General features: G+C 64.5%; 54 protein-coding genes and 1 tRNA gene (2 of these 55 cut by a window edge). 35 read left to right on the forward strand and 20 right to left on the reverse strand.

From position 1 onward, the window contains the following. The 4 genes from FYJ28_RS03800 to FYJ28_RS03815 all read left to right on the forward strand — a co-directional run. On the forward strand, positions 1-247 hold the 3' portion of the coding sequence (locus FYJ28_RS03800; RefSeq protein WP_055239298.1) for a MaoC family dehydratase. It extends 185 nt beyond the left edge of the window; the window shows 247 of its 432 coding nt (coding positions 186-432); its start codon lies beyond the left edge, outside the window; the stop codon is at positions 245-247. Positions 248-252: 5 nt separating this feature from the next. Next, positions 253-1,326 (forward strand): UDP-N-acetylmuramate dehydrogenase, encoded by a 1,074-nt coding sequence (locus FYJ28_RS03805; RefSeq protein ID WP_055239730.1) that lies wholly within the window; start codon positions 253-255, stop codon positions 1,324-1,326. A 130-nt stretch (positions 1,327-1,456) separates the two neighbouring features. Beyond that, a complete protein-coding gene (locus FYJ28_RS03810; protein WP_154578358.1) occupies positions 1,457-1,948 on the forward strand; it encodes a MarR family winged helix-turn-helix transcriptional regulator in 492 nt (163 codons plus the stop codon). Between the two features lie 30 nt (positions 1,949-1,978). Continuing rightward, positions 1,979-3,220 carry an MFS transporter gene (locus tag FYJ28_RS03815; RefSeq protein WP_154578359.1) on the forward strand — a complete coding sequence of 414 codons (1,242 nt, stop codon included), beginning with the start codon at positions 1,979-1,981 and terminating at the stop codon, positions 3,218-3,220. Positions 3,221-3,329: 109 nt separating this feature from the next. Here FYJ28_RS03815 and asd read toward each other — a convergent pair whose 3' ends face one another. From asd to FYJ28_RS03865, 10 genes are all read right to left on the reverse strand, one after another. Next, complete coding sequence (gene asd, locus FYJ28_RS03820) at positions 3,330-4,475, reverse strand: aspartate-semialdehyde dehydrogenase (protein ID WP_055239301.1); 1,146 nt, start codon at positions 4,473-4,475, stop codon at positions 3,330-3,332. A 24-nt stretch (positions 4,476-4,499) separates the two neighbouring features. Further along, on the reverse strand, positions 4,500-5,162 hold the full coding sequence (locus FYJ28_RS03825; protein ID WP_229780212.1) for a dihydrofolate reductase: 663 nt from the start codon (positions 5,160-5,162) through the stop codon (positions 4,500-4,502). A gap of 13 nt (positions 5,163-5,175) precedes the next feature. Beyond that, positions 5,176-5,982 carry a thymidylate synthase gene (locus FYJ28_RS03830; RefSeq protein WP_326831495.1) on the reverse strand — a complete coding sequence of 269 codons (807 nt, stop codon included), beginning with the start codon at positions 5,980-5,982 and terminating at the stop codon, positions 5,176-5,178. Continuing rightward, complete coding sequence (locus tag FYJ28_RS03835; protein WP_055239303.1) at positions 5,979-6,380, reverse strand: GntR family transcriptional regulator; 402 nt, start codon at positions 6,378-6,380, stop codon at positions 5,979-5,981. The genes FYJ28_RS03830 and FYJ28_RS03835 overlap by 4 nt, the downstream gene beginning before the upstream one ends. Next, a complete protein-coding gene (locus FYJ28_RS03840) occupies positions 6,377-8,104 on the reverse strand; it encodes a hypothetical protein (RefSeq protein WP_154578360.1) in 1,728 nt (575 codons plus the stop codon). Before FYJ28_RS03840 ends, FYJ28_RS03835 begins: the two co-directional genes overlap by 4 nt. A 143-nt stretch (positions 8,105-8,247) precedes the next feature. Next, positions 8,248-8,772: a ferritin gene (locus FYJ28_RS03845; RefSeq protein ID WP_055239305.1), complete on the reverse strand. Its 525-nt coding sequence runs from the start codon at positions 8,770-8,772 to the stop codon at positions 8,248-8,250. 88 nt (positions 8,773-8,860) lie between these two features. Next, positions 8,861-9,910, reverse strand: coding sequence for an NUDIX hydrolase (locus FYJ28_RS03850; RefSeq protein WP_154578361.1), 1,050 nt, complete (start codon positions 9,908-9,910; stop codon positions 8,861-8,863). Beyond that, on the reverse strand, positions 9,910-12,135 hold the full coding sequence (locus FYJ28_RS03855; protein WP_055239306.1) for an RNA degradosome polyphosphate kinase: 2,226 nt from the start codon (positions 12,133-12,135) through the stop codon (positions 9,910-9,912). The genes FYJ28_RS03850 and FYJ28_RS03855 overlap by 1 nt, the downstream gene beginning before the upstream one ends. A 90-nt stretch (positions 12,136-12,225) precedes the next feature. Then, positions 12,226-13,197, reverse strand: coding sequence for a mycothiol synthase (gene mshD / locus FYJ28_RS03860; RefSeq protein ID WP_154578362.1), 972 nt, complete (start codon positions 13,195-13,197; stop codon positions 12,226-12,228). Between the two features lie 41 nt (positions 13,198-13,238). After that, positions 13,239-13,949 carry a winged helix-turn-helix transcriptional regulator gene (locus FYJ28_RS03865; RefSeq protein WP_055239308.1) on the reverse strand — a complete coding sequence of 237 codons (711 nt, stop codon included), beginning with the start codon at positions 13,947-13,949 and terminating at the stop codon, positions 13,239-13,241. Positions 13,950-14,086: 137 nt separating this feature from the next. On the opposite strand from FYJ28_RS03865, the gene FYJ28_RS03870 reads away from it, so the two are divergent. The 4 genes from FYJ28_RS03870 to FYJ28_RS03885 all read left to right on the forward strand — a co-directional run bounded on the left by FYJ28_RS03870 (position 14,087) and on the right by FYJ28_RS03885 (position 17,308). Then, the gene (locus FYJ28_RS03870; RefSeq protein ID WP_154578363.1) at positions 14,087-14,839 is read left to right on the forward strand and encodes a hypothetical protein; all 753 of its coding nucleotides are present in this window, start codon (positions 14,087-14,089) and stop codon (positions 14,837-14,839) included. A gap of 223 nt (positions 14,840-15,062) precedes the next feature. Further along, positions 15,063-15,662, forward strand: coding sequence for an FABP family protein (locus tag FYJ28_RS03875; RefSeq protein ID WP_055239310.1), 600 nt, complete (start codon positions 15,063-15,065; stop codon positions 15,660-15,662). Between the two features lie 69 nt (positions 15,663-15,731). After that, positions 15,732-16,829: a CAF17-like 4Fe-4S cluster assembly/insertion protein YgfZ gene (ygfZ, locus tag FYJ28_RS03880; protein WP_154578364.1), complete on the forward strand. Its 1,098-nt coding sequence runs from the start codon at positions 15,732-15,734 to the stop codon at positions 16,827-16,829. 74 nt (positions 16,830-16,903) lie between these two features. Beyond that, positions 16,904-17,308 (forward strand): ankyrin repeat domain-containing protein, encoded by a 405-nt coding sequence (locus FYJ28_RS03885; RefSeq protein WP_154578365.1) that lies wholly within the window; start codon positions 16,904-16,906, stop codon positions 17,306-17,308. 13 nt (positions 17,309-17,321) lie between these two features. Here FYJ28_RS03885 and FYJ28_RS03890 read toward each other — a convergent pair whose 3' ends face one another. The 5 genes from FYJ28_RS03890 to FYJ28_RS03910 all read right to left on the reverse strand — a co-directional run bounded on the left by FYJ28_RS03890 (position 17,322) and on the right by FYJ28_RS03910 (position 21,171). After that, positions 17,322-17,711: a GNAT family N-acetyltransferase gene (locus FYJ28_RS03890; protein ID WP_154578366.1), complete on the reverse strand. Its 390-nt coding sequence runs from the start codon at positions 17,709-17,711 to the stop codon at positions 17,322-17,324. A gap of 204 nt (positions 17,712-17,915) precedes the next feature. Continuing rightward, on the reverse strand, positions 17,916-18,944 hold the full coding sequence (locus FYJ28_RS03895; protein WP_055239314.1) for a 6-phosphofructokinase: 1,029 nt from the start codon (positions 18,942-18,944) through the stop codon (positions 17,916-17,918). Between the two features lie 128 nt (positions 18,945-19,072). Continuing rightward, positions 19,073-19,312, reverse strand: coding sequence for a PspC domain-containing protein (locus FYJ28_RS03900; protein ID WP_055239315.1), 240 nt, complete (start codon positions 19,310-19,312; stop codon positions 19,073-19,075). Positions 19,313-19,408: 96 nt separating this feature from the next. Next, a complete protein-coding gene (locus tag FYJ28_RS17230) occupies positions 19,409-19,699 on the reverse strand; it encodes a hypothetical protein (RefSeq protein WP_229780214.1) in 291 nt (96 codons plus the stop codon). Continuing rightward, positions 19,696-21,171, reverse strand: coding sequence for a PspC domain-containing protein (locus tag FYJ28_RS03910; protein WP_195840590.1), 1,476 nt, complete (start codon positions 21,169-21,171; stop codon positions 19,696-19,698). The genes FYJ28_RS17230 and FYJ28_RS03910 overlap by 4 nt, the downstream gene beginning before the upstream one ends. A 134-nt stretch (positions 21,172-21,305) precedes the next feature. Here FYJ28_RS03910 and FYJ28_RS03915 point away from each other — a divergent pair, with 134 nt between their 5' ends. Then, a complete protein-coding gene (locus tag FYJ28_RS03915) occupies positions 21,306-22,583 on the forward strand; it encodes an ATP-binding protein (protein WP_154578368.1) in 1,278 nt (425 codons plus the stop codon). Then, positions 22,580-23,239 carry a response regulator transcription factor gene (locus tag FYJ28_RS03920; protein ID WP_326831496.1) on the forward strand — a complete coding sequence of 220 codons (660 nt, stop codon included), beginning with the start codon at positions 22,580-22,582 and terminating at the stop codon, positions 23,237-23,239. The genes FYJ28_RS03915 and FYJ28_RS03920 overlap by 4 nt, the downstream gene beginning before the upstream one ends. Here FYJ28_RS03920 and FYJ28_RS03925 read toward each other — a convergent pair. Continuing rightward, positions 23,236-24,459: a pyridoxal phosphate-dependent aminotransferase gene (locus FYJ28_RS03925; protein ID WP_154578369.1), complete on the reverse strand. Its 1,224-nt coding sequence runs from the start codon at positions 24,457-24,459 to the stop codon at positions 23,236-23,238. The genes FYJ28_RS03920 and FYJ28_RS03925 overlap by 4 nt on opposite strands. 380 nt (positions 24,460-24,839) lie before the next feature. Between FYJ28_RS03925 and FYJ28_RS03930 the strand changes: the two genes are divergently transcribed. The 8 genes from FYJ28_RS03930 to rplL all read left to right on the forward strand — a co-directional run bounded on the left by FYJ28_RS03930 (position 24,840) and on the right by rplL (position 30,066). Next, positions 24,840-24,912: transfer RNA gene (locus tag FYJ28_RS03930), tRNA-Trp, on the forward strand. Positions 24,913-25,014: 102 nt separating this feature from the next. Beyond that, positions 25,015-25,284 carry a preprotein translocase subunit SecE gene (secE, locus tag FYJ28_RS03935; protein WP_082413252.1) on the forward strand — a complete coding sequence of 90 codons (270 nt, stop codon included), beginning with the start codon at positions 25,015-25,017 and terminating at the stop codon, positions 25,282-25,284. Between the two features lie 99 nt (positions 25,285-25,383). Then, positions 25,384-26,184 carry a transcription termination/antitermination protein NusG gene (gene nusG, locus FYJ28_RS03940; RefSeq protein ID WP_055239321.1) on the forward strand — a complete coding sequence of 267 codons (801 nt, stop codon included), beginning with the start codon at positions 25,384-25,386 and terminating at the stop codon, positions 26,182-26,184. 126 nt (positions 26,185-26,310) lie between these two features. Next, the gene (rplK, locus tag FYJ28_RS03945; protein ID WP_055239322.1) at positions 26,311-26,742 is read left to right on the forward strand and encodes a 50S ribosomal protein L11; all 432 of its coding nucleotides are present in this window, start codon (positions 26,311-26,313) and stop codon (positions 26,740-26,742) included. A gap of 134 nt (positions 26,743-26,876) precedes the next feature. Continuing rightward, positions 26,877-27,584, forward strand: coding sequence for a 50S ribosomal protein L1 (gene rplA / locus FYJ28_RS03950; RefSeq protein ID WP_055239323.1), 708 nt, complete (start codon positions 26,877-26,879; stop codon positions 27,582-27,584). 124 nt (positions 27,585-27,708) lie between these two features. Beyond that, a complete protein-coding gene (locus tag FYJ28_RS03955) occupies positions 27,709-28,782 on the forward strand; it encodes a GNAT family N-acetyltransferase (RefSeq protein WP_154578370.1) in 1,074 nt (357 codons plus the stop codon). 282 nt (positions 28,783-29,064) lie between these two features. Continuing rightward, positions 29,065-29,631 (forward strand): 50S ribosomal protein L10, encoded by a 567-nt coding sequence (gene rplJ / locus FYJ28_RS03960; protein ID WP_055239325.1) that lies wholly within the window; start codon positions 29,065-29,067, stop codon positions 29,629-29,631. 60 nt (positions 29,632-29,691) lie between these two features. Continuing rightward, entirely contained in the window at positions 29,692-30,066 is a 375-nt protein-coding gene (rplL, locus tag FYJ28_RS03965) for a 50S ribosomal protein L7/L12 (RefSeq protein WP_055239326.1), read from the forward strand. Between the two features lie 89 nt (positions 30,067-30,155). On the opposite strand, the gene FYJ28_RS03970 is transcribed toward rplL, so the two are convergent. Both FYJ28_RS03970 and FYJ28_RS03975 read right to left on the reverse strand, forming a co-directional pair. Then, positions 30,156-30,641: an aminoacyl-tRNA deacylase gene (locus FYJ28_RS03970; RefSeq protein ID WP_326831497.1), complete on the reverse strand. Its 486-nt coding sequence runs from the start codon at positions 30,639-30,641 to the stop codon at positions 30,156-30,158. Then, positions 30,641-31,861 carry an acetyl-CoA C-acetyltransferase gene (locus FYJ28_RS03975; protein WP_055239328.1) on the reverse strand — a complete coding sequence of 407 codons (1,221 nt, stop codon included), beginning with the start codon at positions 31,859-31,861 and terminating at the stop codon, positions 30,641-30,643. Before FYJ28_RS03975 ends, FYJ28_RS03970 begins: the two co-directional genes overlap by 1 nt. A 642-nt stretch (positions 31,862-32,503) precedes the next feature. On the opposite strand from FYJ28_RS03975, the gene rpoB reads away from it, so the two are divergent. The 17 genes from rpoB to tuf all read left to right on the forward strand — a co-directional run bounded on the left by rpoB (position 32,504) and on the right by tuf (position 54,927). Next, on the forward strand, positions 32,504-36,004 hold the full coding sequence (gene rpoB, locus FYJ28_RS03980) for a DNA-directed RNA polymerase subunit beta (RefSeq protein WP_055239329.1): 3,501 nt from the start codon (positions 32,504-32,506) through the stop codon (positions 36,002-36,004). 191 nt (positions 36,005-36,195) lie between these two features. Beyond that, positions 36,196-40,086: a DNA-directed RNA polymerase subunit beta' gene (locus FYJ28_RS03985; RefSeq protein ID WP_055239330.1), complete on the forward strand. Its 3,891-nt coding sequence runs from the start codon at positions 36,196-36,198 to the stop codon at positions 40,084-40,086. Between the two features lie 209 nt (positions 40,087-40,295). After that, a complete protein-coding gene (locus FYJ28_RS03990; RefSeq protein WP_154578371.1) occupies positions 40,296-41,081 on the forward strand; it encodes an IclR family transcriptional regulator in 786 nt (261 codons plus the stop codon). Between the two features lie 123 nt (positions 41,082-41,204). After that, a complete protein-coding gene (locus tag FYJ28_RS03995) occupies positions 41,205-42,401 on the forward strand; it encodes a 4-hydroxybenzoate 3-monooxygenase (RefSeq protein WP_055239332.1) in 1,197 nt (398 codons plus the stop codon). Between the two features lie 134 nt (positions 42,402-42,535). After that, positions 42,536-43,393 (forward strand): protocatechuate 3,4-dioxygenase subunit beta, encoded by an 858-nt coding sequence (gene pcaH / locus FYJ28_RS04000; protein ID WP_055239333.1) that lies wholly within the window; start codon positions 42,536-42,538, stop codon positions 43,391-43,393. Continuing rightward, a complete protein-coding gene (pcaG, locus tag FYJ28_RS04005) occupies positions 43,393-43,956 on the forward strand; it encodes a protocatechuate 3,4-dioxygenase subunit alpha (RefSeq protein ID WP_055239334.1) in 564 nt (187 codons plus the stop codon). The genes pcaH and pcaG overlap by 1 nt, the downstream gene beginning before the upstream one ends. A 4-nt stretch (positions 43,957-43,960) precedes the next feature. Next, positions 43,961-45,358 carry a lyase family protein gene (locus FYJ28_RS04010; protein ID WP_154578372.1) on the forward strand — a complete coding sequence of 466 codons (1,398 nt, stop codon included), beginning with the start codon at positions 43,961-43,963 and terminating at the stop codon, positions 45,356-45,358. Further along, complete coding sequence (locus FYJ28_RS04015) at positions 45,355-46,155, forward strand: alpha/beta fold hydrolase (RefSeq protein ID WP_326831498.1); 801 nt, start codon at positions 45,355-45,357, stop codon at positions 46,153-46,155. Before FYJ28_RS04010 ends, FYJ28_RS04015 begins: the two co-directional genes overlap by 4 nt. A 45-nt stretch (positions 46,156-46,200) precedes the next feature. Beyond that, entirely contained in the window at positions 46,201-46,611 is a 411-nt protein-coding gene (gene pcaC / locus FYJ28_RS04020; RefSeq protein WP_326831499.1) for a 4-carboxymuconolactone decarboxylase, read from the forward strand. Positions 46,612-46,726: 115 nt separating this feature from the next. Continuing rightward, a complete protein-coding gene (locus FYJ28_RS04025; protein WP_055239734.1) occupies positions 46,727-47,929 on the forward strand; it encodes a thiolase family protein in 1,203 nt (400 codons plus the stop codon). Positions 47,930-47,936: 7 nt separating this feature from the next. Beyond that, positions 47,937-48,620, forward strand: a complete 684-nt coding sequence (locus FYJ28_RS04030) for a 3-oxoacid CoA-transferase subunit A (RefSeq protein WP_055239338.1) — start codon at positions 47,937-47,939, stop codon at positions 48,618-48,620. Then, positions 48,617-49,297 (forward strand): 3-oxoacid CoA-transferase subunit B, encoded by a 681-nt coding sequence (locus FYJ28_RS04035; protein ID WP_154578374.1) that lies wholly within the window; start codon positions 48,617-48,619, stop codon positions 49,295-49,297. Before FYJ28_RS04030 ends, FYJ28_RS04035 begins: the two co-directional genes overlap by 4 nt. Positions 49,298-49,316: 19 nt before the next feature. Continuing rightward, complete coding sequence (locus FYJ28_RS04040; protein WP_154578375.1) at positions 49,317-50,108, forward strand: IclR family transcriptional regulator domain-containing protein; 792 nt, start codon at positions 49,317-49,319, stop codon at positions 50,106-50,108. Positions 50,109-50,441: 333 nt separating this feature from the next. After that, complete coding sequence (gene rpsL, locus FYJ28_RS04045; RefSeq protein ID WP_055239341.1) at positions 50,442-50,816, forward strand: 30S ribosomal protein S12; 375 nt, start codon at positions 50,442-50,444, stop codon at positions 50,814-50,816. A 1-nt stretch (position 50,817) separates the two neighbouring features. Beyond that, positions 50,818-51,288, forward strand: coding sequence for a 30S ribosomal protein S7 (rpsG, locus tag FYJ28_RS04050; RefSeq protein WP_055239342.1), 471 nt, complete (start codon positions 50,818-50,820; stop codon positions 51,286-51,288). A 112-nt stretch (positions 51,289-51,400) separates the two neighbouring features. Beyond that, entirely contained in the window at positions 51,401-53,515 is a 2,115-nt protein-coding gene (fusA, locus tag FYJ28_RS04055) for an elongation factor G (RefSeq protein WP_055239343.1), read from the forward strand. Positions 53,516-53,736: 221 nt separating this feature from the next. After that, on the forward strand, positions 53,737-54,927 hold the full coding sequence (gene tuf / locus FYJ28_RS04060) for an elongation factor Tu (RefSeq protein ID WP_055239344.1): 1,191 nt from the start codon (positions 53,737-53,739) through the stop codon (positions 54,925-54,927). A gap of 52 nt (positions 54,928-54,979) precedes the next feature. On the opposite strand, the gene FYJ28_RS04065 is transcribed toward tuf, so the two are convergent. After that, positions 54,980-57,091, reverse strand: coding sequence for an oxidoreductase (locus FYJ28_RS04065; RefSeq protein WP_326831500.1), 2,112 nt, complete (start codon positions 57,089-57,091; stop codon positions 54,980-54,982). A gap of 10 nt (positions 57,092-57,101) precedes the next feature. Then, a protein-coding gene (locus FYJ28_RS04070; protein ID WP_326831501.1) for an acyl-CoA dehydrogenase family protein crosses the window boundary here: on the reverse strand, positions 57,102-57,523 show its final stretch. Its footprint extends 778 nt past the window's final position; the window shows 422 of its 1,200 coding nt (coding positions 779-1,200); the start codon falls outside the window, past its right edge; it ends in the stop codon at positions 57,102-57,104.

The following is a 57,523-nucleotide window of genomic DNA, read 5'->3' on the forward strand; positions in this document are numbered from 1 at the left end:
GGGTGCCGCCGTCCAGCTGGTCACCGACTGGATCGGGGATCCAGGGGCCGTCCTGGACTACCAGACCCGCTTTACCCGGCCCGTCACCGTGGAGGACGTCGATGACGCGCCCGGTGCCGTCGTCGAAATCACCGGCACCGTGGGCGCCCTGGACCCCGACAACTCAACCGCGCGGATCGACCTGACGGTCACGTTCAACGGTCAGAAGGTGCTGGTCAAAGCACAGGCGGTTGTACGGGCCTGGTGAGCGCGCTGACCTCGATGCAGCTTGCATCGCTAACTACCTCACGGGTGGGCGGACCTGCCCGCCGCTACCTTAACGCTGAGACCCCGGATGAGCTCATCTCCATGGTCCGGGCAGCCGATGAAGCATCCGAACCGCTGCTGATTGTCGGCGGAGGATCAAACCTCCTTATTTCCGACGCGGGCTTCGACGGCGCCGTTGTACACGTGGGTAACCGCGGCATTGAGTTCCGGACCGGAGAAGGCGGCACCGCCGTCGTTGATGTCCAGGCCGGACATCCCTGGGACGAGCTGGTGGCGACTACCGTTGCTGAAGGCTACTCAGGCTTGGAGGCTCTCTCCGGAATACCGGGGCTGGCGGGTGCGACGCCGGTGCAGAACGTGGGTGCCTACGGGTCCGACGTCTCGCACAGCATCGTCTCCGTGCTGGCCTGGGACCGGCACGCCCGGGAGCGGCGGCGTTTTGGTGCCGCCGAGCTGGAGTTCGGGTACCGGGATTCACTGCTCAAGCGCACCACGGTTAACGGCTCGCCGCGCTACGTAGTCCTGTCCGTTCAGTTCGCCCTGGCCCGGGGAAGTGCCAGCGCGCCGGTGCGGTACGCCGAACTCGCCCGGGCACTTGGCGTCGAAGTGGGAGAGAGCGCCGACACCGCCGACGTCCGGCGTGAAGTGCTCCGCCTGCGGGCCGGGAAGGGCATGGTCCTGAACCCGGAGGACCCTGACACTTTCAGCACCGGATCGTTTTTCACCAACCCAATCCTTCCCGCCCCGGATGCCGACCGGCTGCCTGCAGACGCTCCGCGCTATCCGGTTGCCGAACCGGGGATGGTCAAGCTCAGCGCTGCCTGGCTGATTGAGCATGCCGGGTTTACCAAGGGCTTCGGACTTCCCGGAACAGCAGGTGCCGGCCTCGCCGGAGGCCGGGCTTCACTGTCTTCAAAGCACACCCTTGCAGTCACCAACCGCGGGTCGGCCTCGGCAGAGGACCTGCTGGCCGTGGCACGGGCGGTGGCCGACGGCGTCGAGCAGGCTTTTGGAATCCGGCTCCGGCCGGAGCCGCTGCTGATCAACTGCGCGCTGTAGCAGCCGCCTAACCACCGAGATTACAGAAACTGCCCGTTTGGAGCTCCAAACGGGCAGTTTCTGTAATTTCGGGGTGTCCGGATACGGGCAGGATTGTGCTTAGGGATTCTAATACTTAGAATCTTTAACTATGAGTTTCGATGAGTCCCTGCAACTGTCCCGGCAGCTGCGCCCCATGCTGCCCCGGCTCTACCACCTCAGCCGCCGCCGCATCCCGGGCTGGGACCTGACGGGCTCCCAGTCCTCGGCTATGGCCACGCTCGTAGACAGAGGTCCGCTGCGCATGGGAGAGCTCGCGGCCCTCGAAGGCGTTCAGCTGCCCTCGGCCACCTCCGTGGTGAACGGCCTCGTCAAACTGGGTCTGGTGGAACGTCGGGCCGACCCCGCTGACCGGCGGGCCGTCGTCATTGACCTGACCGCGAAGGGCCGCCGCCAGGTGGACCAGCTCGTGGAGCGCCGCAACCATTCTTTTGCGCTGCTGCTGGAACGGCTTCCGGCCCAGGACCGCAGGCTGCTTCAGGACGCGTTGCCGGCTGTTGAACGGCTCCTGTCCATGGGGCCTGCCCCCGAAAACACCCCGGATCCCGAGGCCCGAAATACTGGCGCCCCCGCCGCCGACTAAAAAGACATTCTCCGAAAGGCACCACAACCAATGAGTAAAGCTGCAGCCGTGCGGGAGGCTCCCGCACATCCACGGCTCGCGGATGCGCTGCGCGGACAGCCGAAAACTGTCTGGGTCACGGCATTCGCCGCAGTAATCGCGTTTATGGGCATTGGCCTGGTTGACCCGATTCTGAACACCATCACCGAGGACCTGGGTGCGTCCCCCACGGGAACCACCCTCCTTTTCGGCTCCTACCTGGGCGTCCAGGTCCTCGCCATGCTGCTGACCGGCGTGATGTCCTACCGCTTCGGCGCCAAGCGCACGCTTGTGGCCGGGCTTGTGCTCATTGTGCTCGCTGCCGGGGCCTGCTCTCTGGCGAACAGCATTGAGACACTCGTGTGGCTGAGGGCAGTCTGGGGGCTGGGCAACGCCTTCTTCATCGCCACGGCACTCTCTGTCATCGTTGGCGCCGCAGCCGGCGGACAGGTCGGAGCCATCTTGCTGTATGAGGCAGCACTGGGTGTCGGCCTCGCTGTAGGGCCGCTTCTGGGCGCTGCCCTGGGCTCCATCTCCTGGCGCGGTCCGTTCGCCGGAACGGCCGTGCTGATGGCCATCGGCGTGATCCTGTGCTCAGCCATGCTGGCCAAGGACAAAGGCAGGACGCAGCGGCAGAAAATCCGCCTGGTGGATCCCCTCCTGGCGCTGCGGAACCGGAACCTGGTGATGACATCCCTCGGTTCGGCGTTCTACACCGCGGCATTCTTCTCGATTATTGCCTGGTCGCCGTTTGTGCTGGAAGAAGGTGCCTTCTTCGTTGGCTTTGTCTTCTTCGGCTGGGGCCTGTGCGTGGCGGTCTCATCAGTGATGCTGGCACCGAAGGTGGCCGGCTGGTTCGGTGAGCGCGGGGGAGCGGTGATTACGGTGCTCATCTACGCACTGGTGCTGCTGGGCATGGCTGCCGGAAACAAGACCGTGGTGGTGATCGGGATCGTTGTCTCAGGCATCTTCTCCGGCATCCTGAACACCCTTTTCACCGGCACCGCGATGAGCTCGGGTACGGGACCGCGGGCGGTGAACAGCGCCGGCTACAACTTCCTGCGCTGGTTCGGCGGAGCTGTCTCGGCCATCCTGGTGGGCCACATCGCGCAGTGGCTGGGTATGCGCGCACCGTTCTGGGTCGGAGCCATCTGCTGTGCCGTAGCTGCGGGACTGCTGCTCCTGAGCGGCGGTGCCGGCGATCCGGATCCGCACGCGGTACCGGAGGAAGCTGCGGCCGTCGGCGCCGACTAGCGCGCCGCCGTGGGGACGTCCGTCCCCCCAACCAGCGAGAGGCCACTTACGGCTCTTTCCGGGCGTGAAAAGAGCCGTAAGTGGCCTCTCGATAAGGGGAAGCTGGAACCTAGAGGTTGCCGGTCGCGATGCGCAGCATCCGGCGCAGCGGCTCGGCTGCACCCCAGAGCAGCTGGTCGCCGATGGTGAACGCGCTGATGTACTCCGGGCCCATTTCGAGCTTGCGGATACGGCCCACGGGGATATCCAGCGTGCCGGTCACGGCCACGGGGGTGAGCTGCTCCATGGTGGCTTCCTTGGTATTCGGAACCACCTTGGCCCACTCGTTGTCTGCGTCGATGATCCGCTCGATCTCTGCGACGGACAGATCCTCGGTGAGCTTCAGGGTCAGTGCCTGGGAATGTGAGCGCATGGCGCCGATACGGACGCAGAGACCGTCGAAGGGGATGCGGGCCGCGTCAACGGTGTGGCGGCCGAGGATCTTGTTGGTCTCCGCGCCGCCCTTCCACTCTTCCTTGGACTGCCCGTTGCCCAGGTCGGCATCGATCCACGGGATCACGGAGCCGGCCAGCGGTACGCCGAACTGGGAGGAATCCATGGACGGATCCTTCTGCTGGGCCAGCACTGCGCGGTCGATTTCCAGGATGGCCGACGCCGGATCGGCCAGGTTCGAAGCCACGGCGGAGTTCAGCGCGCCGAACTGGTTGAGCAGTTCGCGCATGTGCCGGGCGCCGCCGCCGGAGGCTGCCTGGTAGGTCATGGACGTGCCCCACTCAACGAGGCCGTTGCGGAACAATCCGCCCAGGCCCATGAGCATGCAGGACACGGTGCAGTTGCCGCCCACGAAGTTCTTCACGCCGCGGGCCAGGCCGGCGTCGATGACGTCCCGGTTGACCGGGTCCAGCACGATGATGGCGCTGTCATCCATGCGCAGCGTCGACGCAGCATCGATCCACAGGCCGTCCCAGCCGGCGTCGCGCAGCTTGGGGTAGACCTCGGAGGTGTAGTCGCCGCCCTGGGTGGTGACAATAATCGGCAGCTTGGCCAGCGTCTCAATGTCATAGGCGTCCTGCAGGGCGCCGGCACCTTCAGCGAAGGACGGCGCTGCGCCGCCCGCGTTGGAGGTTGAGAAGAAGACGGGGTTGATCAGGTCGAAATCGCCTTCGTCCTGCATGCGCTGCATCAGGACGGAACCGACCATGCCCCGCCAGCCGACGAAGCCCGCGGTGGGAACAGAAGAAGCTGCTGAAGTCATGCCTTCAGTCTAGGGCAGCCGCTCTCAGCCGTCCTGCTCGGTTACGTTCCGGTTCCGTGTCCACAGTGCGAACCGGTACTGCAGGCCGTTCGCGGACGTGTACCAGTCCTGGGCAGGGCTGACGCCGCTGAACGTCCAGTCTGACCCAAGGTGAGGGGCATAGCTGTCGCCCTCGGTCTCGGTATTGATCACTGTGACAACCGCAATGTCTGCCAGCGGTTCGGCCGCGGCATACACCTGCGATCCTCCAACGACCCAGATTCGGCTGCTGCCCTCACTGCCTTCAGCGGCTTCCAGCGCAGCTTCCAGGGACGGCACGACGACGGCGCCCGTCGGTTCCAGCTCGGCGGCCAGGCCCTCGCGGGAGGAGATCACGATGTTCTTGCGGCCAGGCAGTGGCCGGAACGCCTCCGGGAAGGACTCCCAGGTGCGCCGGCCCATGATGACGGGGTGGCCAAGCGTGCTGGCTTTGAAATGGGCAAGGTCCTCCGGCAGGTGCCAGGGCATACCGCCGTCCTTGCCGATCACGCCGTCGGTGGTCTGCGCCCAGATCATTCCAACGAGCGGCACGCCGGTGTTCCCGTAGCCCCGGGCTGCCAGGGCGTCGTCGAGTTCCAGCCCCTCTTCGCCGGCGCGGCCGACGGGGTAATAGCGGGTTGAATCTGCGAACCTGTTCGATTCAGTCAAGACGGGTGCCCTTTCACACGGCGATAGGTGCCTTGATGCCGGGGTGGTGCTGGTAGTCCAGGACCTCGAAGTCATCAAGCTCGTAGTCGAAGATGCTGTCAGGCTTCCGCCTCAGCCGCAGTTTAGGATACGGGAACGGCGAGCGGGACAGCTGTTCTGTGACCTGGTCCAGGTGGTTGTCGTAGATATGCACGTCGCCGCCGGTCCAGACGAACTCGCCCGGCTCCAGGCCCACCTGCTGCGCCACCATCAGTGTGAGCAGCGCGTAGGAAGCGATGTTGAACGGGACGCCCAGGAAGGTGTCCGCCGAACGCTGGTAGAGCTGGCAGGAGAGTTCGCCGTCCGCCACGTAGAACTGGAACATGGCGTGGCAGGGCGGCAGGGCCATGTTCTCTACCTCTGCGGGGTTCCAGGCCGTGACGATGTGACGCCGAGAGTCCGGGTTGTTCTTCAGGCCATCGATGAGCTTGGCAATCTGGTCGATCTGGCCCCCGTCCGGAGTAGGCCAGGAGCGCCACTGGACGCCGTAAACCGGGCCCAGCTCGCCGTCGTCGTCCGCCCATTCGTCCCAGATGGTGACGCCGCGTTCCTGCAGCCAGCGCACATTCGACTCCCCGCGCAGGAACCACAGCAGCTCCAGGGCAACGGACTTGAAATGCACCCGCTTGGTGGTGATCAGCGGGAAGGATTCGCTGAGGTCAAAGCGCATCTGCCGGCCGAAGACACTGCGCGTTCCGGTGCCCGTGCGGTCGGATTTTGGGGTGCCGTGCGCCAGGATGTCGCGGAGCAGGTCTTCGTACGGTGTGGGAATCGTGGTCACGGCTCCAGTCTAGTGGGGCGGGCCAGGGCTGAAGCCAGCAGGCTGTGCACAACGGCGTCGCTGAGTCCGTGCCTGCGTGCAGTTTCGGCAAGCTGCCCGACGGCGGCGCGTACCTCGTCCGGAGCAGCATCCGGTTCGGCGGCGGGCGGGGCAGCGCGCTGCGCTATGACCGTGCCTCGGCGGCGCAGGGCGGTGACGGTTCCCTCGGCTTCGAGTTCCTTGTAGGCCCGGGCCACCGTCCCCGGGGCTACACCAAGGTCAGCGGCCAGCATGCGGATGGTGGGCAGCCGGTCTCCCACCGCAAGGGTGCCGGTGGACGCAAGCGTGCTCACCTGTGAACGGATCTGCTCGTAGGGAGGTACAGGGGAGGCCAGGTCGACCCGGATCTGGGCGCTCATGCCCGCTGCGCCGGAGGAAGGTCCGCCTGCTCCGTGTAGCGGGGATCATCCGGGAAATGGGACGGGCCGAACTGGCGCCAGGCGACGACGATCGCAGCGAGCAGCAGCAGGGAGGACACAGCATTGGTCTGCTGAACGAGCGGAGTGAGCCAGGTCAGCGGCGGCTGGAGGTCGATGTCCCCGTTGTAGGTTCTGGCCCAGCGGTTGTCAGAGGACAAGTCCCAGAAGACCAGGCCCGCAGCGGCGAGGCACGTGGCAGTGCTGGCGCGGGTCAGCCGGAACAGGGCAACCCGGCGCAGACGAAGGTCAACGTCACGGTCTGCAGGCAGAGCCGGCCGGAAAAGCACCTTCCGGGACACCAGATCTGTCAGCAGCGGCAGGAGGAGGACCAGCAGCGCAATGGTCAGCGCGAACCGCCAGTCGAAAAAGGGCTCCGGGGCAATAACCGGACTGGCTTCCTGGACGGCACCGAGTCCTCCGGATGGATCCGGGCGGCTGGCGATGTCCCGGGCGTATTGCCACGCCGCCCGGTCCACTGACGGTCCGAGCATCGCCGTTCCCAGAAGGACCGCGAGGCTCAGCGCTGCGGCAGCCGTTCCGATCCAGCCGAGCCAGCGAGGCGGCCGGAGGAAGTTCTGCGCATCCGGGCCGGGCTGTTCGTTGCCGGGGGTGTGCTGCCGGATCCGGCGGGCATGAATGATTTCCGTTCCGAGGCAGAGCACGGTGAAGAGCACAGCGGCGGCCGCCAGTGCCAGGGGAGCTGCCATCCGGTGGCCCCAGGTTAGAGCGAGTATCCCGGTTCCGGCTGCTGCCGCGGCTACGGGACCGGCAATGCTCAGGCGCAGGCTGGTAGCCATCGACTTTACGGCGAGCCTGGATGGAGCAGAAACTTTGGCGTCCGTGGTGGACGGCTCCGGCAGGGGAACCCGGGGCGCCCGGACCAGCAGAGCCAGAATGCCGGCAAAGACAATCCAGAGAGACACATACCGAAGTGCCTCGCCGCCTGCGCTGAGCCCGGGAGGGTTCGGATAATTGGAGAGAAAGACACCTCCGGACCAGGCCAGCATGATCAGGATGCCGGCCGCTGTGCGCATTACCCGGTGGGCCGAGGCCAGGCGGAGTGCGGCGTCGGCTTCAGGGGCCGTGCCCGGAACGGCAGGCCGCACGGAGATGAGTTTGAGGACCCCGGCAACCGCGGCCACGGTGACCAGGAGCCAGGGCGCCCAGCCTGTCAGAAGGTGCTGCGCGGAAGCGGATCCGGGATCACGGGCCAGCGTCGTCGCCAGGATGAGCAGGTTGTAGGCCAGGAAGGCGCCGGCGATGCCTGTCATGTAGCGGGGGATCAGCGCGCGGGCTCCGCGGTGCTCCAGCCGCGCAGTGCGGACGGTTCCCCGCGGCCGCGGCCACGTGATTTCTCCGACGGCCAGCACCGCCAGGGCGAAGACTGTGGGAGCTCCCAGCTGCACCAGGGCGGAGGAAAAGGCATAGTGTCCGTCCCACCAGAGTTCGCCGCCGGTTTCCCGGAGCGCCGGCTGCAGAACCCCCGGAAACCACAGAGCCGTGCCCAGGGCCACCATCCCAATCCGGCGGGCATACTTCTGCGCTGCTTCGGTAATGGTCCGTGGATCCGTGCCGGGTTTTGGCCGCACCGTGAGGACCAAAAAAGCGACGATTACCGCGCAGAACGTGATTGTGCCGAAAACCGATAGAGCGGCTGCAGCCATGGGATCCCCCGAAACGATGGACAAAAGATTGTGCCAAGTCTCTGGTACATAACTTTCTCCGTCAACCCCCCGCCCTGGTCCGTCGAGAGGTCAGTTGCGGCTCTTCTGAAGGCTGAAACCAGCCGCAACTGGCCTCTCAGGGGTTAGAGGGCGCCGCCGGCAGCCTCGGGAGCGCCGGCGTCGTCGCCGCCGTCACCAACCCGCTCGCGCGCCATGAAGTTCTCCAGATCGAACAGGTTGTCGGCACGGCGGGCGACGGTCAGCAGCGTGCTCATCGAGGCAACTTCCTCGACCTGTTCCTTCAGGAACCAGAGCATGAACTGTTCACCCAGGGCGTCGCCTTCTTCGCGGGCTGCCGCGAAGAGCGCTTCAATCTGCGAGGTGACCTGCTTCTCCTGGTCCAGGGCCAGTGCGATCGGCTCCACCACGTCACTGAAGTCGTTCTTTACGGGGTCCACGCCGGGAATGCGGACGGGCAGGTCCCGGTCCAGCATGTACTGCACCAGCATCATGGCGTGGTTCCGCTCTTCCACTGACTGGGCGTAGAAGTGGCGGGCCAGCTGCGGAAGGTCTTCGCCGTCGAAGTACACGGCCATGGCCACGTACTGCTGCGAAGCGTTGAATTCGTTCCCGATCTGGGCTTCCAGAAGATCCGTGAATTTGCTCATGGTCTCACAATATGCCGCTGACCTGCGCAAAGAAAGGACGGATAGGCTTAGCTCGCTAAGGGTTGGCTCAGCTCAGCTCACCCCAAAGCTAGTCGTCGAACGGGCGGTAGCGCTCCAGGGAGACTATCCGGCGCGGGTTTCGCCTGCTCACCTGGCAGATGATCATTTCCCCGGGCGCCAGATACGGATCCTTCTCCGGAAGAAGGGAGGACATTGAATTCGTCATCTGCTGCGAGAGGACCTCGAAGACGAGGGGGAGCACCGGCCGATGGGTGCAGAGCGCCACCGGCCGTGCTTTCTCAAACAGGTTGTCCACCGCCAGCCGGGCCTTGCCGGGTTTCCGCTTGGCGTTGTGCTCGGTAAGGGCATCGACTGTCTTGAACTTGGGTTTGCGGGCATTCACGTAGGGGCCCATGGTCTGGACGCACCTCAGCCACGGACTGGATACCACCCGGTCCGGATGCCAGGCCTGCAGCAGGCGCGCCACGGCCTTGGCCTGACGCTGCCCGGTGGCGGCCAGAGGGCGGTCACCTTCTGCACGTGCCCAGGAGGAGCGCGGCTTGGCTTTTGCATGCCGCACGATGATCAGGGGCCAGGTGTCCAGGTCCCCGGCTTCATGCGCGACGGCGAGTGCTTCCAGCGGCAGCCGGTCCGTGGGGTTGGTGAGGAGGGACGCCGCTTCTTCCGGGGAACACCACCGGACACCGTCCACCTCCTTGCCGTCCGGACGAGGCTTGGCAGTGCTTACATGCGCTGCCCAGTAGTGGACCGACTTCAGCCCGGAAGCAACCGGATAACGGGTTTCCGGGAGGGCAATACCCAGCCGGATCTCCAGGCCCACCTCTTCCATGACTTCCCGCACCGCGCACTCGGGAATGGTCTCCCCGGAGTCGAGTTTTCCCTTCGGCCAGGACCAGTCGCCGTAGCGGGGGCGATGGATGAGCAGTACTTCAAGCTGCTCGGCACGGACCCGCCAGCACAGCGCACCGGCCGCGATGACCTTTGGTTCGCCGGTGAGATCAAGGGCGATTTCACGTTCGCCAAGCAGCAGTGCGGCGGTTTCCGCGGGGGCATCCCGGCCGTCCCCGGGAACCTCCAGATCCGGCTGTTCGCTGCCGCTCTTCTCTGTCCCCTGCATCAGCGGCGGGCCAGGGCGCGCAGGCGCGAGCGGGAGGCGAGCAGCCAGGACTGCACGTCCTCAAGCGGGCTGCCGTCCTCGTCCTTGTGATGCCGGGTCCAGATACCGTCGGCGTCCAGGTGCCAGCTGGCTGTCTTGGGATCCAGGTAGCGGTCCATGAGCTCAATCAGATCCGCTATGTCGTCCGTGGAACCCAGCTGGACCAGCGCTTCAACACGGCGGTCCAGATTGCGGTGCATCATGTCCGCTGAGCCGATGTACACCACGGGATCGCCCCCGTTGGCGAAGGCGAAGACCCGCGAGTGTTCCAGGAAGCGGCCCAGGATTGAACGTACGGTGATGTTCTCGCTGAGGCCGGGTACCCCGGGACGCACGGAACAGATGCCGCGCACAATCACGTCCACGCGCACCCCTGCCTGCGAGGCGCGGTAAAGGGAATCAATGATCGCCTCGTCCACCATGGAGTTGACCTTGATGATCACCCGGGCGTCCAGTCCCGCCTTCTTGTTGGCGATCTCCCGTTCAATCCGGTCGATGAGGCCGGAGCGCACGGAACGCGGCGCCACCAGGAGCCGCTTGAACGTTGATTTCGGGGCGTACCCGGAGAGCTGGTTGAACAGCTTGGTCAGGTCTTCGCCCACCTTTTCGTTCGCCGTCAGCAGGCCCAGGTCCTCGTAGTAGCGGGCGGTGCGCGGATGATAGTTGCCGGTGCCGATGTGGCAGTAGCGCCGAAGCCCGTCAACCTCCTGCCGCACCACGAGGGACAGCTTGCAGTGCGTCTTGAGTCCCACGATGCCGTAGACCACGTGGACACCCGCCTGCTCCAGCTTCCGGGCCCAGGAGATGTTGGCCTGCTCGTCGAAGCGGGCCTTGATTTCAACCAGGGCAAGGACCTGCTTGCCGGACTCGGCGGCGTCAATCAGGGCATCGACAATGGGGGAGTCGCCCGAGGTCCGGTACAGAGTCTGCTTGATCGCCTGTACGCGGGGATCAGCCGCTGCCTGCTCCAGGAACGCCTGGACCGAGGTGGAGAACGAATCGTAGGGGTGGTGCAGCAGGATGTCCCGGCGGCGCATGGCAGCGAAGACATCTGCAGGCTTGGAGGTTTCGGATTCCTTCAGGTGAAGGGAAGTGTGCGGCACCTGCTTGGGGTAGTGGAGATCCGGCCGGTCAATCTGGCTGATCGGGCTCAGCCCGCGCAGGTCCAGCGGGCCGGGCAGCGTGTATACCTCGTCTGCCTCCACGCCGAGCTCACGGACCAGCAGTTCCCGGATGCTCGGGTTGATGTCCGGGGTGACTTCCAGGCGCACGGGCGGCCCGAACCTGCGGCGCAGCAGTTCCTTCTCCAGGGCCTGAAGCAGGTTCTCGGCGTCGTCCTCCTCGACTTCCAGGTCCTCGTTGCGGGTGACGCGGAAGGTGTAATGCTCCATGACGTCCATGCCCGGGAAGAGCTGGTCCAGGTGCTCGGCAATCACGTCTTCCAGCGGGATGAACCGGGCGGTCCGCCCCGCAATGTTCCCCGCGCGGGGGCCATCCACGGAAATCAGGCGGGGAAGCTGGTCCGGAACCTTCACCCGGGCGAAGAACTCCTTGCCGCTCACGGGATTGCGGACCACGACGGCGAGGTTCAGGGACAGCCCGGAGATGTACGGGAAGGGATGGGCCGGGTCCACAGCCAGCGGCGTGAGGATGGGGAAGACCTTGGCCGCGAACTGGCGGTGCAGCTGGGCCTTGGACGCGTCGTCGAGGTCCTGCCAGCCAACCAGATGGATGTTCTCCTTCTCCAGCGCCGGGCGGATCTGCCGGGCGAAGACCTCGGCATGCCGCTGCTGCAGCCGGTAGCCCGCTTCGGTGATCTGCTCCAGCTGTTCCACCGGGCTGAGGCCGGCCGCGGAGGGTACGGCTAGTCCCGTGGCAATGCGCCGCTTGAGTCCGGCAACCCGGACCATGAAGAACTCGTCCAGGTTGGAAGCGAAAATCGAGAGGAAGTTGACGCGTTCCAGGAGATAGAGATCCGGATCCTCCGCAAGCTCCAGCACCCGGGCGTTGAAGTGGAGCCAGCTGATCTCCCGGTCAAGGAAACGTTCCGGCGTGATGTCACCGCTGGGCAGGAGCGCCGGCCCAAAGTCCGGAATGTCGATGCGGTCCTGCGTGGCCCGCGGTGCCGGCATCGCCTCGGACGAACCGAAGGGTGACCGCGCGCTGGCTACGGTGTCGGAATCCATAGTGTCTCTCCCTGGCAGTTCTGGCAGGCCCGGAACCACTGCTGTGCAGCGGCTAAGGCCATCATCCTCAACACTACAAGCAGCCGGTGCCTATTCGGCCGCGTACATCACGTCCACGTCCCACTGCACGAAACCGAGCTTGCGGTACAGGGCAACTGCGGGAGTGTTGTCAGCGTCGACATAGAGCATGACTGCGTCCAGCCCGGACTCGTGAAGGTGGTTGATGCCGGCCAGGGTCAGTGCCTTGCCCAGTCCGCTTCCCTGTGCCTGTGGCGTTACGCCTACTACGTAAACCTCCCCGATGGCCGGATGGTTACCGGTGCGGGGGTGGACCTTTGTCCAGTGGAAGCCCAGCAGCTCGCCGTCGGACTCGCGTACGGCAAGCAGGAAACCGCTGGGGTCGAACCAGTCCTCAGCCATGCGCGCTTCGAGGTCTGCGCGCGTCATTGCCCCCTGCTCGGGGTGATGGGCGAAGGCCGCGGCGTTGGCAGCAAGCCAGGCATCTTCGTCCTGTCCCGGCACGAACGGACGCAGCAGCACGCCTTCGGGCAGCTTTGCGGTCGGCAGGCCGTCAGCCAGGGCATCGTGGGAGAGCCGCATCCGCCAGAGTTCGCGCACCGGGCGGTAGCCGAAGCGGGCTGCGAGCTTGACCGCTGCCTCATGATTGCCGTGGGACCAGGCCTTGAACTCCCGTCCGGTGTCCTGCCGGACAGCAGAGGCCAGTGAGGAACCAACGCCCTTGTTGCGGTAGTTCGGATGCACCACGAGTTCCAGCACACCTGCCGGGTCTCCGGCCTGGGCGGTGAGGACGGCGACGCCGGCGAGCTCCTGTGCGGTTGCGGGGTCAGACCCGTCGTCGTGGGTGAGCGCGAGATACACCCGCAGCAGGTCCGGGTCGGCTGAGGCGGAGCGCAGCTCCACCAGGGTCTGTTCCGAGAGGGGAGGATTGCCGTCGGCTTCGGCGGCGGAGGACGCCAGCTCCAGGACACCGCGCAGCGCTGCCGCTTCCGGGGTTCCTCGGGTAGTCAGGACAGGCCATGTGGTCAGGGGGTTCTCGCTCATTGAAGAAGACTAACCAAACAGAGGGCGCCGCGGGAGGCTGCCTATGCTTCGTGCCGCGCCCCGGCAGCCTGGTCCTCATGGATCCGGGCCTTTGCAAAGCGGTAACCGACGTTGCGGACAGTACCAATGAGGTTTTCGTGGTCCGGGCCAAGCTTCGCCCGCAGCCTCCGGACGTGCACGTCCACGGTGCGGGTGCCTCCGTAGTAGTCGTAGCCCCAGACCTCGTGCAGCAGCTGGTCCCGGGTGAAGACACGTCCGGGGTGCTGGCAGAGGTACTTCAGGAGCTCGAATTCCTTGTATGTCAGGTTCAGCGCGGTGCCGCTGACCCGTGCCGTGTAGCTGGCCTCGTCAATGACGACGCCGGAAGCATGGATTTCGGAGTTGGTGTCCTCGGCGGCGGCCTGGGTGCGGGAGACTGCCAGGCGCAGCCGGGCCTCCAGCTCGGCCGGCCCAGCGGTGTCCAGTACGACGTCGTCGGCGAGCCAGTTCGCGGCGACGGCTGCCATTCCGCCCTCGGTCAGCACCAGGACCAAGGGGGTGCCCAGCCCCGTTGCCTTCAGCAGCTGGGTCAGCGACCGTGCTCCAACGAGGTCCTTGCGTGCATCAATCAGGACGACGTCACAGGGGTCGATGTCCAGCAGCGCAGTCGGTTCAGCGGGGACGATGTGGACCCGGTGGTTGAGGAGTTCCAGGGCAGGCAGGACGTCGACAGATGACCCAGGGCTGTTGGTCAGCAGCAGAATGTGCGACATAGATCCTCCGAAAGTTAGGCGCACATCATCGGGCACGTTGTTCCATCCGGTCCCCAGCGGCCGAAGAGTGGTTGAAAGTATACCCAGCAGGGGTCCGCCAGCCCGTAGCTTTTATCCGCGCTGCGTAATAAGGCAGTATGGCTAGGGTGAAACTCTGGAGCATAGCGGTGCCGGCGGCAACTGTACTGGTCGGCATTGTGGTGGCATCCTTTGTCTCACCCGGGGCCACGGCGCTCTTTACCGGGGCTGCTGCGGCACTGGCCGGCTTCAGCTGGCCATATCTGCTGGGTGTTCCGGCCCGCAAGAGCCAGGGCCTGGTGCTCGGACTCGTTGGCGCCGGCGGGGTTGCCGCGGCCTACTTCGCTCCCGCCACCGCCATGCTGACCTGGCTTCCCGGCGTCGTCGCCGTTGGCGTAGGCGCCGTCTTCCTCATCCAGCTGCTCCGCGGTACAGGACAGCCGCACCGGCTGGAATCCACCATCGGCGTCATTGCCGGAGCCCTGGTAGCCGGAATGGCAGCGGGCTGGGTGGCGGCAGACCGCCTGCCGGGCGCAGCCGGATCCGAAGGTCTCATAACCTCAAGTGCAGCCGCAGTCCTCGTCGCCGTCCTCGTTTCCCTGATCCCCCTGCCGGACCGGATCATCGCTCCCTTCGGAGTGGTTGCCGGCGCGCTGGCAGCAGCTGCGGCAGCGGCCCTGGTACCGGGACTGCCCGTCCTGTCCGGAGCTTTCCTTGGCGCACTGTGTGCTGCGGTGATCGTCGCCGTCCGCCGCCTCGCGCTCACCCGGGACGACTCTCCCGGAGTCCTCGGGATCCTGGCCGCGGGCATGGCTCCGGTGCTGGCGCTGGGCGCGGCGGTCTACTTCGCCGGACGCCTTTTGGTCCCCTGACCACCCCTCGCACAGGGAGTCACAAGAGACAAAGCACCCGCTGGGCGGGTTAGGATGTAGGCATGTCGCTTCTTGCTCTCGAAATCTTCTTTATTGTCCTTCTGGGTATCACTGGCCTGGCCATGGCGGGTTTCGCAGCCCTGGTTGTTGCTCGCCTGTACAAGGGTCAGAAGTAGCCCGAACCCGCTAACACCACCCGAATTCCACAGGGAAGGGTCCGGCCATGCCAATGGAGATCCCCACAGACCTCACGCCCGAACTCGTTCCCCTCTCCTGGTTGCTGGGAACCTGGGAAGGGTCCGGCCGCCTAGGTGAGGGCGACGCCGAATCCGAGCACTTCTCCCAGCGTGTGACCTTTAGGCAGAACGGGCTGCCCTACCTGCAGTACACCGCGGAGAGCTGGCTCACGGATGAGGCGGGCACAGTGCTGCGCCCGCTCGCCGTGGAGACCGGCTTCTGGGCGCTGGACCGGCCGCTGAACGACTCCGACGGCGGTCCCGGCCTTATCCCCGCGGACATTGTTCCTGCCCTCCGCAGCGCGGACGAGGTTGAGGCGCTCCGCAACGATTCCGGCGGCTTCGACATCACGGCAACGATCGTGCACCCGGGCGGAATCGCCGAACTTTACTACGGCCAGATCAAGGGTCCGCAGATCCAGCTCACCACGGACCTGGTGATGCGCGGTGTCAACTCGAAGGAGTACACCGCGGCCACCCGCATCTACGGCCTGGTCAACGGTGACCTTTACTGGCGCTGGGACGTTGCGGCAGAGGGCAAGGCGCTTGAAGCACACGCTTCCGCCATCCTGAAAAAGCAGGCCTGAGCCACACCGTTCGCCCAGGTCATCCATTCGTTCGGAATACCGGTCCCCGGATAGGACGTTGCACCTGACATGAGCATTCAAAGCCCCCTCCTTGCCCGTCCCGGCGCCGTTGAAGCGGCCGGAGCGGATGCAGGCACCGCAGCGCACTACGGCGACCCGCTGCGTGAACAGCGTGCCCTGGCCCGAGGTGAAGCAGTAACCGATCTTTCCAGCCGCGGCGTGGTAACCGTATCGGGGCCGGACCGGCTGAGCTGGCTGAACACCCTTTCTTCACAGCAGGTCCTTTCCCTGGCTCCCGGAGAAAGCACTGAGCTGCTGCTGCTTAGCGTGCAGGGCAGGATTGAGCACGATGCCCACGTACTGGACGACGGCGAACGGGCCTGGCTGATTGTGGAAGGCTCCGAGGCAGCGGACCTGGCGGCCTGGCTCGAAAGCATGAAATTCATGCTCCGGGTGGAGATCAGCGACGTTTCAGGGGACTGGGCTGTTGTCGGTTCCACGGCTCCGGTTCCGGCCTGGGCTGACTTCCTGGTCTGGACCGACCCGTGGCCCCGCGTGGGATCCGGGGGCCACGCCTACACCGAAACCGAAGATGCAGCCCACCCGGGCTATGAACGGCCCTGGTATGAGTACCTGATTCCGCGCGATGGACTTGAAGCGGCCGTGGACGAATCCGGCCGGTCACTCGCCGGCGCGATGGCCGCCGAGGCCCTGCGGATTGCAGCGTGGCGTCCGCGGCTGGGCGCGGAGACGGACGACAAGGCAATTCCGCACGAGCTGGACCTCATCCGTACCGCAGTCCACCTCGCAAAGGGGTGCTACAAGGGCCAGGAAACAATCGCCCGCGTCCATAACCTGGGCCATCCTCCGCGCCGGCTGGTCTTCCTGCAGCTGGACGGATCGCAGCACACGCTTCCGGCCGCCGGCAGCCCGGTGAAGCTTGGTGAGCGTGCAGTCGGCCGGGTTACGTCGGTCGCCCAGCACTACGAAATGGGCGCGGTGGCCCTGGCGCTCATCAAGCGCTCGGTTGCCCCCGATGCCCAGCTGGTTGTGGAAGACGAAGGCGAACTCTACGCAGCGGCCCAGGAACTAATTGTTTCACCCGATGCCGGAGCTGCCGTGGGACGTCCCGCCGGACTGCTGCGTGCCCCCAGGCCCCGCAGCTAGCCTGCCAAGGTCCCGCTGTACGGTCAGCGGATACAGAGGACTGCCGGCTGCAGCCGGCACGGAAGGACACAAACATGACGATTTCCCCGGAACCGGCCCAGGACGGCGCAGAAGACCAGGAGATGCTCGAACTCGCCGAGCGGCTGTTCGACGCCGCCCGGCAGGGAGACACGGAGCTGCTGCGCAGCTACATCAGCGCGGGAGTTCCTGCGACCCTGACCAACGCCGCCGGTGATTCACTGCTGATGCTGGCTGCCTACCACGGGCATGCGGGGACAGTGCAGCTCCTCATTGACCTTGGTGCGGACGTGGATACCCTCAACGACCGGGGACAGTCCCCGCTGGCAGGTGCGGTGTTCAAGGGCTACGCGGACGTTGTGCGCACCCTGCTGGCCGCGGGCGCTGACGCCGACACCGGCAACCCGTCCGCCCGGGCAACAGCCGCCTACTTCCAGCGCGCGGACCTGCTGGATTCCTAGCCTTCCCGGCCGCTCAGGCGGGGAGGGAAACCGAAGTACAAAGGCCTGCCGGGATAAACCCGGCTCCGGCCGCGGTGCGCGTAGCCCCCAGGTTATTGCTCTGGATGCGCGACTGGGGGATCAGCCCGGCTGCCATGGCGTCTTCCACGGCGATGGATGTCACATAGGATCCCAGGCCCCGCATCCGGTGGTCGGGCGCAGTCAGCGTACCGACGTCTGCAAGGATCCCTTCCCGGATGGTGTAGCCGGCACCGGCGACGGGCACGGGCGTACCCGGCCCCCGGTCATCCACCAGCACGAACAGGATGTCATGGCGGGAGAGCTTTGCCTCCACCACGTCGTCCGGCGGGCACAGCCTTTCCAGGGCCTCCGCGTAAAACCTCGCGGTCGAAGAGACGGACAAACCGAACCTCGCTGGCTGTATCGTGCACGTCGTAGATGCGTTCTTCGCACTCCGCGCCGGATAGTGCGTCATCCTCAAGGCCGAGCCTGCGCGACCAGGCGAGCTGAATGATGGCAATCGTGCCGGGGTCAAGATCCATAAGAGTCAAGCTACACGCATGGGCGGCGGGCAAAGCAAGGCTGGGGAACGAATTTGATAGGTGCCCTAACCAAATAAGATGGCGGCTTCTTCATAGCGGTGCTGTGGAACGGTCTTCAGATTGCCCAGGGCCTTCTCGAATCCGACGCGGACTATGTCCGTTCCATCCAGGGAAACCATGGTTCCCCAAAGCCCGTCAACCACGGAGTCCACCGCCGCCATGCCCAGCCGGGTAGCGAGCACGCGGTCAAAGGCCGTGGGCACGCCGCCGCGCTGGATGTGTCCAAGGACGGTGGCACGCGTCTCGATTCCGGTACGCGCCTCAATCTCAGGTGCAAGCAGTTCACCGATGCCGCCCAGCCTCGGACGCCCAAAGGAATCCAGCCCGCGTTCGGAGTGCGGAGCTTCCATATCCGTGGTGACAAAGCCTTCGGCAACAACAACCAGGGGAGCACGTCCGCGTTCCCGGGCTTCGTTGACCCACTGGGCAATCTGGTCCAGGCTTACGGGCTTCTCCGGAATCAGGATGGCATGGGCACCGGAGGCCATGCCCGAATGCAGTGCGATCCAGCCGACGTGGCGGCCCATGACCTCGGCCACCATGCAGCGGTGGTGGGATTCACCCGTGGTCCGAAGACGGTCGATTGCTTCGGTGGCGATCTGCACAGCGGTATCGAAGCCGAAGGTGAAATCAGTGGCGTCGAGGTCATTGTCCACGGTCTTGGGAACGCCTACGATCTTGAGCCCGGCATCGGTGAGGCGCTGGGCGGCGGCCAGGGTTCCTTCGCCGCCAATAGCGATCACGGCGTCAATGCCCAGCCGGTCCAGGGTCTTCCGGATGTTCTCCGGTCCGCCGTTGGGGCCCTCGAAGGGATTGGTGCGGGAGGTACCCAGGATGGTGCCGCCCTGCTTGGAGATGCCGCGGACGCGGGCACGCGGCAGGTCGATGATGTCGCCGTCCACCACTCCGCGCCAGCCGTCCAGGAAGCCGACGAACTCCACTCCGTGGGTCTTGATTCCGTTGAGTACCGCTCCGCGGATCACCGCGTTGAGTCCGGGGCAGTCGCCCCCGCTGGTAAGGATGCCGATCTTCATTGCGTGACCCCTGGATCTGGTAGGTGGGCGGCGGCCTCTCCGATTCTATCCACCAGCGGGCGGCGGCCCGGTACTTCGTGCCTGGTTGGGCGCGGTGTGACGCCCAATATTGCGCTGTTGACCGCTGCTCAGCGGTTCAGAAGCTTCTGCAGCACGATCGTGCCGTCGGTTTTCGGCAGCAGCAGCCAGGCTACAAGGTAGGTGCCCAGGCCAATGAACGGGAGCAGGAAGCTGAGCAGGACCGCAATGCGGACCAGCGAAACATCCCATCCGAACTTCTGGGCGATGCCGGCGCAGATGCCGGCCACCCAGCCGCCGGGGGCACGTTTGATCGGGGAGGTGCGCAGTACGTCAAAGAACTTGTCCATCTGGAGATTCTGCCTTCTTTCGAAGGGACGGGTGGGGTTTCCTGCCGCTTTTGGCCAGCGGCGAAATTGGATGCGGGGTGGGGCGGAGCAGCGCTGTTAGCTCCGCTTTCTGCCCATGACTGCCAGCAGGCCGCCGATCACCAGTGCGGTGCCGGCTCCGATCAGCAGGCCGAGCAGGACCATGCCCGCATCGAGCCGGATTCCCGTGAGCTGGACCGTCAGGATCAGGGCACCGACCGCCGCCAGGACAAGCCCCCACACGATGGTTCCGACCCGCAGCGGGCGGTGCTCCGGCTCAGGCTCGGGGACGTACCTTCCCTCGGAAGGCGTACCGAAAGAGGCGGGATCGGCGTCGTAGTTCTTCGGCTCGTTTCTGGATTCGCTCATCGGTCCAGGCTGCTTTCATTCGTGGTTACCAGCACGCTGCTGGCAATTCCCTTGATTTCGATGATGATGCGGTTGCCCCGGGCATCCGGGTTGAGTTTCCGCTCCTGCGGGCCAACCCACAGCCCGCCGGACGACGTGTGCGTCCCGTCGTGCTCCAGTTCCACATTGCCCATCGCCATTTCCGAGTACACGGAAACGGGAACGTCGTCGGGAACCAGGATCGTGAGGTCGCCCGCGGCGACGCTGACGGGCACGGTAACGTCTCCGTCCCTCAGGTCCGCAGCCACCCCGCGCAGGTCCAGGTTGCCGTCCGCAGCCGCGACACTGTAGCCCTCGGCTGCTGTCCCGGAACGGTCCGCACTCCAGTTGGACTGGTTGGCCACCACGAGATTCCGGTAGGCAAAGCTGCCGGTGAACAGGAGGGCGGCGATGAGCGTAATGACACCGAGGCCTCCCGCCAGCCCGGAGGACCTGCCTGCAGCGCCGAGCCCGACGATTCCCAGGCCGAGGACCACCCCTGCCGCTGCCAGTGCTACGGCCGCGGGGGACCCGGTTTGGTAAATGCCGGAGTAATCCAGTGCCAGCAGGACTCCTGCTGCAAGCAGTGCAAGGCCGCAGATCAGGGCTACCCAGGCCCCGGGCGGGGTGGTGCTGGGCGGTTTAGGCGTGTCCTTGACCGCAGCCGGCGGCGGGAACTGCACATACAGTCCGTCGAACGGGCGCTCGGGTGCTGGTGGCTGGCCCGTGGAGCCGGCAGCGTGCGCACCGAACGGCAGCGGCATGGTTGGAGCATCGGGGCCGGGGTATCCGGCTGCCGGCGGGTTGGCGGCCGGCGTTTCGGGAAACGGACCGGGGAGATTGGTGCCTTGGCCAGGGGCAGTAGATCCGCCGGCGGAAGGCCAGCCCTGCTGGCCGGGCGCTGACGGTCCCTGCGTCTGCGGGGCACGGTTTGGGGAATTGTTGTTCCGCGTGGTGAGCCAGTAGATGACGAGCACCACTGCGGCCACCCAGAACAGGCCCCAGAAGATTGAGCCCAGCCAGCCGTCCCAGGCCCAGAAGGAAATGCCCGGGCCGCTGAGGCCCAGGATGGTGAAGGTCAGGGCGCCGGTCATTCCCGCGGTCCAGGTGCCGCGCGTTGCTGCTTCCAGGTGGATGCGGCCGTCGGGCTCCGGAAGCAGGGCCCAGGCAACGCCGTAGAGCACGATGCCGATGCCAAACAGGGCAAGGACGATCACGATTCCGCGGACGAGGATTGGATCCAGCCCGGTGCGCTGGGCGATTCCTCCGGCGACGCCGCCGATCCAGCGGTCCGGGGAGCGCCGGATACCCAGCTGCCGCAGCCAGTTGAAGAACGAGTTTTCGCCCGGAGCACCGCTGGGTGTGCCTTGGGGTGCTGCGCCGGGAGCAGCCGGGGGGAAGGGCTGGGACGGGTCCCCGGACGGGCGTCCGGGGTCAGTTGGATGCGAGTTCATGCCTTCAGTCTTCCCGGAACGGTCCTGCACCACATCGGGGATTCCCCTGAGCCACCCCTGAACGTGTCCCTGATCTGTGCTGCGGGAACCGAAATGATGGCGGTTCGGGCCCTCTGCCGTGCTTGGATTGGAGCATGAGACCCCCATTGCTCCGTTCGCCCGAGAAGGTGGTTGCCGGCGTGTGCGCCGGCCTTGCTGCCCATCTGGGCATGCCGGTGCGCACGGTCCGCATTTTGATGATGGTGCTCTCGGCCCTGGCGGGCGCCGGTGTTGTCCTCTACGGCTGGCTGTGGATCATGGTCCCGACGGCGGAGGAGGAAGCTGCAGCGGGCCCGCAGAACCCACGCAGCGTGGCGGAGAACTTTGCACGTTATCTCCAGCAGGGACAGGGAACCGCCAACGGCACCGGTGCCTCTCTGCTTGGCACCCGGGAGATCCTCGTGGGAGTGGGGCTGCTGCTGGCGGCAGGGGCCATGGTTGCGCAGGCGCTTGGTGCACAAATCAATCTGCAGCTGCTGTTCCCGTTCGCTGTGATCGTGGCCGGCGCAGTCCTGGCCTGGTCCCAGCTGGACGCAAGCAGGAAAGCCGGGCTGGTTGCCGGGGCAGGAGCAGACCGGAAGATGGGCCTGGTCCGTCTGGTCACTGGACTGGTGCTTGTAGTTTCCGGGTTCCTGCTCGTGATTTCCGGATCCTTTAGCTGGGATGTCCTGCTGGCGGCGTCGCTGGCTTCCCTGGCTGTCCTCGCCGGCATCGCACTGGTGCTTGCACCGTGGGCCGTGAAGTCATGGCGTGCCTTCCAGGCAGAGCGTGCCGGCCGCATTCGCCAGACCGAACGTGCCGAGATCGCGGCCCATCTGCACGATTCCGTGCTCCAGACACTGGCCCTGATCCAGAACCGTGCCGGTTCCGAGGCCGACGTCATCAAACTTGCCCGGGCCCAGGAACGCGAGCTGCGCCAATGGCTTTACGCTGATCCGGAGAAGGGGACGGGGACCCTGGCGGACGCCCTGAAGAGCGCTGCCGCCGAGGTGGAAGACGCCTACGGGCACCCTGTGGATTTCGTGGCCGTGGGGACCGCTGAGCTCACTGCCCAGAGCTCCGCACTGGTCCAGGCAGCCAGGGCCGCGCTCTTCAACGCCGCCCAGCACGCGGGCGGACAGATTTCGCTCTACCTCGAGTGCAGCCCGGAAGCGGCGGAAGTCTTCGTCCGGGACCGGGGTGCCGGCTTCGATCCCGACGCCGTTCCGCAGGACCGGCTGGGCCTGCGGGAATCGATCATCGGCCGTATGCAGCGCCACGGCGGCACAGCAACGGTGCGAAGCGGCGCGGACGGCACCGAGATACATTTGGCATTGCCCCTGGCCGGAGCAGACGCTCCGGCGGCGCAGGAAAGGGAAGCGGAGAACTCGTGAGCATCGCGGCAGAACCCATAACGGTGGTGGTGGTGGACGACCACGCCATTTTCAGGTCCGGCCTCAAGGCAGACCTGGACGGACGGATCAGGGTCCTGGCTGAGGCCGCCACCGTTGAAACGGCTGTAGCGGCCGTCCGTGAGGCCAGGCCCCAGGTTGTGCTCCTGGACGTGCACCTGCCCGGCGGGTCCGGAGGCGGCGGGGCCGAAGTGATTGCCGGCTGTGCCGACATGCTGGGAACCACGCGGTTCCTTGCCCTCAGCGTTTCCGATGCCGCCGAGGACGTGGTCACGGTGATCCGTGCCGGAGCCAGGGGATACGTCACCAAAACCATTTCGGGTGCGGAGATTTCCGACGCCGTTACGAGGGTCGCCGGAGGGGACGCCGTCTTCTCGCCCCGGCTGGCGGGCTTTGTCCTCGACGCGTTCGGGGCATCGACCACCGTCAGCGTCGAGGACGAACTTGACCGGCTCTCAGTCCGGGAACGCGAAGTGATGCGCCTGATTGCCCGGGGCTACAGCTACAAGGAAGTTGCGAAGGAGCTGTTTATCTCGGTCAAGACGGTCGAAACCCATGTTTCCGCCGTCCTGCGGAAGCTGCAGCTCTCATCCCGGCATGAACTCACCAGGTGGGCTGCAGCCCGCAGGCTGCTTTAGGGCTTGGCCTGGCCCAGGAAGTCCTTGAGGCGTTCCATTCCGGTGGCCAGGTCCTCATCGCCCAGGGCATAGGACAGGCGCAGGTATCCGGACGGTCCGAAGGCCTCGCCGGGAACCACGGCGACTTCCACCGCGTCCAGGATCAGGGCGGCCAGCTCCGCTGAGGTCTGCGGACGCACGGGACCTGCGGCATTCGGGAATTCCCTGCCGAGGAGGCTGCGGACGTCCGGGTAGGCGTAGAACGCGCCCTGCGGCATGGGGCAGTCGACGCCGTCAATCGAGTTGAGTGCCTCCACCATCGCCTTCCGGCGGCGGTCGAAGGCAATCTTCATCTCGTCCACGGCCGTCAGCGGACCGGAGACGGCGGCCAGCGCAGCCATCTGGGAGATATTCGAAACGTTGGATGACAGGTGGGACTGCAGGTTGGTGGCTGCCTTGATGACGTCGGGGGCGGCAATCATCCATCCCACCCGCCAGCCGGTCATGGCGTAGGTCTTCGCAACGCCGTTGAGGATAACCACCTTGTCGCCCAGTTCGGGGCAGCGGGTCGCAATGGAGGTGAAGGGCACGTCGCCGTACGTGAGGTGCTCATAGATTTCATCCGTCACCACGAACAGTCCGTGGTCGGCGGCCCACATGCCGATCTCCGCGACGTCGTCCGCCGGGTAGACGGCTCCGGTGGGGTTGGACGGGGAAACGAACAGCAGCACCTTGGTCTTCTCCGTCAGGGCCGCATCCAGCTGGGACACGGTGACCAGATAATCCTGCTCGGGGCCCGCGAAGACCTCCACCGGAACACCTCCGGCAAGGCGGATGGCCTCCGGGTACGTGGTCCAGTACGGGGTGGGTACCAGGACTTCGTCTCCCGGGTTCAGCAGGGTGGCGAAGGCCTCGTACACAGCCTGCTTGCCGCCGTTGGTAACCAGCACCTGCGACGGGTCCACGGAATAGCCGGAGTCCCGCAGGGTCTTCTCGGCGATGGCTTTCTTCAGTTCGGGCAGTCCCGAGGCAGGGGAGTAGCGGTGGAACCGGGGCTCCCGCGCGGCGGCCACGGCGGCGTCAACGATGTACCCGGGGGTGGGGAAATCGGGCTCGCCGGCGCCGAAGCTGATGACCGGCCGGCCGGCGGCCTTCAGGGCCTTGGCCTTCGCGTCAACTGCAAGGGTGGCGGATTCTGCAATGGAGGCGATGCGCTCTGAGATTCGGCCGTTGGAAGGCATGGCGTTCCCGTCTGGTTTTGTACTGGATGCGTGCAGTGTTCGGTTTGGTATTGCCCGTGACCTGCGCTGGAAGTCCCTCTGAGCCGGGGCTCGGGATTGTCCGCGCCGTCACTTTATGCAAGCCAAGCTTAGGCGTGCCGGGAGCACATTTCAGTCTTTTACACTTCCGCGGCCCGGTTCAGGGCCGTGATTTGCCGGGTCCACAGCACTGCCTGCCGGAGGAGGCAGCGGGGGCCCGATGCCCTGTTGCGGGCCCGGTTCGACTCCGGGCAAAAGATTGCGTAGACTAGTTCCTCGGTGTTGTTCTCTCGATGCTGGAGCATGCCCGCGAACCGGTTAGGCCGGAAGCGGGATGTACCGGTAAAGTGGAACTCTCCCGAAGGGTAGTGGCGCAATTGGTAGCGCAGCGGTCTCCAAAACCGCAGGTTGCAGGTTCGAGTCCTGTCTGCCCTGCGCATGACGTCGGTTTCGCCGTCTAAAGCAGTCCTTCATGAAGCAGCAGTTCCCGGCCTGAGGCTGCGGCACTGTGAACCGAACAGATGAGTGAGGCGAAAGGTGACCGAGACAGCTGCAAGCAGCTCCAAGGGACACCCCTCCGGCAAGCCAGCGAAGAAGCGGGGCTTCTTCGGCGCCATCGCCCTCTTCCTGCGCCAGGTCATTGCCGAACTGAAGAAGGTGGTGACCCCCACCCGCAAGGAACTGCTTCGGTTCACCGTCGTGGTTCTCGCCTTTGTGGTGGTCATGATCATCATCGTGTCCCTTTTGGACTTTGTCTTTGGAACTGGCGCACTGTGGATCTTCGGTTCGGGCGGCGGCGAAAGCTAGCCATCGAAGTCCCTTCCGCCCGCAGTGCGGGGAAGGTCCGTTCGAAGAACTGAGCTAGTGACAAACCCAATAGAGCTGAAGAAGAAAGCAGGAATCTACGTGTCCGAGCAAGAACTCGATTCACAGATCAATGACGAAACCGCTGATCTGGACACCGAGGATCAGGTGACCGAAGCAGACGCCGCGGCGGCTGCCGGTGACGCATCGGCCGAAGACGCTGAAGAAGCTCCCGCTGAGGAAGCCGAAGAGGCTGCCTCCGAGGACGCTGAAGCGGCTCCTGCTGCTGAGCCCGAAGAAGATCCCGTTGTTGCGTTCAAGGCAAAGCTGCGCCGCCAGGAGGGTGACTGGTACGTCATCCACTCCTACGCCGGCTACGAAAACCGCGTGAAGGCAAACCTCGAGACCCGCATCCAGACGCTCGACATGGAAGACAACATCTTCCAGATCGAGGTCCCGATGGAGGAAGTCGTCGAGATCAAGAACACCACCCGCAAGATCGTGAACCGCGTGCGCATCCCCGGTTACGTGCTGGTCCGGATGGAACTCACGGACGCTTCCTGGGGCGTTGTCCGCCACACCCCCGGTGTCACCGGATTCGTCGGCAACGCACACAATCCAGTTCCGCTGAGCCTGGACGAAGTCTTCTCCATGCTTGAGCACACCGTGGTTTCCCCGAAGACAGCTGCTTCCGGAGCTCCGGCCAAGGCCGCGCAGTCCGCCATTGCCGTGGACTTCGAGGTCGGCGAGTCCGTGACCGTCAACGAGGGCCCGTTCGAGACCCTCCCGGCCACGATCTCCGAGATCAAGCCGGAATCCCAGCAGCTTGTGGTTCTGGTGACCATCTTCGAGCGCGAAACCCCGGTTACGCTCTCCTTCGGACAGGTCACCAAGATCCAGTAACAGACTTCGCTCCGCGCAGGACCGCTTTATCCTGTACGGCAGCGTACGGCCGCCGCGCCACGGCGGCCACCAACCCGGACGGACGCTCCTGTCCTTCGGGAACTTATTTTAGAGAAGGACCCTTTCATGGCCCCCAAGAAAAAGGTCACCGGCCTTATCAAGCTGCAGATCAATGCAGGTGCCGCAAACCCGGCTCCTCCGATTGGTCCTGCCCTTGGCCAGCACGGTGTCAACATCATGGAATTCTGCAAGGCGTACAACGCTGCAACGGAATCCCAGCGCGGAAACGTTATCCCGGTCGAGATCACGGTCTACGAAGACCGCTCCTTCACCTTCATCACCAAGACGCCCCCGGCGGCTGAACTGATCAAGAAGGCTGCAGGCGTTGCCAAGGGCTCCGGCACCCCGCACACCGTCAAGGTTGCGAAGCTGACCCAGGCACAGGTCGAAGAGATCGCCACCGCAAAGATGGAAGACCTGAACGCCAACGACGTTCAGGCTGCCGCCAAGATCATCGCCGGAACCGCCCGTTCCATGGGCATCACCGTCGAAGGCTAATAAAGCTTCACCGCACGGCTGAGAAGCCGGGCATCACCAAATTCATTCAGCCGGACGGCCCATGAGGGTACGCCGGCACGTGGCAGGGCCGAGCGCGGTCCGACAGACCACAACTGCACAAGGAGAAAAAGCAGATGGCAAAGCGCAGCAAAGCATATGAGGCCGCTGTGGCAAAGATCGACGCGGACAAGCTGTACGCGCCGGTTGACGCCGTAGCACTGGCCAAGGAAACGAACCCGTCCAAGACGGATGCAACCGTTGAGGTTGTCTTCCGCCTGGGCGTTGACCCCCGCAAGGCTGATCAGATGATCCGCGGCACGGTCAACCTGCCCAACGGCACGGGCAAGACCGCCCGCGTCCTCGTCTTCGCCACCGGCGAGAAGGCTGAAGCAGCTATCGCTGCCGGCGCCGACTTCGTTGGTTCCGATGACATGATCGAAAAGGTTGCAGCAGGCTGGACCGACTTCGATGCCGCAGTGGCTACCCCGGACCTCATGGGCAAGGTCGGCCGCCTGGGCCGCGTGCTCGGCCCGCGTAACCTCATGCCGAACCCGAAGACCGGCACCGTTACCCCCAACGTCGCCAAGGCTGTCTCCGACATCAAGGGCGGCAAGATCGACTTCCGCGTCGACAAGCACTCCAACCTGCACTTCATCATTGGCAAGACGTCCTTCGACGCCCAGAAGCTGGCCGAGAACTACGCTGCTGCCCTTGAAGAAGTACTCCGCCTGAAGCCGTCCGCTTCCAAGGGCCGCTACATCCAGAAGGCAACCGTGAGCACCACCTTCGGCCCCGGCATCGCCGTGGACCCGAACGTCACCAAGGTTCTCGCAGACGCATAGTCAGCGCATTACTTCGGGAGACCTCCTCCCCAAAACGGCCGCAGCTCCTAAGCTGCGGCCGTTTTGTGTTTCCGCGGCGGAAACCGCTTTGGTTCCGGCGGAGCTCTCCGGCAGGATAAGGGCCATGACTCCCTTGGCTGTGGAACCGTTTGTCCTGCCGCAAAGCTCCGACTCCCCGGACGCGGGCGGCTTCCTGGCTGTTGCCCGGCTCTTCAATGACCAGCAGCGAGAGATCTGGGGAAATGACGACTTCTTCGAAACGCCCCAGGCGCAGCTGGCCGGGCTCCGGAGCACGTCCACCCGACGGCGGCAGCAGCTGGTTGCACGGGCCGGTTCCGGGCAGGAAATCCTCGGCGTTGCCCGGCTCAACCTTCCCCTGACCGACAATCTGCACACGGCCACCCTGAACGTGGTGGTGGATGCCCGTTCGCGGCGGAGAGGCGTCGGTGCGGCGCTTTGTGCTGCGGCTGAGGAGCTGGCTGCCGCTGACGGACGGCGGACCCTGATAGCGGAGACCGACCATCGGCAGGACGGCGGGGAATTAACCGCCGGCGACGTTCCGGCGCCGTCGATCCCGCAGGACGCAGCGGCTTCTTTCGCCTCGGCCTGTGGCTTCAGCCTGGAACTCATTGAGCGGATCAGCCGGCTCGACCTTCCGGTGCACAGTGCCGGCGAAGTGCTCCCGGGCAGCACCGATGGCTCCGGCTACGAACTCGTCTTCTGGCAGGACGCGTGCCCGGATGCCCTGGCGGATGCCTACGCCCAATTAAGGCAGAAGATGAGTACCGACGCCCCCCTGGGTGGCTTGGACCTGACGCCGGAGGTTTGGGACGTGCCGAGGGTCCGGGAAGCTGAGGAGAAGGCACGGGGGATGGGGTATGACGTGCTGGTGTGCGCCGTGCGCCATACGGCCTCGGGCGAGCTCGCGGGCCATACCGTGCTGGAAGTCGCGCGGAGTAACCCAGGCGTGGCCTATCAGGACGATACGCTGGTGCTGCAGCATCACCGCGGCAACCGGCTGGGCATGATGTTGAAGGCCGGAAACCTCCAGCAGCTGGGCCGGCTCTTTCCCGAAGTGCAGCGGGTTTACACCTGGAACGCGGAGAAGAACAGGTACATGCTGGCCATTAACGTCCAGCTCGGGTTCCGCGCCATCGGCTATGCGGGGGAGTGGCAGAAGGAGCTCTCGGTGAGCTAGGCACCCCGATTTGTCCCTGCCCGGGATCTCCCGTACTCTTGAACTACCAAAGACCGTCGGTCGATGTGCCTTCAACCCCACAGCCAAGCTGAACCTTCAGTTTACGTGTGTGGAATCCGGTTGGAGAACCATCCGAAAGTCCCTTCCAAGGGCGGCCTGCGCAGGTGAACGAAGTGAACTCCGGAAGATTATTCCGTTGAGTGCCGCCCCGTGCATCTGCCCGGGGCGTTTTTTGTGTTCGGGACCCGATCCACCGGCATTATTTTCCCCGGAAGGAGGGTTATGGCAACGCCAATCAAGGTGTCAGCAGTTGAAGAAATCACCAATGATTTCAAGGATTCAACCGCTGCTGTCCTAACCGAATACCGCGGGCTCACCGTTGCACAGCTCAAGGAGCTGCGCCGTTCGCTCGGCCAGGACACCAAGTACTCGGTCGTCAAGAACACCCTGACGGGCATTGCAGCCAAGGAAGCCGGCATCGACGCGTTCGATGGCCAGCTCTCCGGCCCCACTGCAATTGCCTTCATCAAGGGTGACGCAGTTGCCGCTGCGAAGAGCCTGACGGATTTTGCAAAGACCAACCCGCAGCTGATCATCAAGACCGGTGTCTTCGAGGGCAATGCCCTTGACGCCTCCGGTGTTGCTGCCCTGGCTGCGCTCGAGTCCCGCGAGTTCCAGCTTGCACGGGTCGCCGGTGTCCTCAAGGCCCCGATGTCCATGCTGGCCCGCTCGGTTGATGCCCTGCGCGTCAAGCTCGAAGAAGAAGGCGGCGCTGCTGCTCCCGCTGCGGAGGAAGCTCCGGCTGCCGCAGAAGAAGCACCGGCCGCCGAAGCAGCCACCGAAGAGTAATAACTCTTCACCCTCAACTCCCGGTGCCCAGCGCACCACTTATAGGAAGGACGCCACATCATGGCGAAGCTCACCAACGAAGAGCTCATTGAAGCTTTCAAGGAACTGTCCATCATCGAGCTCTCCGACTTCGTGAAGCTCTTCGAAGAGACCTTCGACGTCACCGCTGCTGCTGTTGCAGTTGCCGGCCCGGCAGCAGGCGCTGCTGAAGCTGCTGAAGAGAAGAGCGAATTCGACGTTATCCTCGAAGCCGCCGGCGACAAGAAGATCGCAGTGATCAAGGAAGTCCGCGCGCTGACTTCCCTGGGTCTGAAGGAAGCCAAGGACCTGGTTGACGGTGCTCCGAAGGCTATCCTCGAAGGCGCCAACAAGGAGACCGCTGACAAGGCCAAGGAAGCCCTCGAGGCTGCCGGCGCCACGGTTACCCTTAAGTAGTACTGCTTCTGCGGCACTGCCGCAGTACAGAAAGAACCCCCGCTTCGTTTCGAGGCGGGGGTTCTTTGCGTATCCGGGATGCCGGCAGCCTAGGGGAGAGGGTCGGTGATGTCGGCGACGGTTGCGTCCAGGGCCGCCAGCAGGGCATCTCCGTCCACGAAGAGGCTGGCCCCGTGCTCGCCGGCACCCATCGATACACGCCGGCCCCGGATGTCCGGAGCAGCAAAGACAGGCCATGCCACAGTGCTGCCCAGCGGCGTAATGGTTCCGCGGGTATACCCGGTGGCTTCGAACGCCTCGTCCGCGGGCGGCAGCATCAGCTTGTTTGCCCCTGCTGCGGCACGAAGCTTGGGCCAGGAGATCTGGGCGTCGCCGGGGACCAGGACAAACAGGTACTCACCGGCCTTGCGGCGGACAACGAGCGACTTGACGATATCTGCCGGGGTGATGCCGAGCAGTGCTGCCGCCTCGGCCAGGCTGGCAGCAGCAGGGCGCTCGGTGACCTGGACATCCAGGCCAAGGCGCTCCGCTGCTGCCAGCACCCGTTCACGGCCGGCGGGGGAGGACTCCGGCACTAGTTCCGGTACAGCAGCAGGGCTTCACCCTGGCCGCCGCCTCCGCAGAGCCCGACGGCGGCGCGCCCGGAACCGCGGCGGTTCAGTTCGTGTGCGGCATGCAGCGCAAGACGCGCACCGGACGCACCGATCGGGTGGCCCAGCGCGATCGCTCCGCCGTGGATGTTGCAGTCTTCAAGCTCAACACCAAGCTCCTGCAGGGACTGTACGGCCACTGACCCAAAGGCCTCGTTGATTTCCACGAAGTCCAGGTCTGCTGCAGTCCAGCCTGCCCGCTTCAGGGCCTGGGCGATCGCATTCGAAGGCTGGGAGTGCAGGCTGTTGTCCGGCCCGGCCACCTGTCCGGGCATTCCCACACCGGCCAGGATCTCCAGTCCCTGCTCCTCGGCGAAGGCACGGGTGGTAAGGACCAGGGCGCTGGCGCCGTCGGACAGCGGAGAGGAATTTCCAGCAGTGATAGTGCCTTCAGGATCAAAAGCGGGACGCAGCCCGGCCAGCGTGTCCACGGTGGTGGAGGGGCGGATGCCCTCGTCCGCGGTGAGGACCACCGGGTCGCCCTTTCGCTGCGGCACCGTTACGGGGGCAATTTCGACGTCGAAAATCCCCGCCGCGGCTGCGGCAGCGGCGCGCTGGTGGGAAGCAGCAGCGACCTCGTCCTGCGCGGTACGGCCAATCCCCAGTGCAGAGTTGCCGCGTTCAGTGGAAACGCCCATCGATTCGTTGTCGAAGGCATCCGTCAGGCCGTCGTGCGCCACGGAATCCAGCACGGACATGCTGCCGTAGTTCCAGCCCTGCCTTGAACCGGGCAGCACATGCGGGCCGCGTGTCATGGATTCCTGGCCCCCGGCCACCACCACGGTGGCCTCGCCCCCGCGGATCAGCCGCGCAGCGTCGATGACCGCTGCCAGGCCCGAGAGGCAGACCTTGTTGATGGTCACGGTGGGCACATCCCAGCCCAGGCCGGCCTTGATGGCGGACTGCCGTGCGGGATTCTGGCCGCAGCCGGCCTGCACCACGTGGCCCATGATCACGCTGTCCACCTGGGACGCGTCCACGCCCGAGCGCTCCAGGGCGCCGGAGATGGCGAAGGCGCCGAGTTCAACGGCGGTGAAGGACGCGAGCTGGCCGTTGAGCCTGCCCTGCGGGGTGCGTGCCCCGCCGACGATCACTACCTCCGGGATCGAGTCCGTCCCGGGTCCTGCAAATGCCTCAGTGCTCATGCGGTAAGTCCACTTTCATCGAAGGCGAGTCGTACTTTCCAACAGGTTTTGCCCTTAGGCTACCCGTTTGACGTGGCCGGGAACACACTCCGTCCCGTGGACCCGGGCCTGCGTGATGCCATCGGATGCCGTCGGACGGTGCGTCCCGGGCGCCTGCTGTGCAGTGCCGGGAGGAGGGCAGGGAAGAGTGCCGGGAAGAGGACAGGGAAGATCACCGTGCAACCTGGGGAAGGAAAAGGCGCGCATCCGCCTGACTTGGGGTACTCTATGTGGGTAGCCAAGCGTCATATCGGTTCGCTGGCACCGCCCGCAGCTCCCCGACAGGAAGCCTCAGAGCAGGAACTTTGTAGTTCCGGCCTGAGGATCCGGGGTCGAGCTGGCAGGGTTTTCGATTACCGGGTAGACTTCTGTGTCCCCAATGCCCTATAGTAGATATTTGCTTCCCTCTCTTAACCTTCAGCCTTCATATAGCGGTGGGCTGTGTCACGGGCCAGGCGGCGTCCGGAGTGTTCATGCAGGCGTTTCTCGTAAACGCGGCAGACAGTTACGGTGCCCAAAACCCGTTCAGGACGCACGCGGACCAGGTCCGTCAGTGCAGAGTGGGAGCGCGAACACGCCTGAAGGTCTGTGGAAGGATCCCTCTTGGTCGCCTCGAGCACCTCTAATAATGCAACCGCTACCACTCCGGAGAACGCAGCTTCCCGGATTTCATTCGCAAAGATTCACGAACCGCTGGATGTTCCCAATCTTCTTGCCCTGCAGACAGACAGCTTTGACTGGCTTGTAGGCAACGAGCGCTGGAAGGAGCGCCTGCGCAAGGCCCAGGAAGAGGGCGACGCGGGCTTCGCGACAACCTCCGGCCTCGCGGACATCTTCGAAGAAATCTCCCCGATTGAAGATTTCCAGGGCACCATGTCCCTGAGCTTCTCGGAGCCGGAATTCGCTGACCCGAAGTACACCATGGCCGAGTGCAAGGACCGGGACGCAACGTACTCGGCCCCGCTGTACGTTAAGGCCGAGTTCATGAACAACAACACGGGCGAAATCAAGCAGCAGACCGTGTTCATGGGCGACTTCCCGCTGATGACCGACAAGGGTACCTTCGTCATCAACGGCACCGAGCGCGTCGTCGTTTCCCAGCTGGTCCGGTCCCCGGGCGCCTACTTTGAGCGCGCCGCTGACAAGACCAGTGACAAGGACATCTACACCGCGAAGATCATCCCTTCCCGCGGTGCCTGGTTCGAACTTGAAATCGACAAGCGCGACCAGGTGGGCGTCCGCCTGGACCGCAAGCGCAAGCAGTCCGTCACCATCCTCCTGAAGGCCCTGGGCTGGACCGAAGGCCAGATCCTGGAGACGTTCGGCGAGTACGACTCGATCCGTGCGACCCTGGAGAAGGACCCCACGGAGACCCAGGAAGATGCCCTGCTGGACATCTACCGCAAGCTCCGTCCGGGAGAGCCGCCCACGGTTGAGGCTGCCAAGACGCTGCTGGAGAACCTGTACTTCAACCCGAAGCGCTACGATCTGGCCAAGGTTGGCCGTTACAAGATCAACCGCAAGCTCGGTGTCGAGAAGCCGATCGGTGACTCGGACGCGTCGGTACTGAACATCGATGACATTGTCGCGATGATCAAGTTCCTGGTGGCCCTGCACGCCGGTGAAAAGACCATCCCGGGCAAGCGCGACGGCCAGGACGTGGATATCCGCGTTGAGGTCGACGACATCGACCACTTCGGCAACCGCCGCATCCGCGCAGTCGGTGAACTGATCGAGAACCAGATCCGCACCGGCCTGTCCCGTATGGAGCGTGTTGTCCGCGAGCGGATGACCACCCAGGACGTCGAAGCCATCACGCCGCAGACGCTGATCAACATCCGTCCGGTCGTTGCTGCGATCAAGGAGTTCTTCGGAACCTCCCAGCTCTCGCAGTTCATGGACCAGAACAACCCGCTGGCCGGCCTGACGCACAAGCGCCGCCTGTCCGCGCTGGGCCCGGGCGGTCTGTCCCGTGACCGTGCAGGCATGGAAGTCCGTGACGTCCACCCCTCGCACTACGGCCGTATGTGCCCCATCGAAACCCCTGAAGGCCCGAACATTGGCCTGATCGGTTCGCTGGCGTCCTACGCCCGGATCAACGCCTTCGGCTTCATCGAGACCCCGTACCGCAAGGTTGTGGACGGCGTCGTTACCGATCAGGTTGATTACCTGACCGCAGATGACGAAGTTGAGCGCACCATCGCACAGGCAAACGCCCCGCTGCGCGAAGACATGCACTTCGAAGAGGACCTGGTCCTCGTCCGTGCCCGCGGCGGATCCGGCGAGCCCGTGCTCGTTGAGCCCGAAGGCGTGGAGTACATGGACGTTTCCCCGCGCCAGATGGTGTCGGTCGCAACGGCCCTGATCCCGTTCCTCGAGCATGACGATGCCAACCGTGCCCTCATGGGTGCGAACATGCAGCGCCAGGCTGTTCCCCTGCTCCGTTCCGAGCGTCCCGTTGTGGGCACCGGCATGGAGAAGTACGCAGCCATTGACGCCGGCGACTCCGTCACCGCCGTCAAGGCCGGCGTCGTCACCGAAGTTTCGGCTGACCTGGTCACCGTCATGAACGACGACGGCACCGAGACCAGCTACCCGATCATGAAGTTCGCGCGCTCGAACCAGGGCAACGCCTACAACCAGCGCGTGATCGTCTCCGAGGGCACCCGGGTTGAGGTCCACGACGTCATCGCCGACGGTCCCTCCACCGATCAGGGTGAACTGGCCCTGGGCAAGAACCTGCTGGTCGCGTTCATGTCCTGGGAAGGCCACAACTACGAAGATGCCATCATCCTCTCGCAGCGCATGGTCTCCGACGATGTCCTGACCTCGATCCACATCGAGGAGCACGAGGTTGACGCCCGCGACACCAAGCTTGGTGCCGAGGAAATCACCCGTGACATCCCCAACGTGTCCGAGGAAGTGCTCTCGCAGCTCGACGAGCGCGGCATCATCCACATCGGTGCCGAGGTTGAAGCCGGCGACATCCTCGTTGGCCGCGTCACCCCGAAGGGCGAAACGGAACTGACCCCCGAAGAGCGCCTGCTGCGCGCCATCTTCGGCGAGAAGAGCCGCGAAGTCCGCGACACCTCCCTGAAGGTTCCCCACGGCGAGTCCGGAACCGTCATCGGCGTGCGCATCTTCGACCGCGACAACGACGACGAGCTGCCCCCGGGCGTAAACCAGCTGGTCCGCGTCTACGTGGCACACAAGCGCAAGATCACGGACGGCGATAAGCTGGCCGGCCGCCACGGCAACAAGGGCGTCATCTCCAAGATCCTCCCGATCGAAGACATGCCGTTCCTGGAAGACGGAACCCCCGTTGACATCGTCCTGAACCCGCTGGGTGTTCCGGGCCGTATGAACGTCGGCCAGGTTCTGGAAATCCACCTGGGCTGGGCTGCCAAGCAGGGCTGGAAGATCGAAGGCGAGCCGGACTGGGTCAAGGACCTGCCTGCACTGCCGCGTGAAACCGGTCCGACGACCGTTGCCACCCCGGTGTTCGACGGCGCCAGCGAGGATGAGATCACCAACCTCCTGGACTCCACGAACGTCACCCGCGACGGCGACCGCCTGATCGGTGCTTCCGGCAAGACCCGTCTGTTCGACGGCCGCTCCGGCCAGCCGTTCCCGGATCCGATTTCCGTTGGCTACATGTACATCCTGAAGCTGCACCACCTTGTCGATGACAAGATCCACGCACGCTCCACGGGTCCGTACTCCATGATCACCCAGCAGCCGCTGGGTGGTAAGGCACAGTTCGGTGGCCAGCGCTTCGGCGAAATGGAAGTCTGGGCCCTGGAGGCCTACGGTGCCGCCTACACCCTGCAGGAACTGCTCACCATCAAGTCCGATGACATCCACGGCCGCGTCAAGGTCTACGAAGCCATCGTCAAGGGTGAGAACATCCCGGAGCCCGGCGTTCCGGAATCGTTCAAGGTGCTCATCAAGGAAATGCAGTCGCTCTGCCTGAACGTGGAAGTACTCTCCACCGAGGGCAACACGATTGAAATGCGTGACTCGGATGAAGAAGTCTTCCGGGCCGCGGAAGAGCTGGGTATTGATCTGTCCCGCGCAGAGCCGAGCTCAGTAGAAGAGGTTTAGGTTTCATCCGTCCTGGCTCCGCACCGGTGCCCGGAACGGCGGCAACGAAATTCCCAGCTCGCAGAGCTCGCAAGGAATATTAAAGCCGCCTTCCTCCGGACACCGGCGCGGGGCTGGGGTTGGATGGTTGCCTTCGCTTCTTCCCGTACCCGAGACATTCAGATTTAGAGAACAAGAGAGAACAGGGACCCATGTCCAACGATTCCACGTTCGGCCTCATGCGAATCGGCCTTGCCACTGCGGACGAAATCCGCAACTGGTCTTACGGCGAGGTCAAAAAGCCGGAAACCATCAACTACCGAACCCTGAAGCCGGAGAAGGACGGTCTTTTCTGCGAAAAGATCTTCGGTCCCTCCCGTGACTGGGAGTGCTACTGCGGCAAGTACAAGCGCGTGCGCTTCAAGGGCATCATCTGTGAGCGCTGCGGCGTCGAAGTTACCCGCGCAAAGGTTCGCCGCGAACGGATGGGCCACATTGAGCTCGCCGCTCCGGTAACCCACATCTGGTACTTCAAGGGTGTTCCCTCCCGCCTGGGCTACCTCCTTGACCTGGCTCCGAAGGACCTCGAAAAGGTCATCTACTTCGCTGCCTACATGATCACTTCGGTTGACGAAGAGAACCGCCACGCCGAACTGCCGAACCTGCAGGCCGAGCACGACCTGGAGCGCAAGCACCTGGTTGACCAGCGCGACTCCGACATCGCCGCGATCGCCAAGGACCTCGAAGGCGAACTGGCGCGCCTTGAAGGTGAAGGTGCGAAGGCAGCGGACAAGAAGAAGGCACGCGACTCCGCCGACCGCCAGATGGCCAAGGTCCGCCGCGACGCCGACAACAACATCGAGCGCCTCGAGCAGGTCTGGGAACGCTTCAAGAACCTCAAGGTCGGCGACCTCGAGGGCGACGAAGGCCTGTACCGCGAACTGCGCGACCGCTACGGCCTGTACTTCGAAGGCTCCATGGGTGCCGAAGCCATCAAGAAGCGTCTTGAGGACTTCGACATGCAGCAGGAGTCCGAGAACCTGCGCGAGATCATCCAGAACGGCAAGGGCCAGCGCAAGACGCGTGCCCTGAAGCGCCTGAAGGTTGTCAACGCGTTCCTCACCACGTCGAACAGCCCCATGGGCATGGTCCTCGACGCCGTTCCGGTGATCCCGCCGGAACTGCGCCCGATGGTGCAGCTGGACGGCGGCCGTTTCGCGACGTCCGACCTCAACGACCTGTACCGCCGCGTGATCAACCGCAACAACCGCCTGAAGCGCCTGCTCGATCTCGGTGCCCCCGAGATCATCGTGAACAACGAAAAGCGCATGCTCCAGGAAGCTGTTGACTCCCTGTTCGACAACGGCCGCCGCGGCCGTCCGGTCACCGGACCGGGCAACCGTCCGCTGAAGTCGCTCTCCGACATGCTCAAGGGCAAGCAGGGCCGGTTCCGCCAGAACCTGCTCGGCAAGCGCGTGGACTACTCCGGCCGTTCCGTGATCGTCGTTGGTCCGCAGCTGAAGCTGCACCAGTGTGGCCTGCCCAAGCAGATGGCACTGGAGCTCTTCAAGCCGTTCGTGATGAAGCGCCTGGTTGACCTCAACCACGCCCAGAACATCAAGAGCGCCAAGCGCATGGTCGAGCGATTCCGTCCGCAGGTCTGGGACGTGCTGGAAGAGATCATCACCGAACACCCGGTGCTGCTCAACCGTGCACCTACCCTGCACCGCCTCGGCATCCAGGCCTTCGAACCGCAGCTGGTTGAGGGCAAGGCACTGCAGCTTCACCCGCTGGTCTGTGGCGCATTCAACGCTGACTTCGACGGTGACCAGATGGCAGTGCACCTGCCGCTGAGCCCCGAAGCACAGGCTGAAGCCCGCATCCTGATGCTGTCCTCGAACAACATCCTGAAGCCGTCGGACGGCCGCCCGGTCACCCTGCCTTCGCAGGATATGATCATCGGCCTGCACCACCTCACCACCAAGCGGGCAGACGCTGCCGGCGAAGGCCGTGTGTTCTCCTCGACGGCTGAAGCCGTTATGGCACACGACCTGGGCGAGCTGCACCTGAACGCACCGGTGCGGATCCGCGTTGACGGCTTTGTGCCCAGCGATGAGCAGCCGGCTCCGGAAGGCTGGGAAGAGGGCACTCCTGCGCTCATCCCGACCACCCTTGGCCAGGTGCTGTTCAACCAGACCCTGCCCGCGGACTACCCGTGGGTCGAGGCTGTTGCCGACAAGGGCCAGCTCTCCAAGATCGTCAACGATCTCGCTGAGCGGTACCCGAAGGTCGTCACCGCTGCCACGCTGGACAACCTGAAGGATGCCGGTTTCTACTGGGCCACGCGCTCGGGCGTTACCGTCGCCATCTCCGACATCGCTGCTCCGATCGACAAGCCGGCCATCATGGAGGTTTACGAAGCACGCGCGGCCAAGGTTGAAAGCCAGTACGGCAAGGGCCTGATCGCTGAAGACGAGCGCCGCCAGGAGCTCATCGACATCTGGAACCAGGCGACCAACGAGGTTGCCAAGGCTATGCGTGACAACATGCCGATCCAGAACAACATCAACCGCATGGTTTCCTCCGGTGCACGAGGCAACTGGCTGCAGGTCCGGCAGATTGCCGGTATCCGTGGCCTGGTGGCCAACCCGAAGGGCGAGATCATCCCGCGTCCGATCAAGTCCTCCTACCGTGAGGGCCTGTCGGTTCTGGAGTACTTCATCGCCACGCACGGTGCCCGTAAGGGTCTGGCCGATACCGCTCTGCGTACCGCCAACTCGGGTTACCTGACCCGTCGTCTGGTGGACGTTTCGCAGGACGTCATTGTCCGCGAAGAGGACTGCGGTACCGAGCGCGGCCTGAACGTCACCATTGCCGTTCCGGATCACAACGGTGAACTGGTGCTGCACGAAGAGGTCGAGAACTCGGCGTACGCCCGTACGCTGGCCACCGACGTCACCGATGCAGAAGGCAATGTCCTGGCCAAGGGCGGCGACGACGTCGGCGATGTGCTGATCGAGAAGCTGTTCAAGGCCGGCGTCACCGACATCAAGGTCCGCTCCGTGCTGACCTGTGAGTCGGCTGTCGGAACCTGCGCCCTCTGCTACGGCCGCTCGCTGGCCACCGGCAAGACCGTGGACATTGGCGAAGCCGTAGGCATCATCGCCGCACAGTCCATCGGTGAGCCCGGTACCCAGCTGACCATGCGTACCTTCCACACCGGTGGTGTTGCATCGGCCGAAGATATTACCCAGGGTCTGCCCCGTATCCAGGAGCTCTTCGAAGCACGTACCCCCAAGGGTGTTGCTCCGATCTCCGAGACGGCCGGCCGGGTCACCATCGAAGAGACCGACCGCCAGATGCGTCTGGTTGTCACTCCCGATGACGGCTCCGAGGAAATCGCGTACCCGGTCCTGCGCCGTGCCCGCCTGCTGGTTGCCGACGGCGACCACGTCGAGGTTGGCCAGCAGCTGGTTGCAGGTGCAGTGGATCCCAAGCAGATCCTCCGCATCCTCGGCCCGCGCAAGGCTCAGGAGTTCCTGGTGGACGAAGTCCAGCGCGTGTACCGCAGCCAGGGCGTAGGCATCCACGACAAGCACGTGGAAGTCATCGTCCGGCAGATGCTGCGCCGCGTGACCGTGATCGAATCCGGCGATTCCGACCTGCTCCCGGGTGAGCTGGCCGAGCGCCGCCGGTTCGAAAGCGAGAACCGCCGTGTGGTCTCCGAAGGACGCCGTCCGGCCGCTGGCCGTCCGGAACTGATGGGTATCACCAAGGCATCCCTGGCGACCGAGTCCTGGCTGTCCGCTGCTTCCTTCCAGGAAACCACCCGCGTCCTGACGCAGGCGGCCATGGAAGGCAAGAGCGATCCGCTGCTCGGCCTGAAGGAGAACGTCATCATCGGTAAGCTGATCCCGGCCGGAACGGGCCTGCCCCGTTACACCGAGGTCACGGTTGAACCGACTGAGGAAGCAAAGGCCAATCTCTTCACCGGCCCGAGCGCCTTCAGCGACTTCGACTACGCCGGAGTTGACGGTGGCCTTAGCCCCGAGTTCCACGCCATCCCGCTGGATGACTACGACATGGGCAGCGAGTTCCGCTAAGGCTGAAAAGCTAAAACGGACCGCACACCGCGAAGGAAGGACCCTGCCGAAAGGCGGGGTCCTTCCCCGTTTAAGTCCGTGGCCTGAGGCCATAGTTCCGGTAGGGGGGATGAACTTTTTATCCGGGCGCAGAATTACGGAGACTCTCCAGTCTGACCGCCGCAGTACACACGGAGGGAGGCACCGCCGTCGTATGCCAAAGTACTGGTATGGCCAATTCCCCCTCCGGCGACTCCATGGCGGAGCGCATCGTGCGCGTGATCTCGGCTTTCGACGCCGTGCGCCCCGCAATGCCGGTCGCCATGCTTGCGCGCAGGGCAGGACTGCCGCTGTCCACCGCCCACCGGCTGGCCGGGGAACTGGTTTCCCTGGGTCTGCTGCAGCGGACGACGTCAGGTGAGTTACGGCTCGGCCTGCGGCTGTGGGAACTTGCCAGCCGCAGTTCATCTGCCCTGGACCTGAGACAGGTGGCGATGCCCTTTATGGAAGACATCCAGGCAGTCATCCGCCAGCACACGCAGCTCTCCGTGCTCCAGGAGGATGAGGTCCTCTTCATCGAGCGCCTTTCCAGCCGCGGATCAGTCTCCAACTTTGCAAAAGTGGCAGGGCGCCTGCCGCTGCACATCTCCTCCTCGGGAATGGTCCTGATGGCGCATTCGCCCCGCCATGTGCAGGAGGAATTCCTGAAGCGGCACCGTGATGCACCGCGCCCGTTCCCGGCAGCAGACGTCCTGCGCCGGCAGTGGGCCGGGATCCGCCGGGAGGGGTGCGCCACGCTGCCCGGCGTCGTAGACCCGGACACCACCGGAATCGCGGTACCTGTCTTCGGTCCCGAGGGGTCCGCCGTCGCAGCGCTGGGTGTGGTGGTGCCGCGCGGGCAGGAGAACACGGCAGCCACGGTACCTGCCCTCATGACGGCTGCGCGGGGGATCTCCCGGGGCCTTGGCACTGCTGCTTCAGAAGCCGGTCCGCGTAATGAGGGCCCCGCGGACTAGGACTCCGGGGGAGTTGTTCTCATTGAATGGGAAACGGCTCGCGCCGGGATTGTGCCGGTCCTCACACTGGAGAAAGGCGTTCCGCGCCCCCGATCCGCCTGCCCGCATTAAAGGAGTCCTGCATTGGCTGCAGTCCGTACCGTCCTGAAGACCAAAGTCGGCATAGTCGGAGGTGGTCCTGCAGGACTGATGCTCTCCCACCTGCTGGCCCAGTCCGGCATCGAGAGCATTGTCGTGGAAAAGCGTGACCACGAAACCATCCGCACCACCCACCGTGCAGGCATCCTGGAACACGGCAGCGTCCGGATGCTGACCGAAGGCGGCGTCAGCAAGCGTGTGCTGACCGACGGCTACAAGCATGACGGAATCGACCTGCGCTTCGGCGGGGAAAGCCACCGGATCGATTTCGAAGACCTGGTGGGGGAGTCCGTCTGGCTCTACCCGCAGAACGAGGTCTTCGTGGACCTCGCCGCAGCGCGGGAGCGGGACAACGGAGACGTCCGCTATGCGGTCAGCGACACTGAAGTCCTGGACCAGACGACGTCCGTGCCCAAGATCCGTTTCACGGACGCTGAGGGAGCCGACTTCGAAATCCACTGCGACATCCTGGTTGGCGCTGACGGCTCCCAGGGCATCTGCAAGCGCTCCATCCCCAGGGAGCTGCGGACGGACAACTTCATCGAATACCCGTTCGCCTGGTTCGGCATCCTCACCGAAGCTCCGCCCAGCGCGCCCGAGCTTATCTATGCGAACTCCGAGCACGGCTTCGCGCTGATCAGCCAGCGCAATGACAACGTCCAGCGCATGTATTTCCAGTCCGATCCCAACGAGGATGCTGATGCCTGGAGCGATGAACAGATCTGGAATGAACTGCAGCGACGGGTCGACGGGCCGGACGGATTCCAGCTCAAGCGCGGTCCCATTTTCGAAAAGACCGTCCTGAAGTTCCGGTCCTACGTCTGCGAGCCGCTGCGCTACGGCAACATGTTCCTGGCCGGCGATGCCGGGCACACCGTTCCCCCCACCGGTGCCAAGGGCCTGAACCTGGCCCTGGCTGACGTCAAGGTCCTGCATGAGGCCATCGATTCCTTCTATGCGACAAAGTCCGCGGACCTGCTTGACGGTTACAGCGACAAGGCCCTGCAGCGGGTATGGAAGGCGCAGAACTTCTCCTACTGGATGACTTCGATGCTGCACACCCGTCCAGATGCCACGGACTTCGAGCGCAAGCGCGCGCTGGGTGAGCTGAACGGCGTCGTGTCTTCCCGCCACGGCCAGGCGTACCTTGCCGAGGCCTACACCGGCTGGCCGGAACACTAGGGTCCGTCAGCAAATGTTCACATTGTGAACGTCTGTACTAAGAGTGAACACGGGTGTACTGTGGGTTCCATCCACGGGATGCCTACCCATCGCGGGACGCAGCGACGCGTCCTGCCCTGACAGGAAGAAGGACCATGGACGAGAACACCATGGACACGGACAACGGTTCCGCGCTTGCGGAAGACCTCTTCGCGGACAGCCATGTCATCGAGCGGCTCGATGCCGCTGAGGCATCGCAGGACCAGATCTCCGATGAGATCCGGACAATCCACGAAGCGTACCGGAAGGGCGTGGAAAACGGTGCTGCTGAGGAAACCCAGCCGCGCGTGGACTTCCGTCCCTACCGCAGCTCGCTGCTGCGCCATCCCACCAAGAACCTGCACCACACCGACCCGGAGACCATTGAGCTGTGGTCGCCGGCGTTCGGGCACCAGGACGTGCATCCCCTGGAATCAAACCTGACCATCCAGCACAACGGTGAGCCCCTGGGTGAGCGCATCATTGTGCGCGGACGGGTGCTCGACGGCGATGGCCGTCCGGTCCGCAACCAGCTGATCGAGGTGTGGCAGGCCAACTCTGCCGGCCGCTACATTCACAAGCGGGACCAGCATCCGGCGCCGATCGATCCGAACTTCACCGGTGTCGGCCGTGCCATTACCGGTGATGACGGCTCCTACGAGTTCACCACCATCAAGCCCGGCCCCTACCCGTGGAAGAACCACTTCAACGCCTGGCGCCCGGCACACATCCACTTCTCCCTCTTCGGGACTGACTTCACCCAGCGCATGATCACCCAGATGTACTTCCCGGGTGATCCGCTCTTCGCACTGGATCCGATCTACCAGTCCATTACCGACCAGAAAGCCCGCGACCGCCTCGTGGCGACCTACGATCACGGCATCACCTCCCATGAGTGGGCCACCGGCTACAACTGGGACATCGTGCTGACCGGCAGCAACCGCACCTGGATGGAAGAAGAGGACGCAGAGTAATGAGCGAGAAACTCACCGCCACGCCCGGCCAGACTATTGGTCCCTTCTACGGCTATGCCCTCCCCTTCGAGAAGGGCGGGGAACTGCTGGCCCCGGGCCTGCCCGGGGCGATCCGGCTGCAGGGAACAGTCCGTGACGGAGCCGGAGACCCGATTCCCGACGCGCTGCTGGAGATCTGGCAGGCCGACGCAGACGGCAACATTCCGCAGAAGACCGGTTCGCTGGTCCGTGACGGCTACACGTTCACCGGCTGGGGCCGGGTCCCCGTTGACAACACCGGCAACTACACGTTCACCACGGTCAACCCCGGGCCAACCGAAGAAGGATCGGCGCCCTTCATCTCGGTGGTCATTTTTGCCCGCGGCCTGCTGAACAAGCTCCACACCCGGATGTACCTGCCGGAAGACGAAGCTGCCCTGGCCAGCGATCCGCTGCTGTCCTCCCTCCCGGAGGACCGCCGCCGCACCCTGATCGCCACCCGCGAAGCCGACGGCGGACTGCGCTGGGACATCAAGCTGCAGGGCGAAGACGAAACCGTCTTCCTCGCCTACCCGGAAGCGTAATCCCTTGGCCTCTGCGGAAACTGCCGACTACGGACTCCTGTCGCCGGCATGGGCCGGCACCCGCGCAGCCGCGCTGACCTCTGATGAGGCGCTGCTGCAGGCGATGCTCGACGTCGAACTCGAGTGGCTGCGGGTGCTCGCTTCCGCGGGCCTGATCGATGCGCATGTTCCCGACGCCGTTGCCCCGGCCTGCCAGGCCGCCCGCTATGACATTGCGGACCTGGCAGCCCGGGCGCAGGGCGGCGGTAACCCCGTCATTCCGCTGCTCGCAGACCTCCGGGCAATTGTCCGCGAAGAAGCTCCAGCAGCAGTGGGACCAATTCACAAAGCTGCCACCAGCCAGGACATCCTGGACACAGCACTCATGCTGATGTCTGCGCGGGCGCTGGAAACCATCCTCGCCGACGCCTACCGGGCCCAGGCGGGACTGGCCGCCCTCGCACGCGGCCACGCCGAAACCCTCAGCGTGGCGCGCACCCTCACCCAGCATTCGCTCCCGTCCACTTTCGGGCTCAAGGCAGCCCAGTGGCTCCACGGAATTGGGCAGGCAACGGCGGCGCTGGAGAGTGCAGCTGCGTCGCTGCCCCTGCAGTGGGGCGGAGCATCGGGCACCATGGCAGCGCTCACCGCGACGGTTGAAGGGACCCAGGCGTCGCCGCTCGATCTTGCTGCCGAGCTCGCCGCCCGCCTTGGCCTCGCCGATCCAGTGGCTCCGTGGCAGACCAACCGGCTTCCGGTCACTTCTCTGGGCACAGCCCTGGCGGACCTGCTGGCTGCCGCCGGGAAGGTTTCAAACGACGTTCTGCTCCTCAGCCGGCCGGAGATCGGAGAAGTCAGCGAGCCCCGGGCAGCCGGACGCGGCGGATCCTCCGCCATGCCGCAGAAGCAGAACCCCGTTCTTTCGGTGCTGATCCGCAGCGCTGCCCTGTCCGCCCCCGGCTACGCAGCGATGCTGCAGGCTGCCGCGGGCGCCGCCGACGATGAGCGTCCCGGCGGATCCTGGCATGTCGAATGGCAGGCACTGCGGCAGCTGCTGCGGCTGGCCGGGGGAGCAGCAGCCAAACTCGCCGAACTCACCAGCGGTCTGCAGGTCCATACCGACGCTGTTGCCGGGAACCTCTCCCTCGCCGGCCCGCTCATTGTCAGCGAGAAGGTCATGGCACGCGTGGCCCCGCTGCTGGACGCCGGTACGCCGGGCCAGGGAAAGAAGAAGGTCCAGGAACTGGTGTCCCGCTCGCTGGCAGGCGAGGACTTCGCTGCGCTGCTGCGCTCGGCGGTTCCGGCCGAAGCCCTCAGCGATGCCGAAATCAAGGAGCTGCTGGACCCGGCAAATTACGTCGGCCAGTCCAGCGCACTGATCGAACGAATTATCTCGGCCTACCCCGGAAGGAACAACGCGTGAGCGTCCCGCAGATCAAAGCAACCCAGCTCTCCAACGCAGGCCCCTCTGCACCCGTGCTGATCGCCGGCCCTTCCCTGGGCACCTCCGGCACTGCACTCTGGGCCAGCACCGCGGCGCTGCTGGATGGTTTCACCGTCATCGCCTGGGACCTGCCCGGACACGGAAACAGCCCGGCCGCCGCCGACGGCTTCTCCATGGAAGAACTGGCCACCGCTGTATCCCGGCTTGTGGAAGCCGCCGTCTCTGCCGGCGATATCTCCGCGGCACAGGAGCTGCACTACGCCGGTGTCTCGCTGGGCGGAGCCGTGGGCCTGCAGCTGGGACTGGACTTCCCGTCCACCTTCAAGTCCCTGGCCATCCTGTGCTCCGGCGCGAAGATCGGCGACGCCGACAGCTGGGAAGCCCGCGCCGAGACCGTCCGGAACCAGGGCACGCCCGCGGTGCTGATTGGCTCGGCCCAGCGCTGGTTCGCCGAAGGGTTCATCGAACGCGAGAAGGGCGCCTCCGCGGCACTGCTTCACTCCCTCCAAGACGCCGACCGGTTCTCCTACGCCTTCTGCTGCCAGGCCCTGGCTGCCTTCGACGTCCGTAGCCGGCTGGCGGAGATCCAGGTCCCGGTCCTGGCCGTGACCGGCGCCGAAGATGCGGTGACGCCTGCATCCTTCGCCGAACTGATCGCCGACGGCGTACCAGGCGGCCGTTCCGCCGTCGTCCCCGATGCCGCCCACCTGGTGCCTGCCGAACAGCCGGCCGATACCGCCGAACTGCTTGGCAGCTTCTTCCGCACGGCACAGTAACCAACGCATCCGAGTACCCCTGAAGTCCAGAGAACAGGCAACACAGTGAACGAATCCTCCAGCGCCAAGACCCAGCAGGAAATCTACGACGAGGGCATGGCGGTACGCCGCGAAGTCCTGGGTGACGCCCACGTGGACCGCGCCAACGCAGCCAAGGATGACTTCACCAGCGACTTCCAGGACATGATCACCCGCTATGCCTGGGGGACCATCTGGACCCGCCCCGGACTGGACCGGAAGATGCGCAGCGCCGTCACGCTCACCGCGCTCATCGCCCACGGACATCTGGAAGAACTCGCCATGCATGTCCGTGCAGCGCTGCGCAACGGGCTGACCCGGGACGAGATCAAGGAAATCCTGCTCCAGTCCGCCATCTACTGCAGCGTGCCGTCCGCCAACGCGGCCTTCAAGACGGCGCAGAACGTCTTCAGGGAACTCGACGCCGCTGAGAAATAAGGCTGGCACAAACAGCCGATCTCGGATAAATTCGCATCTTGTACGCATGTTCGCTGAATGAACATTCGGGTTTTGCCCGGAACGATGCGTACAGGAACCAGCCAAAGGAGCCATGGTGAACCAGGCATACATTTATGACGCCGTCCGCACTCCGTTCGGGCGCTTTGGCGGTGCCCTTGCAGGCATCCGGCCCGACGACCTCGCTGCGCAGGTGATTCAGGCCTCGGTGTCCCGCGCACCGGAACTTGATCCAGGACGGATCGACGAAGTCATCCTTGGCAACGCAAACGGTGCCGGTGAGGAAAACCGAAATGTGGCGCGGATGGCCACGCTGCTTGCAGGTCTCCCGGTATCAATTCCCGGCACGACGGTGAACCGCCTTTGCGGTTCCTCACTCGATGCCGCCATGATCGCTTCCCGCCAGATCAACACGGGAGAGGCCGACCTGATGCTGGTGGGCGGTGTTGAATCCATGAGCCGGGCGCCCTGGGTGCTCCCCAAGAATGAGAAGCCGTTCCCCGCCGGCGACCAGACCCTGGCGTCCACCACCCTCGGGTGGCGCCTGGTGAACCCGAACATGCCCAGGGAATGGACAGTTTCGCTGGGCGAAGCCACCGAGCAGCTGCGTGAAAAATACGGAATCACCCGAGAACGCCAGGATGAATTCGCCGCGAAGTCCCATGAGGCGGCAGCCCGCGCCTGGGATGAGGGCCGCTACGCGAACCTCACCATTGCGGTCGACGGCGCAGACCTGGCAAGGGATGAAAGCATCCGTGCCGGTTCCACGGTGGAAAAACTCGCAACCCTGAAAACGGTCTTCCGTCCGGTCTCCGATTCGCCTGCCGGCGGCACGGTCACGGCGGGCAACGCCTCGCCCCTGAACGACGGAGCCTCCGCCGCATGGCTGGGCAGTGAAGCAGCAGCGGGGATGCTGGGCCTGGCGCCCCTGGCCCGGATCGCAGGCCGGGGCGCTGCGGCCAATGAGCCCCAGTTCTTCGGCTACGCACCCGTCGAAGCAGCAAATACCGCGCTGAAGCGCGCGGGGATTTCCTGGGGTGACGTCGGTGCTGTGGAACTCAACGAGGCTTTTGCGGCACAGTCGCTGGCCTGCCTTGATGCGTGGGATATCGACCCGGACATCGTCAACGCCTGGGGCGGCGCCGTATCCATCGGGCATCCGCTGGGCGCCTCCGGCACCCGCATCCTGGGCACACTCGCCCGCCGGCTCGAAGCCACCGGCGAACGGTGGGGCGTCGCAGCCATTTGCATCGGCGTCGGGCAGGGCCTCGCCGTCGTACTCGAAAACATCAACGCCTAGGAGAACCGTGCTGAACATACTGCAGGATGTCGACGAAGCCGTCGCACCGATTTACGACGGAGCCACCGTGATGATCGGTGGATTCGGCAAAGCCGGACAGCCGGTTGAGCTCATTGAAGCGCTGCTGCGCCAGGGAGCGACAGACCTGACGGTCGTGAACAACAATGCCGGCAACGGAGAAGAGGGACTGGCGGCACTCATCGGCGCCGGCCGCGTCCGGAAAATTGTCTGCTCCTTCCCGAGGCAGTCCGACAGCCAGATCTTTGATGCGAAGTTCCGTGCCGGGGAGATCGAGCTGGAACTGGTGCCGCAGGGCAACCTTGCTGAACGCATCCGCGCCGCCGGAGCCGGCATCGGCGGGTTCTTCACCCCCACCGCCTACGGCACTCCGCTGGCGGAGGGCAAGGAAACCCGTGTCATCGACGGGCGCGGTTATGTCTTCGAGACTCCTCTGCACGCGGACTTCGCGCTGGTGAAGGCACTTAAAGCTGACAAAGCCGGAAACCTGATCTACCGCAAGACTGCCCGCAACTTCGGCCCGATCATGGCGGCAGCGGCAAAGAACGCAATTGTCCAGGTGCGCCAGATCGTGGAAGTAGGCGGGATCGATCCGGAAACCGTCGTGACTCCAGGCATCTACGTCAACAGCCTGGTCCAGGTATCCCGCGAAAAAGAACCGGCAGCAGCATGAGCGAGAAGGCAGTGAATACCATCGTGAGCGAAAAACTGGACCGCAACTCCCTGGCAGAACTCGTTGCCGGGGACATTGCGCCGGGTTCCTTCGTCAACCTGGGCATCGGCCAGCCGACCCTGGTCTCCAACTACCTCAAGCCTGAGCAGCATGTCACCCTCCACACCGAGAACGGCATGCTGGGCATGGGTCCTGAGGCCCGCGGCGAGGAAATCGACGGTGACCTCATCAACGCAGGCAAGATCCCGGTCACGGAACTGCCCGGTGCGTCCTATTTCCACCACGCGGATTCATTCGCGATCATGCGCGGGGGACACCTGGACGTCTGCGTCCTTGGGGCCTTCCAGGTGTCTGCCACAGGCGACCTCGCCAACTGGCACACCGGCGCACCTGATGCGATTCCCGCCGTCGGTGGTGCCATGGACCTCGCCACCGGCGCCAAGGATGTCTACGTGATGATGTCCCTGTTCACCCGCGAGGGCGTGAGCAAGCTCGTGGCGGAGTGCTCCTACCCGCTCACCGGTGTTGGCTGCGTCACCCGCGTTTACACTAATGAGGCGGTCTTTCTCCTGAAGGAGGACGGGGTCCACGTTCGCGAGACCTACGGGATCAGCTTCGAGGAGCTTGCCGCGAAGGTGGACGTGCCGTTGATCGGCCCGTCAGCCGGTACCGACTAAGACCATCAGCGGGGGAGACATGAGCGAAACCATCGCGGCCAGTGACCAGTTCGTCCAGTCACTGGCCCGCGGCCTGGCTGTCATCCGGGCCTTCGACGCAGAACACGTCCAGATGACGCTGAGTGATGTCTCCCGCCGCACCGGCCTTACCCGGGCAACCGCCCGCCGGTTCCTGCTGACCCTGGTGGAACTGGGATATGTCCGCACGGACGGACGCAGCTTCGAGCTCACGGCCCTGGTGCTGCAGCTGGGTTATTCCTACCTGGCCGGGCAGTCGCTGCCCCAGCTGGCACAGCCCCTCCTGGAGGATCTCTCGCGGGAAATCCACGAATCGACCTCTGCCTCGATCCTGGACGGAAACGAGATTGTCTACGTTGCCAGGATTCATACCCGCCGGCTTATGACCGTGGGTATTACCGTTGGTACCCGCTTCCCCGCCTATGCGACTTCCATGGGCAGGGTGCTGCTGGCCGGACTGGACGCCGAAGCACTCAACGCCTACTTCGCCGCGGTGGAACTGGTTCCCCTGACCGAGCGCACTATTACCGATGAAGCGGCCCTGCGCCGTGAAGTGGGCCGGGTCCGCGAACAGGGCTGGGCCGTGGTGGACCAGGAGCTTGAACGGGGACTGCGTTCAGTGGCGGTGCCCATCTTCAGCCCCGGCGGCGAAGTGATCGCGGCGCTGAATACCTCGATGCAGGCGACCCTGGGCCTGGACGGGCCTACACTGGAGGAGGCGGCGGCGCAGGTGCTGCCCCAGCTGCAGGAGGCGTCACGGAAGATCACCCAGGCGCTGGCAGCCCGTAGCTGAGACCGGCTCCCGCGGGGCCCGGCAGCCCCGGATTAAGTCTGCCGGGATGTCTGCTAGACTGTTAATAATTGTTTGTGTGGCAGTGGATGAAGGCCGCTCGCATGTTTCCTGGATTCCGTCTCCGGGGCGCGGGTGGGGGCCTGTTTCCGGGTTGCAGGGTTCTTGTGCAACGAATGCCACACTTTTGCACGCCTACGGTCGCTTCGGATCACGGAACGTCTCGGGGGTACTGCGGCAACAACTTTGAAAAGCCTCGCTCCGTGACCTGCGTCAAGCCGGCCGGAGCAAGCGCAACCAGAGAATTTTTCTCGAGATAAAACGGAGAACTGATAAGTGCCTACGATTCAGCAGCTGGTCCGCAAGGGCCGCTCACCCAAGGTCTCCAAGACCAAGGCTCCTGCCCTTAAGGGCAGCCCGATGCGCCGTGGTGTGTGCACCCGTGTTTACACCACCACCCCGAAGAAGCCGAACTCGGCTCTGCGCAAGGTAGCCCGTGTCCGCCTCAACGGCGGCGTGGAAGTTACTGCCTACATCCCCGGTGTGGGTCACAACCTGCAGGAACACTCCATCGTGCTGGTCCGCGGTGGTCGTGTGAAGGACCTGCCCGGTGTCCGTTACAAGATCGTTCGCGGCGCACTGGACACCCAGGGTGTCAAGAACCGCAAGCAGGCTCGCAGCCGCTACGGCGCGAAGATGGAGAAGAAGTAATATGCCCCGCAAGGGTCCGGCCCCCAAGCGGCCGCTCGCAGTCGATCCCGTCTACGGCTCCCCGCTGGTCACGCAGCTGATCAACAAGGTCCTCGTCGACGGCAAGAAGTCCACCGCAGAGCGCATCGTTTACGGTGCACTTGCAGGCGCACAGGAGAAGACCGGCCAGGATCCGGTTGCAGCCCTGAAGAAGGCCATGGACAACATCAAGCCGAGCCTTGAGGTCAAGTCCCGCCGTGTCGGTGGCGCCACCTACCAGGTTCCGGTTGAGGTCAAGCCGGGCCGTGCAACCGCACTGGCCCTGCGCTGGCTGGTTGGCTACTCCAAGGCCCGCCGCGAGAAGACGATGACTGAGCGTCTGCGCAACGAAATCCTGGACGCCTCAAACGGTCTTGGTGCTGCTGTGAAGCGTCGCGAAGACACCCACAAGATGGCCGAGTCCAACAAGGCCTTCGCCCACTACCGCTGGTAATAAGCACCACGTACATCTTTTCAGCCAAGGCCCTGCGGCCCGCTTCGGCGGGCCCAGGGCCGAAGGCCGAATAGGTGACCGGCGGGGCCAGAACCAAAACTAGGGAGTAACCGTGGCACTGGACGTGCTTACCGACCTCAACAAGGTCCGCAACATCGGCATCATGGCGCACATTGATGCCGGCAAGACCACCACCACCGAGCGCATCCTGTTCTACACCGGTGTCAACCACAAGATTGGCGAAACGCACGACGGCGCTTCGACCATGGACTGGATGGCACAGGAGCAGGAGCGGGGTATCACCATTACCTCCGCAGCTACCACGTGCTACTGGGACAACAACCAGATCAACATCATCGACACGCCGGGTCACGTTGACTTCACTGTCGAGGTTGAGCGGTCCCTGCGCGTGCTTGACGGCGCCGTAGCCGTATTCGACGGCAAGGAAGGCGTGGAGCCGCAGTCTGAGACTGTCTGGCGCCAGGCTGACAAGTACAACGTTCCGCGTATCTGCTTCGTCAACAAGATGGACAAGCTGGGCGCCGACTTCTACTTCACCGTCGACACCATCATCAACCGCCTTGGCGCCAAGCCGCTGGTCCTCCAGCTGCCGATCGGTGCTGAAAGCGAATTCGAGGGCGTTGTTGACCTCCTCGAAATGCGTGCACTGACCTGGCGCGGCGACGCCAAGGGCGACGTGACCATGGGCGCCAAGTACGAAGTTGAGCCGATCCCCGCAGACCTGCAGGAAAAGGCCGAAGAGTACCGCGCCAAGCTCGTTGAAACCGTTGCCGAAGCCAGCGAAGAGCTGATGGAAAAGTACCTCGAAGGTGAAGAACTCACCGTTGAGGAACTGAAGGCCGGTATCCGCAAGCTGACCGTCAACTCCGAGGTCTACCCGGTGCTGTGTGGTTCCGCGTTCAAGAACCGCGGCGTTCAGCCGATGCTTGACGCCGTCGTCGCCTTCCTGCCGTCCCCGCTCGATGTCCCGAACATCAAGGGCCACGACATCCGCGACGAAGAGGTCATCCTCGAACGCGCCGCTGACGCTGATGCTCCGTTCTCCGCACTGGCATTCAAGGTTGTGACGCACCCGTTCTTCGGCCGTCTGACCTACATCCGCGTTTACTCCGGCAAGGCTGCTTCCGGCGCCCAGGTCATGAACTCGACCAAGCAGAAGAAGGAGCGCATCGGAAAGCTCTTCCAGATGCACGCCAACAAGGAGAACCCGGTGGATGAAATCACCACCGGTCACATCTATGCAGCCATCGGCCTGAAGGATACGACCACGGGCGACACCCTGTGCGACCTTCAGAACCCGATCGTCCTGGAATCGATGAGCTTCCCCGAGCCCGTCATCTCCGTGGCAATCGAGCCGAAGACCAAGGGTGACCAGGAGAAGCTCTCCACGGCCATCCAGAAGCTCTCCGAAGAGGACCCGACCTTCCAGGTCTCCCTCGACGAAGACACCGGCCAGACGATCATCGCCGGCATGGGCGAGCTCCACCTGGACATCCTGGTGGACCGCATGCGCCGCGAGTTCAAGGTTGAGGCAAACGTGGGCAAACCCCAGGTTGCCTACCGCGAAACGATTCGCCGTACGGTCGAGCGCTACGACTACACGCACAAGAAGCAGACGGGTGGCTCCGGCCAGTTCGCAAAGATCCAGATTGCCATCGAGCCGCTGGATACTGCAGAAGGTGCGCTGTACGAGTTCGACAACAAGGTCACCGGTGGCCGTGTTCCGCGCGAGTACATCCCCTCCGTTGACCAGGGCATCCAGAGCGCCCTGAACGACGGCATCCTCGCCGGCTACCCGGTGGTGGGCATCAAGGCAACGCTGATTGACGGCGCTTACCACGATGTTGACTCCTCCGAAATGGCGTTCAAGATCGCCGGCCGCCAGGCTTTCAAGGAAGCTGCGAAGATGGCCAGCCCGGTTCTTCTGGAACCGATCATGGATGTCGAAGTCCGCACCCCTGAGGAATACATGGGTGAAGTCATCGGTGACATCAACTCGCGCCGCGGGCAGATGCAGTCGATGGAAGACGCCAGCGGCGTGAAGGTCATTCGTGCCCTCGTTCCGCTGTCCGGCATGTTCGGGTACATCGGTGACCTGCGGTCCAAGACCCAGGGCCGCGCCGTTTACTCGATGCAGTTCAACAGCTACGCAGAGGTCCCGAAGGCAGTAGCCGACGAGATCATCCAGAAGACGCGCGGCGAGTAAGACCAAGCCGGCGTTCCGGACATCCGGAACGCCGGCCGTGTGTGGCCCGTCCTAAGGGGAAACCCGGACGGACGGGCCGCACGGCCAGACTGGGCGGGACCTGCGGGAACCGTGGCACAAGGCAATTTCATCAAATAAACAGCCCCCAGTAGACTTGTATCGGATCAGTTGCGAGAAGCGCGGCTGGTGATTGAGTCTTCTAACCTTTCTAGGAGGAACCCGTGGCGAAGGCAAAGTTCGAGCGGACTAAGCCGCACGTCAACATCGGCACCATTGGTCACGTTGACCATGGAAAGACCACGTTGACCGCTGCCATTTCGAAGGTGCTTGCTGACAAGTACCCTGACCTGAACGAGCAGCGCGACTTCGCTGCTATTGACTCCGCGCCGGAAGAGCGCCAGCGCGGTATCACCATCAACATCTCGCACATTGAGTACCAGACCGAGAAGCGTCACTACGCACACGTTGACGCCCCGGGCCACGCTGACTACATCAAGAACATGATCACCGGTGCTGCTCAGATGGACGGCGCAATCCTCGTGGTTGCCGCTACTGACGGCCCGATGGCTCAGACCCGCGAGCACGTTCTGCTGGCCCGCCAGGTTGGTGTTCCCTACCTGCTGGTCGCACTGAACAAGTCCGACATGGTTGAGGACGAAGAACTCCTCGACCTCGTGGAAATGGAAGTTCGCGAACTGCTGAGCTCCCAGGAGTTCGACGGCGACAACGCTCCCGTCGTTCGCGTTTCCGGCCTGAAGGCACTGGAAGGCGACCCCAAGTGGGTTGCGTCCGTCGAAGAACTGATGGAAGCCGTTGACAACAACGTTCCTGACCCCGTTCGCGACAAGGACAAGCCGTTCCTGATGCCGATCGAGGACGTCTTCACCATCACCGGTCGTGGCACCGTTGTTACGGGCCGCGCCGAGCGCGGTACCCTCGCTATCAACTCCGAGGTCGAGATCGTTGGCATCCGCCCGATCCAGAAGACCACGGTTACCGGTATCGAGATGTTCCACAAGCAGCTTGACGAAGCATGGGCCGGCGAGAACTGTGGCCTGCTGCTCCGCGGCATCAAGCGCGAAGACGTAGAGCGTGGCCAGGTTGTCGTGAAGCCGGGTTCCATCACCCCGCACACCGACTTCGAGGCCAACGTCTACATCCTGTCCAAGGATGAAGGCGGCCGCCACAACCCGTTCTACTCGAACTACCGCCCGCAGTTCTACTTCCGCACCACCGACGTCACGGGTGTCATCACCCTGCCCGAGGGTACGGAAATGGTTATGCCCGGTGACAACACCGAAATGACCGTTGAACTGATCCAGCCGATCGCAATGGAAGAGGGCCTCGGCTTCGCTATCCGCGAAGGCGGCCGCACCGTTGGATCCGGCCGCGTCACCAAGATCATCAAGTAATTTGATCTATTGACGCTCGGACCATCCGGTTCAGCATTAAAGGGTCCCGCTGCTACGGCAGCGGGGCCCTTTTGCGTTCCCGGGTGACGCCGGCCAGCTGCTGCGCGACAGCTGTGCCGGCTTCCAGCCCCTGGGCGAAGGCGCGGACGGCGTTGAGTCCCGCGGCGGAGGCAGCACCGCCGATCACGGTGTGGGGCACGCCGGCGCGGCGAAGATCCCGCTGCAGGCGGGTGTTCTCCACCTGTCCCGCAGCGACAATGACCGCCTCCGCGGGGATGAGTTCCTCAGTGCCGCCGGCAGCGGTGATTTCAAGGCCGCCGGGAGCCAGCCCCCGGTAGCTCACGCCGGTGTACAGGCGGACCCCGGCGCTGCGCAGGGCCTGCAGTGCCGCCCAGCGCGTCGACGGTCCGATTCCTTCGCCGATGCGTCCGCCGCGGCGAAGCAGGGTGACGCACCGGCCGCCCGGCTGCGCGGTTCCGTCCCGCAGGTGTTCCCGCGCGAAACGTGCCCTTGCGGCATCCGTTGATTCCGGCCCGGAGCGGGGGAGTGCATGGGGCTGCAGGAGCAGGTGCGCCAGGTCCACGGCTATGCCTCCGGCGCCGACGACAGCGACCCGCCCGGGAAGAGCAGCCGGGTCGGCGAACGCCTGGTGGTAGTCCAAAACGGGCACACTGCCGGAACCGGCCAGCCGGACTGCGCGGGGCAGGACACCGGTGGCGTCCAGCACGTGGTCGAAGCCGGCCAGGTGCACCGCACCGGCACGGAATCCGGTGCGGATCTTCACGCCCAGGCGGGGCAGTTCCACACTGAAATAACGGATTGTCTCGTCGAAGTCGGCTTTGCCGGGCACCAAACGGGCTAGGCGGAACTGCCCTCCCAGCTCCGCTTCGGCTTCGAAAAGGACTACTTGAATACCCGCGGCGGCCAGCGTGGCAGCAGCCTGCATTCCGGCAGGTCCACCACCGACTACAGCGGCACGTGCTCTGTCTCCGGAAATGCGCCCGGTTAAACGGAGGGCAGGATAGTCCAGTTCACGCCCGGCACGCGGATTCACCAGGCAGGAAACAGGTTCAGTTCCCAGCGACCTGTCGATGCACGCCTCATTGCAGGCAATACAGGTATTCACCAGATCCATCCGTCCGGCCTCGGTCTTCGCCAGGATCCGGGGATCCGCCAGAAACGGCCGCGCCATCGACACGAAGTCCACGGTTCCGTCCGTGAGCACAGCCTCCGCCTGGGCCACGGAGTTTATCCGGTTGGAACCAATCACCGGGACGCTGAGTCCCTGCCCGCGCAGGTTCCTGCGGATCCGGCCGGCGACCGGCAGCCAGCTGCCGTGGGGTACCAGCGCCTGGACCGTTGGTGTCCGTGATTCATGCCAGCCGATGCCAATATTGAGTGCGTCGGCACCTGCGCGTGCCAGGGCCGCTGCCAGTGCCAGATGTTCCCTGGGCGGGCCGCTGCCTTCAACCAGGTCATCGCCGGACATCCGGAAGATTACCGGAAAGCCGGAGCCCGCTCCCTCACGGACTGCAGCCAGCACCGCCAGCGGAAATGCCTGACGGCGCTCCGCGTCTCCGCCCCATTCATCGTCCCGCAGGTTTGTCAGCGGGGAAGCGAACTGGTTGACCAGATAACCTTCGGAGCCCATGATTTCGACCGCATCAAAGCCCAGTTCACGGGCCAGCGACGCCGCGGCGGCGAAGTCCTGGACGGTGCGCGCGATGTCGGACTCGTTCATGGCACGCGGCAGGACGCTGGAATAGGCGGACCACACAGCCGATGGCGCCAGTGGCTGCAGCCCGTAGGTGTCCTGGAAGCCGTAGCGCCCGGCGTGGAACAGCTGCAGGGCGAGCCGCCCGCCGGCGTCGTGCACTGCCTCCAGCGCTGAGCGAGCGGCTTTGAGGAAAGGCTTTTCGGCGCTGACAAGGTAGGTACTGCCGCCGGAACCCTCCCGGTTGACGGCAGCACCTCCCGTGACGATCAGTGCCGCTCCGGCAGCAGCGCGCTCCCCGTAGAAGGCGGCGAGAGCCTGGGGATTGGACTCGAAGTTCAGATGCATGGAGCCCATGATGATCCGGTGCGGCAGGGCGAGCCCGCCTATGCCGCCGGGTGAGAACACGTGCGGAAAGCTGCGGACTCCCAGCCGCGGATCATCGGGCACCGGGCTGCTCCTAACCCAGGTCCCCGCCCAGCAGGTCCCTGGCGATGACCGCCTTCTGGATCTCATTGGTGCCCTCTTCGAAGCGCTGCGCACGGGCGTCGCGGTAGACGCGCTCAATGGGCTGGGTCTGCCAGTAACCGATTCCGCCGTGCACCTGCAGGGCTTTGTCCGTGACCCGGGTGAGCATGTCCACGGCAGTCAGCTTGGCCATGGAAGACAACGCCGCGGCACCCGGATCCGCGTCCTGCCATGCCGACGCTGCCGTGAGGGTGAGTGCCCGCGCAGCAGCGATGTCCGCCGCATTCTCCGCAAGACTGAAGGCTATTGCCTGCCGCGAAGTCAGCGGCTTGCCAAACGTGGTGCGCTGCCGGGCATAGTCAACGGCGAGCTGCTGGGCACGCTGCGCCAGGCCCACACAGCTCATGGCCACGG

This window comes from Arthrobacter sp. BL-252-APC-1A (genome assembly GCF_009696625.1).
Taxonomy (GTDB): domain Bacteria; phylum Actinomycetota; class Actinomycetes; order Actinomycetales; family Micrococcaceae; genus Arthrobacter_B.

What these genes read in the sequence shown, in the direction of transcription:
- rpsG (WP_055239342.1), top strand. Translation starts at nt 50,818, where the DNA reads ATGCCCCGCAAGGGTCCGGCCCCCAAGCGGCCGCTCGCAGTCGATCCC.
- FYJ28_RS03985 (WP_055239330.1), top strand. Translation starts at nt 36,196, where the DNA reads ATGTCCAACGATTCCACGTTCGGCCTCATGCGAATCGGCCTTGCCACT.
- FYJ28_RS03915 (WP_154578368.1), top strand. Translation starts at nt 21,306, where the DNA reads ATGAGACCCCCATTGCTCCGTTCGCCCGAGAAGGTGGTTGCCGGCGTG.
- FYJ28_RS03875 (WP_055239310.1), top strand. Translation starts at nt 15,063, where the DNA reads ATGCCAATGGAGATCCCCACAGACCTCACGCCCGAACTCGTTCCCCTC.
- rplA (WP_055239323.1), top strand. Translation starts at nt 26,877, where the DNA reads ATGGCAAAGCGCAGCAAAGCATATGAGGCCGCTGTGGCAAAGATCGAC.
- rplL (WP_055239326.1), top strand. Translation starts at nt 29,692, where the DNA reads ATGGCGAAGCTCACCAACGAAGAGCTCATTGAAGCTTTCAAGGAACTG.
- rplK (WP_055239322.1), top strand. Translation starts at nt 26,311, where the DNA reads ATGGCCCCCAAGAAAAAGGTCACCGGCCTTATCAAGCTGCAGATCAAT.
- FYJ28_RS03870 (WP_154578363.1), top strand. Translation starts at nt 14,087, where the DNA reads ATGGCTAGGGTGAAACTCTGGAGCATAGCGGTGCCGGCGGCAACTGTA.
- FYJ28_RS03975 (WP_055239328.1), bottom strand. Translation starts at nt 31,861, where the DNA reads ATGAGCACTGAGGCATTTGCAGGACCCGGGACGGACTCGATCCCGGAG.
- asd (WP_055239301.1), bottom strand. Translation starts at nt 4,475, where the DNA reads ATGACTTCAGCAGCTTCTTCTGTTCCCACCGCGGGCTTCGTCGGCTGG.
- FYJ28_RS03845 (WP_055239305.1), bottom strand. Translation starts at nt 8,772, where the DNA reads ATGAGCAAATTCACGGATCTTCTGGAAGCCCAGATCGGGAACGAATTC.
- rplJ (WP_055239325.1), top strand. Translation starts at nt 29,065, where the DNA reads ATGGCAACGCCAATCAAGGTGTCAGCAGTTGAAGAAATCACCAATGAT.
- FYJ28_RS03900 (WP_055239315.1), bottom strand. Translation starts at nt 19,312, where the DNA reads ATGGACAAGTTCTTTGACGTACTGCGCACCTCCCCGATCAAACGTGCC.
- FYJ28_RS03810 (WP_154578358.1), top strand. Translation starts at nt 1,457, where the DNA reads ATGAGTTTCGATGAGTCCCTGCAACTGTCCCGGCAGCTGCGCCCCATG.
- FYJ28_RS03955 (WP_154578370.1), top strand. Translation starts at nt 27,709, where the DNA reads ATGACTCCCTTGGCTGTGGAACCGTTTGTCCTGCCGCAAAGCTCCGAC.
- FYJ28_RS03925 (WP_154578369.1), bottom strand. Translation starts at nt 24,459, where the DNA reads ATGCCTTCCAACGGCCGAATCTCAGAGCGCATCGCCTCCATTGCAGAA.
- FYJ28_RS03850 (WP_154578361.1), bottom strand. Translation starts at nt 9,910, where the DNA reads ATGCAGGGGACAGAGAAGAGCGGCAGCGAACAGCCGGATCTGGAGGTT.
- FYJ28_RS17230 (WP_229780214.1), bottom strand. Translation starts at nt 19,699, where the DNA reads ATGAGCGAATCCAGAAACGAGCCGAAGAACTACGACGCCGATCCCGCC.
- FYJ28_RS03895 (WP_055239314.1), bottom strand. Translation starts at nt 18,944, where the DNA reads ATGAAGATCGGCATCCTTACCAGCGGGGGCGACTGCCCCGGACTCAAC.
- pcaG (WP_055239334.1), top strand. Translation starts at nt 43,393, where the DNA reads ATGAGCGAGAAACTCACCGCCACGCCCGGCCAGACTATTGGTCCCTTC.
- FYJ28_RS03840 (WP_154578360.1), bottom strand. Translation starts at nt 8,104, where the DNA reads ATGGCTGCAGCCGCTCTATCGGTTTTCGGCACAATCACGTTCTGCGCG.
- mshD (WP_154578362.1), bottom strand. Translation starts at nt 13,197, where the DNA reads ATGAGCGAGAACCCCCTGACCACATGGCCTGTCCTGACTACCCGAGGA.
- pcaH (WP_055239333.1), top strand. Translation starts at nt 42,536, where the DNA reads ATGGACGAGAACACCATGGACACGGACAACGGTTCCGCGCTTGCGGAA.
- FYJ28_RS04035 (WP_154578374.1), top strand. Translation starts at nt 48,617, where the DNA reads ATGAGCGAGAAGGCAGTGAATACCATCGTGAGCGAAAAACTGGACCGC.
- FYJ28_RS03815 (WP_154578359.1), top strand. Translation starts at nt 1,979, where the DNA reads ATGAGTAAAGCTGCAGCCGTGCGGGAGGCTCCCGCACATCCACGGCTC.
- FYJ28_RS03910 (WP_195840590.1), bottom strand. Translation starts at nt 21,171, where the DNA reads ATGAACTCGCATCCAACTGACCCCGGACGCCCGTCCGGGGACCCGTCC.
- FYJ28_RS03885 (WP_154578365.1), top strand. Translation starts at nt 16,904, where the DNA reads ATGACGATTTCCCCGGAACCGGCCCAGGACGGCGCAGAAGACCAGGAG.
- FYJ28_RS04040 (WP_154578375.1), top strand. Translation starts at nt 49,317, where the DNA reads ATGAGCGAAACCATCGCGGCCAGTGACCAGTTCGTCCAGTCACTGGCC.
- FYJ28_RS03855 (WP_055239306.1), bottom strand. Translation starts at nt 12,135, where the DNA reads ATGGATTCCGACACCGTAGCCAGCGCGCGGTCACCCTTCGGTTCGTCC.
- FYJ28_RS03990 (WP_154578371.1), top strand. Translation starts at nt 40,296, where the DNA reads ATGGCCAATTCCCCCTCCGGCGACTCCATGGCGGAGCGCATCGTGCGC.
- FYJ28_RS03835 (WP_055239303.1), bottom strand. Translation starts at nt 6,380, where the DNA reads ATGAGCGCCCAGATCCGGGTCGACCTGGCCTCCCCTGTACCTCCCTAC.
- FYJ28_RS03865 (WP_055239308.1), bottom strand. Translation starts at nt 13,949, where the DNA reads ATGTCGCACATTCTGCTGCTGACCAACAGCCCTGGGTCATCTGTCGAC.
- ygfZ (WP_154578364.1), top strand. Translation starts at nt 15,732, where the DNA reads ATGAGCATTCAAAGCCCCCTCCTTGCCCGTCCCGGCGCCGTTGAAGCG.